At 40.8% G+C, this 57,671-nt stretch carries 51 protein-coding genes and 1 tRNA gene (1 of these 52 running past the window's edge); 13 read left to right on the top strand and 39 right to left on the bottom strand.

The genetic code is table 11. The features are described 5' to 3' along the window. Both Q4575_RS07135 and Q4575_RS07130 read left to right on the top strand, forming a co-directional pair. Window positions 1-935, top strand: the 3' portion of a protein-coding gene (locus Q4575_RS07135) for a glycosyltransferase family 39 protein (RefSeq protein WP_303521918.1). Its footprint begins 730 nt before the window's first position; 935 of the gene's 1,665 nt are visible here — the last part of the coding sequence; its start codon lies beyond the left edge, outside the window; its stop codon occupies window positions 933-935. A gap of 2 nt (window positions 936-937) precedes the next feature. Further along, window positions 938-1,846, top strand: a complete 909-nt coding sequence (locus Q4575_RS07130; protein WP_303521916.1) for a phosphatase PAP2 family protein — start codon at window positions 938-940, stop codon at window positions 1,844-1,846. 597 nt (window positions 1,847-2,443) lie between these two features. On the opposite strand, the gene Q4575_RS07125 is transcribed toward Q4575_RS07130, so the two are convergent. From Q4575_RS07125 to Q4575_RS07105, 5 genes are all read right to left on the bottom strand, one after another. Continuing rightward, complete coding sequence (locus Q4575_RS07125; RefSeq protein ID WP_215963907.1) at window positions 2,444-3,706, bottom strand: ammonium transporter; 1,263 nt, start codon at window positions 3,704-3,706, stop codon at window positions 2,444-2,446. Window positions 3,707-3,717: 11 nt separating this feature from the next. Further along, window positions 3,718-4,056, bottom strand: a complete 339-nt coding sequence (gene glnK, locus Q4575_RS07120; protein WP_215963908.1) for a P-II family nitrogen regulator — start codon at window positions 4,054-4,056, stop codon at window positions 3,718-3,720. Between the two features lie 192 nt (window positions 4,057-4,248). Further along, window positions 4,249-5,298, bottom strand: coding sequence for an ABC transporter ATP-binding protein (locus Q4575_RS07115; RefSeq protein ID WP_303521914.1), 1,050 nt, complete (start codon window positions 5,296-5,298; stop codon window positions 4,249-4,251). A gap of 37 nt (window positions 5,299-5,335) precedes the next feature. Further along, window positions 5,336-6,961: an iron ABC transporter permease gene (locus Q4575_RS07110; RefSeq protein ID WP_303522201.1), complete on the bottom strand. Its 1,626-nt coding sequence runs from the start codon at window positions 6,959-6,961 to the stop codon at window positions 5,336-5,338. 116 nt (window positions 6,962-7,077) lie between these two features. Beyond that, window positions 7,078-8,097, bottom strand: coding sequence for an extracellular solute-binding protein (locus Q4575_RS07105; RefSeq protein WP_215963910.1), 1,020 nt, complete (start codon window positions 8,095-8,097; stop codon window positions 7,078-7,080). Between the two features lie 240 nt (window positions 8,098-8,337). Here Q4575_RS07105 and Q4575_RS07100 point away from each other — a divergent pair, with 240 nt between their 5' ends. Both Q4575_RS07100 and Q4575_RS07095 read left to right on the top strand, forming a co-directional pair. Continuing rightward, entirely contained in the window at window positions 8,338-8,766 is a 429-nt protein-coding gene (locus Q4575_RS07100; protein ID WP_303521911.1) for a methylglyoxal synthase, read from the top strand. A 20-nt stretch (window positions 8,767-8,786) separates the two neighbouring features. Continuing rightward, the gene (locus Q4575_RS07095) at window positions 8,787-9,302 is read left to right on the top strand and encodes a type II secretion system protein (protein ID WP_215963912.1); all 516 of its coding nucleotides are present in this window, start codon (window positions 8,787-8,789) and stop codon (window positions 9,300-9,302) included. Between the two features lie 92 nt (window positions 9,303-9,394). On the opposite strand, the gene Q4575_RS07090 is transcribed toward Q4575_RS07095, so the two are convergent. The 10 genes from Q4575_RS07090 to Q4575_RS07045 all read right to left on the bottom strand — a co-directional run bounded on the left by Q4575_RS07090 (window position 9,395) and on the right by Q4575_RS07045 (window position 19,114). Continuing rightward, on the bottom strand, window positions 9,395-10,450 hold the full coding sequence (locus Q4575_RS07090) for a class 1 fructose-1,6-bisphosphatase (RefSeq protein WP_215963913.1): 1,056 nt from the start codon (window positions 10,448-10,450) through the stop codon (window positions 9,395-9,397). Then, window positions 10,447-11,529, bottom strand: coding sequence for a class II fructose-bisphosphate aldolase (fbaA, locus tag Q4575_RS07085; protein WP_303521908.1), 1,083 nt, complete (start codon window positions 11,527-11,529; stop codon window positions 10,447-10,449). The genes Q4575_RS07090 and fbaA overlap by 4 nt, the downstream gene beginning before the upstream one ends. Before the next feature lie 14 nt (window positions 11,530-11,543). Continuing rightward, window positions 11,544-12,161: a bifunctional 4-hydroxy-2-oxoglutarate aldolase/2-dehydro-3-deoxy-phosphogluconate aldolase gene (gene eda, locus Q4575_RS07080; protein WP_303521906.1), complete on the bottom strand. Its 618-nt coding sequence runs from the start codon at window positions 12,159-12,161 to the stop codon at window positions 11,544-11,546. Window positions 12,162-12,305: 144 nt separating this feature from the next. After that, window positions 12,306-13,670, bottom strand: coding sequence for an NAD(P)(+) transhydrogenase (Re/Si-specific) subunit beta (locus Q4575_RS07075; protein WP_215963916.1), 1,365 nt, complete (start codon window positions 13,668-13,670; stop codon window positions 12,306-12,308). A 10-nt stretch (window positions 13,671-13,680) separates the two neighbouring features. Further along, entirely contained in the window at window positions 13,681-13,956 is a 276-nt protein-coding gene (locus tag Q4575_RS07070) for an NAD(P) transhydrogenase subunit alpha (protein ID WP_215963917.1), read from the bottom strand. Continuing rightward, a complete protein-coding gene (locus Q4575_RS07065; RefSeq protein ID WP_303521900.1) occupies window positions 13,956-15,206 on the bottom strand; it encodes an NAD(P) transhydrogenase subunit alpha in 1,251 nt (416 codons plus the stop codon). Before Q4575_RS07065 ends, Q4575_RS07070 begins: the two co-directional genes overlap by 1 nt. Before the next feature lie 124 nt (window positions 15,207-15,330). Further along, window positions 15,331-16,284, bottom strand: coding sequence for a sugar kinase (locus tag Q4575_RS07060; protein ID WP_215963919.1), 954 nt, complete (start codon window positions 16,282-16,284; stop codon window positions 15,331-15,333). Between the two features lie 10 nt (window positions 16,285-16,294). Next, entirely contained in the window at window positions 16,295-17,584 is a 1,290-nt protein-coding gene (locus tag Q4575_RS07055) for a TRAP transporter large permease (protein ID WP_303521898.1), read from the bottom strand. Beyond that, complete coding sequence (locus tag Q4575_RS07050; protein ID WP_215963921.1) at window positions 17,577-18,113, bottom strand: TRAP transporter small permease; 537 nt, start codon at window positions 18,111-18,113, stop codon at window positions 17,577-17,579. Before Q4575_RS07050 ends, Q4575_RS07055 begins: the two co-directional genes overlap by 8 nt. After that, on the bottom strand, window positions 18,110-19,114 hold the full coding sequence (locus Q4575_RS07045) for a TRAP transporter substrate-binding protein (protein WP_215963922.1): 1,005 nt from the start codon (window positions 19,112-19,114) through the stop codon (window positions 18,110-18,112). The genes Q4575_RS07050 and Q4575_RS07045 overlap by 4 nt, the downstream gene beginning before the upstream one ends. Window positions 19,115-19,347: 233 nt before the next feature. Between Q4575_RS07045 and Q4575_RS07040 the strand changes: the two genes are divergently transcribed. From Q4575_RS07040 to Q4575_RS07025, 4 genes are all read left to right on the top strand, one after another. Continuing rightward, entirely contained in the window at window positions 19,348-20,043 is a 696-nt protein-coding gene (locus Q4575_RS07040) for a FadR/GntR family transcriptional regulator (RefSeq protein ID WP_215963923.1), read from the top strand. A 220-nt stretch (window positions 20,044-20,263) separates the two neighbouring features. Further along, window positions 20,264-21,424: a mannonate dehydratase gene (gene uxuA, locus Q4575_RS07035; RefSeq protein WP_215963924.1), complete on the top strand. Its 1,161-nt coding sequence runs from the start codon at window positions 20,264-20,266 to the stop codon at window positions 21,422-21,424. 10 nt (window positions 21,425-21,434) lie between these two features. Continuing rightward, on the top strand, window positions 21,435-22,838 hold the full coding sequence (gene uxaC, locus Q4575_RS07030) for a glucuronate isomerase (RefSeq protein ID WP_215963925.1): 1,404 nt from the start codon (window positions 21,435-21,437) through the stop codon (window positions 22,836-22,838). A gap of 2 nt (window positions 22,839-22,840) precedes the next feature. Then, complete coding sequence (locus Q4575_RS07025; RefSeq protein WP_303521894.1) at window positions 22,841-24,316, top strand: mannitol dehydrogenase family protein; 1,476 nt, start codon at window positions 22,841-22,843, stop codon at window positions 24,314-24,316. 88 nt (window positions 24,317-24,404) lie between these two features. Here Q4575_RS07025 and Q4575_RS07020 read toward each other — a convergent pair whose 3' ends face one another. The 4 genes from Q4575_RS07020 to Q4575_RS07005 form a co-directional block, all read right to left on the bottom strand. After that, window positions 24,405-24,767, bottom strand: a complete 363-nt coding sequence (locus tag Q4575_RS07020; protein WP_252736583.1) for a YiaA/YiaB family inner membrane protein — start codon at window positions 24,765-24,767, stop codon at window positions 24,405-24,407. A gap of 560 nt (window positions 24,768-25,327) precedes the next feature. After that, window positions 25,328-28,318, bottom strand: a complete 2,991-nt coding sequence (locus Q4575_RS07015; protein WP_303521891.1) for a TonB-dependent receptor — start codon at window positions 28,316-28,318, stop codon at window positions 25,328-25,330. Window positions 28,319-28,438: 120 nt separating this feature from the next. Beyond that, window positions 28,439-29,269 carry a 5-dehydro-4-deoxy-D-glucuronate isomerase gene (gene kduI / locus Q4575_RS07010; protein WP_215963927.1) on the bottom strand — a complete coding sequence of 277 codons (831 nt, stop codon included), beginning with the start codon at window positions 29,267-29,269 and terminating at the stop codon, window positions 28,439-28,441. A gap of 41 nt (window positions 29,270-29,310) precedes the next feature. Next, the gene (locus Q4575_RS07005; protein WP_303521889.1) at window positions 29,311-30,567 is read right to left on the bottom strand and encodes a DUF4861 family protein; all 1,257 of its coding nucleotides are present in this window, start codon (window positions 30,565-30,567) and stop codon (window positions 29,311-29,313) included. A gap of 123 nt (window positions 30,568-30,690) precedes the next feature. Between Q4575_RS07005 and Q4575_RS07000 the strand changes: the two genes are divergently transcribed. From Q4575_RS07000 to Q4575_RS06985, 4 genes are all read left to right on the top strand, one after another. Then, window positions 30,691-31,968: a glycoside hydrolase family 105 protein gene (locus tag Q4575_RS07000; RefSeq protein ID WP_215963929.1), complete on the top strand. Its 1,278-nt coding sequence runs from the start codon at window positions 30,691-30,693 to the stop codon at window positions 31,966-31,968. A gap of 9 nt (window positions 31,969-31,977) precedes the next feature. Beyond that, on the top strand, window positions 31,978-32,751 hold the full coding sequence (locus Q4575_RS06995) for an SDR family NAD(P)-dependent oxidoreductase (RefSeq protein ID WP_252736585.1): 774 nt from the start codon (window positions 31,978-31,980) through the stop codon (window positions 32,749-32,751). Between the two features lie 5 nt (window positions 32,752-32,756). Then, a complete protein-coding gene (locus tag Q4575_RS06990) occupies window positions 32,757-35,204 on the top strand; it encodes a glycoside hydrolase family 2 TIM barrel-domain containing protein (protein ID WP_303521886.1) in 2,448 nt (815 codons plus the stop codon). A gap of 160 nt (window positions 35,205-35,364) precedes the next feature. After that, on the top strand, window positions 35,365-36,291 hold the full coding sequence (locus tag Q4575_RS06985) for an ABC transporter substrate-binding protein (RefSeq protein WP_215963931.1): 927 nt from the start codon (window positions 35,365-35,367) through the stop codon (window positions 36,289-36,291). Between the two features lie 316 nt (window positions 36,292-36,607). On the opposite strand, the gene Q4575_RS06980 is transcribed toward Q4575_RS06985, so the two are convergent. The 3 genes from Q4575_RS06980 to Q4575_RS06970 form a co-directional block, all read right to left on the bottom strand. After that, window positions 36,608-36,964: an energy transducer TonB gene (locus tag Q4575_RS06980; protein WP_215963932.1), complete on the bottom strand. Its 357-nt coding sequence runs from the start codon at window positions 36,962-36,964 to the stop codon at window positions 36,608-36,610. Window positions 36,965-37,137: 173 nt separating this feature from the next. Then, window positions 37,138-38,172 (bottom strand): recombinase RecA, encoded by a 1,035-nt coding sequence (gene recA / locus Q4575_RS06975; RefSeq protein WP_215963933.1) that lies wholly within the window; start codon window positions 38,170-38,172, stop codon window positions 37,138-37,140. A 105-nt stretch (window positions 38,173-38,277) separates the two neighbouring features. Then, entirely contained in the window at window positions 38,278-38,781 is a 504-nt protein-coding gene (locus tag Q4575_RS06970; RefSeq protein ID WP_303521883.1) for a CinA family protein, read from the bottom strand. Between the two features lie 104 nt (window positions 38,782-38,885). On the opposite strand from Q4575_RS06970, the gene mutS reads away from it, so the two are divergent. Beyond that, a complete protein-coding gene (gene mutS, locus Q4575_RS06965; RefSeq protein WP_303521881.1) occupies window positions 38,886-41,483 on the top strand; it encodes a DNA mismatch repair protein MutS in 2,598 nt (865 codons plus the stop codon). A 141-nt stretch (window positions 41,484-41,624) separates the two neighbouring features. Here the strand turns inward: mutS and Q4575_RS06960 are convergent, their stop codons facing one another. The 17 genes from Q4575_RS06960 to Q4575_RS06880 all read right to left on the bottom strand — a co-directional run bounded on the left by Q4575_RS06960 (window position 41,625) and on the right by Q4575_RS06880 (window position 57,571). Further along, window positions 41,625-42,950, bottom strand: a complete 1,326-nt coding sequence (locus tag Q4575_RS06960) for a M20/M25/M40 family metallo-hydrolase (RefSeq protein ID WP_303521879.1) — start codon at window positions 42,948-42,950, stop codon at window positions 41,625-41,627. Window positions 42,951-43,111: 161 nt separating this feature from the next. After that, window positions 43,112-44,092, bottom strand: a complete 981-nt coding sequence (gene rpoS, locus Q4575_RS06955) for an RNA polymerase sigma factor RpoS (RefSeq protein WP_215963936.1) — start codon at window positions 44,090-44,092, stop codon at window positions 43,112-43,114. Window positions 44,093-44,145: 53 nt separating this feature from the next. After that, window positions 44,146-44,970 (bottom strand): peptidoglycan DD-metalloendopeptidase family protein, encoded by an 825-nt coding sequence (locus tag Q4575_RS06950; RefSeq protein ID WP_215963937.1) that lies wholly within the window; start codon window positions 44,968-44,970, stop codon window positions 44,146-44,148. Then, a complete protein-coding gene (locus Q4575_RS06945) occupies window positions 44,970-45,554 on the bottom strand; it encodes a YqaA family protein (protein WP_215963938.1) in 585 nt (194 codons plus the stop codon). Before Q4575_RS06945 ends, Q4575_RS06950 begins: the two co-directional genes overlap by 1 nt. Then, entirely contained in the window at window positions 45,554-46,189 is a 636-nt protein-coding gene (locus Q4575_RS06940; RefSeq protein WP_215963939.1) for a protein-L-isoaspartate(D-aspartate) O-methyltransferase, read from the bottom strand. Before Q4575_RS06940 ends, Q4575_RS06945 begins: the two co-directional genes overlap by 1 nt. 1 nt (window position 46,190) lies before the next feature. Further along, complete coding sequence (gene surE / locus Q4575_RS06935; RefSeq protein ID WP_303521875.1) at window positions 46,191-46,943, bottom strand: 5'/3'-nucleotidase SurE; 753 nt, start codon at window positions 46,941-46,943, stop codon at window positions 46,191-46,193. Further along, window positions 46,924-47,982, bottom strand: a complete 1,059-nt coding sequence (gene truD / locus Q4575_RS06930; protein WP_215963941.1) for a tRNA pseudouridine(13) synthase TruD — start codon at window positions 47,980-47,982, stop codon at window positions 46,924-46,926. The genes surE and truD overlap by 20 nt, the downstream gene beginning before the upstream one ends. Further along, window positions 47,979-48,473, bottom strand: a complete 495-nt coding sequence (gene ispF / locus Q4575_RS06925) for a 2-C-methyl-D-erythritol 2,4-cyclodiphosphate synthase (protein WP_215963942.1) — start codon at window positions 48,471-48,473, stop codon at window positions 47,979-47,981. Before ispF ends, truD begins: the two co-directional genes overlap by 4 nt. Then, a complete protein-coding gene (gene ispD, locus Q4575_RS06920; RefSeq protein ID WP_303521872.1) occupies window positions 48,473-49,183 on the bottom strand; it encodes a 2-C-methyl-D-erythritol 4-phosphate cytidylyltransferase in 711 nt (236 codons plus the stop codon). The genes ispF and ispD overlap by 1 nt, the downstream gene beginning before the upstream one ends. 3 nt (window positions 49,184-49,186) lie before the next feature. Beyond that, entirely contained in the window at window positions 49,187-49,471 is a 285-nt protein-coding gene (gene ftsB / locus Q4575_RS06915) for a cell division protein FtsB (protein ID WP_215963944.1), read from the bottom strand. A gap of 68 nt (window positions 49,472-49,539) precedes the next feature. After that, window positions 49,540-50,190: a hypothetical protein gene (locus Q4575_RS06910; RefSeq protein WP_215963945.1), complete on the bottom strand. Its 651-nt coding sequence runs from the start codon at window positions 50,188-50,190 to the stop codon at window positions 49,540-49,542. Between the two features lie 94 nt (window positions 50,191-50,284). Beyond that, window positions 50,285-51,574 (bottom strand): phosphopyruvate hydratase, encoded by a 1,290-nt coding sequence (gene eno, locus Q4575_RS06905; protein WP_215963946.1) that lies wholly within the window; start codon window positions 51,572-51,574, stop codon window positions 50,285-50,287. Between the two features lie 58 nt (window positions 51,575-51,632). Further along, window positions 51,633-53,264 (bottom strand): CTP synthase, encoded by a 1,632-nt coding sequence (locus Q4575_RS06900; RefSeq protein WP_303521869.1) that lies wholly within the window; start codon window positions 53,262-53,264, stop codon window positions 51,633-51,635. 248 nt (window positions 53,265-53,512) lie between these two features. After that, the gene (locus Q4575_RS06895; protein ID WP_215963948.1) at window positions 53,513-54,643 is read right to left on the bottom strand and encodes a sodium ion-translocating decarboxylase subunit beta; all 1,131 of its coding nucleotides are present in this window, start codon (window positions 54,641-54,643) and stop codon (window positions 53,513-53,515) included. Window positions 54,644-54,647: 4 nt separating this feature from the next. Continuing rightward, window positions 54,648-56,429: a sodium-extruding oxaloacetate decarboxylase subunit alpha gene (gene oadA, locus Q4575_RS06890; protein WP_215963949.1), complete on the bottom strand. Its 1,782-nt coding sequence runs from the start codon at window positions 56,427-56,429 to the stop codon at window positions 54,648-54,650. 10 nt (window positions 56,430-56,439) lie between these two features. After that, on the bottom strand, window positions 56,440-56,691 hold the full coding sequence (locus Q4575_RS06885) for an OadG family protein (protein ID WP_272180585.1): 252 nt from the start codon (window positions 56,689-56,691) through the stop codon (window positions 56,440-56,442). A gap of 803 nt (window positions 56,692-57,494) precedes the next feature. Continuing rightward, window positions 57,495-57,571 (bottom strand) — tRNA-Arg (locus Q4575_RS06880). Between the last annotated feature and the right edge of the window lie 100 nt (window positions 57,572-57,671).

Below are 57,671 nucleotides of genomic sequence, written 5' to 3'. Positions count from 1 at the left end.
ACAACCTCAATCGATTTAGCCAAACCAAAGAACAGCATGGCGGCCAACTATATTACTATTTTATCTTGTTGCCTGTTATTTTATTGCCGTTTTCCAGCGCCCTGTTTGCGTTAATATATCGAATTAAAACGTACTGGAAAAAGCCATTAGAACAATTTTTGCTGATCTGGTTTTTAGTCGTTTTGACCCTTGTTTCGCTGTCAAAAACTCAGCTTCCCCATTATGTGTTGTATGGTTTGCCAGGGATTGTTTTAATTATCGCTCACCATCGTACCGAGCTGTTACGTCACATAGCGGGATTGGCGTTCCCTCTAATATTTATTTTTATATGTGCGATATTGCCGCTACTGTTTCCGTATTTTGTCACTGACAATTTGTCTTACGACATGGCGCTGCTAAAACAGTACGACCAGTTTTTTAATGTTCGATATTTAGTATGCAGCGGTATTTTGCTTGGCCTCGCATTATCTTTAACGTTTTTAATTAAAGATTCGATGGCAAATCGAACCATCTATGTTGGTGTTATTCAATCTATTTTTGTTTTCACCCTACTGATCGAAGCTATTGCCGGTTTGCAGCAACTTCCAGTTTATAACGCTGCGTTACATAAAAACCCTCAAAACAAACCCATAATTGCGTATCAAATAAGAATGCCGAGTTTTAGTGTTTATCGAGAGCAAGTCACTCCGACTCGCTCACCACAAATTGGCGATCGGGTGTTTACTAAAATAGACAAAATTGCCGAGCTTAAACTCGCCATAGCCGATTTAACTCCTGTCGCTGAGCTTCAGGTTGTTTTTAAGCAAGGCGGTATTGTTTTAGTTGATATTAACTTTGCTCAGTCAGCTTTTAGGATGTCGACATCAGCCGTACCGACAACTCTGTTTTCCACATTTAAGTCCCGACAACTAATGCCACTCGGCGATAAGAATTAATCATGACCTCGTTATTTCAACAAATTATTTCTAATCTGAAATTTGCCCAATTACGTCAGGAACTTGCCGTTGCAAAGCGCTTGTTCATTCTCAATTTTCAATCGAAAAAGTTACTGTCGTTGCTCCATACTGCATTAGCCTTTATTGCCATCTCCGCCATTTTATTTGCGTCAAATGGCTACCATACAGGGTTTCAAACCATCAATAATGTGTCTGGGTATTTACCTGAAAGTTTGTTGCAAATAATAACCTTTTTAGGAGATTCCACCGTCGCATTGGCTTTGATGCTATTTTTTGCACGTAAGAACCCAGCAACTTTGTGGGTTGTATTTGTTGCCGCCATAATTGGCATGATGATAAGCCATGGAATGAAAGACTACTTTGCTATGTTGCGGCCCGCATCTGTACTAGCGTCAACTGAGTTTTATATTATTGGAAAGCCGGTTTATCTCGGTAGCTTTCCGTCAGGCCACTCGTTAACCATATTTGTTTTTGTCGCTACCTTGATGTACTTTTCGAGCCGAAAACAAACACAGCTTTGGCTATTGTTATTTGGTATGACAATCTCTCTAAGTCGGGTACTTGTCGGCGCTCATTGGCCAATTGACATTTTAATCGGGTCTGCACTAGGCCTCATTTCTACCGTTTTAGCTGTGACGATATGTCAGCGATTCACTATTGGATTTAACCTCGTTATTCATTTGCTCCTGCTGACCTTACTATTCGCGGCAGGCTTAAGTTTATTTCAACATGATGGGGGCTATCCACTCGCAGCTGATTTTGCAAAGCTCTTAGCTTGGTTCACTTTGTTTGTTGTGATTAAAGATTACGGATTAAACAACGTCATAACTAAAACACTAGCAAGTACTCACTTGTTACATAAAATGCATAAAATAAAACGAAATAACTAATATTGGCTCATTTGTAGATATTATAGGTTTTGGTAGCAGTTACTCAAATAGGCCGGCTAAATAGCAAGTGCTGTTTGAATTACTCTTTTCATTGCTGACAAACGGTTATTTACAGTTGTGTTGCCAGTAAGGGACTCTGTTAATGGTAGGAAAGCGCCAGCAAATTTGGGACTAATCAAATTGAAATGCCAGCGCTTTCCTGAAACTAGAATGCCCAACGGTTTTTTCTAAGTCTTTATTTGTGTCAAATATAAAATTAATAATTTCCCAATATCCCAATTTGAGATACTAAAAAACATGTTGTAAACCAGTCAATTAAAGTGACGGTGGGTCAATAATTAAATTAGTGTTGAACATTTGGAGATATCAAACAGGGTGTTATATCCCGTTTCTAATCAGCATGAAACTCCACTTAGAGCTCAAATATGGTGAGGGCTAGATTCAAAAAAGCCCACTCAATGAGTGGGCTTTGATAAAGATTTACTATGCGACTCTGTTTATATCGCCGCTAGGAACTGTAACTTCCATGTTACCTAAATCCATTTAGTTCCTATTTTTCATTCCTTTATTAAATCTTAGTTTGTGTAGTTTCAAATGTTACTTCGAAGAACCAACGAACTCAGGGTAAGCTTCGATACCACATTCAGAGCGGTCAACACCTTCGTATTCTTGCTCTTCAGTAACACGGATGCCCATCACAGCTTTAAGTGCGAACCAAACGATGAAGCTAGTTACGAATACCCATCCGAAGATAGTTGCTGCACCGATGATTTGACCACCTAGAGTTGCGTCGCCATTTGTAATTGGAACTAATAGAAGACCTAGTAGACCAACAACACCGTGAACAGAAATCGCACCAACTGGATCATCAATCTTAACTTTGTCTAACGACGTGATTGAGATAACAACTAAGATACCGCCTAAAGCACCAAACAATGTTGCTTGTAATGGTGTAGGAGTTGAAGGCTCAGCAGTAATTGTTACTAGACCAGCCAACGCGCCGTTAAGTGCCATTGTAAGGTCAGCTTTCTTGAATAAGATAGCAGCTAGAACTAGAGCAGCAATCGCACCACCAGCAGCCGCGGCATTAGTGTTTAAGAAAACAACCGCAACAGAGTTTGCACTACCGATATCGCCAAGTTTAAGAACTGAACCACCGTTAAAGCCAAACCAACCCATCCACAAGATGAATGTACCTAATGTTGCCATTGGCATGTTCGCACCTGGGATTGCGTTAACTTTACCTTCTTTAGTGTATTTACCTTTACGAGCGCCTAGTAATAATACACCTGAAAGAGCAGCAGCTGCACCGGCCATATGAACGATACCAGAACCTGCGAAGTCAACCATAGTCAGAGAGTAAAGACCAAATACTTCTTGTCCACCCCAAGTCCATGAACCTTCCATTGGGTAGATGAAACCAGTCATTACAACTGCGAATGCTAAGAATGCCCAAAGTTTCATACGCTCTGCAACCGCACCAGATACGATTGACATAGCAGTTGCAACAAACACAACTTGGAAGAAGAAGTCAGAAGCACCAGAGTAGATAGAGCCACCAACAAAACCGTCTTCACGTGCAGCAAATTCGCCTAATGTCGCATCAACGTCAACGCTTTCGATACCCGATAAGAAGATACCGCCGTCATACATGATTGCGTAACCGCAAACTAAATACATGATGCAAGAGATTGCAAATAGCGCAACGTTCTTTGTTAAAATTTCTGTTGTGTTTTTCGAACGAACCAAACCAGCTTCTAACATTGAGAAACCAGCAGCCATCCACATGACTAAAGCACCACAAACTAAGAAATAGAATGTGTCCATAGCATATTGTAAGTGAAATATATTTTGTTCCATGATCCGACTCCTTAAATCGCTTCGCCGTCAGTTTCACCAGTACGAATACGTACCGCTTGAACTAACTCTGATACAAATATTTTACCGTCACCAATTTTTCCGGTGTTGGCAGCTTCTGCGATAACTTCAACTAAACGCTCAGCGTTTTCGTCTGAAGTTGCGATTTCTAATTTAACTTTAGGTAAGAAGTCGACTTGATATTCCGCGCCGCGGTATAATTCAGTGTGACCCTTCTGACGACCGAAACCTTTAACTTCAGTAACAGTAAGACCTTCTACGCCTACTTCACTGATGGCTTCGCGTACATCATCAAGTTTAAATGGCTTGATTATGGCAGTGACCAGTTTCATTGTTGTTTCCTTTATATTTTTGTTTATTATTTTATCGCATTGTATTAAGAAAGATCAGTGCCACAAGTTTAAATGATTGATATAAAAGAGGTTTTTGGTTTTTTCATTAACTAGATAACAAAAAACGCCCCAATATGGGGCGTTTAGCAATGTCAATTTGGTGCAGGAATAGGATTAGAAATTTATGCGTTTTTAAGGGGCACTAGGGTGTTCTAAAAAGACCGCAGATACGTTTGTATCCACCTTGATTTTTACGGTTTTATCGAGAAAAGAATACACAGTTCGGACTTTAATAGACTGCCCAAACCATTCGATAGTCGACTCAAAGTACTGGCCAACAAATCGTTCTTTCGTTACTTTTATTTTTGAATCTAGGCTAAATTCTAAACGTAAATGATGTGGTCGCAGGTAGATATCAACATATTGTCCAACCATAGATTCTATTGATGATTCACCGCAATAAGCTATTTCGCCAAGTTCTGACGATAACCTATGCGCAGACGCTACTTGCGTTCTAAGCCATAGCCCTTCCCCTAAAAACTCTGCGACAAACCGTGTTTTAGGATAGTTAAATAAACGTTCGGCTGTATCTATTTGTTCTATTTGTCCTTCGTTTAATACCGCAATACGATCACAAAAAGCAAAAGCTTCATCTTGGTTATGTGTAACAAAAAGCGCGGAGGTATTTTGGTCTTTAAGCAAGGTTCTAATATCGGCAATCAACTCGAACCGAAACTGCGGGTCGATGTTGGAAAATGCTTCATCGAACAACAAAATATTTGGTTTACAGGCAAGCGCTCGAACGATGGCGATTCTTTGTTGCTGTCCACCTGACAGCTGATGTGGGTATTTACCGCGGCTTGAGGATAATTTAATAAGCGCCAGCATTTCTGTTACGCGCTCTAAGCGTTTTTCTTTAGGTAAATGACCTAACCCAAACGCAACATTTTCTTCAACGGTTAAATGCGGAAACAACGCGTAGTCTTGAAATATCAGACCGACATTGCGCTTTTCCGTTGGCAAGTTGAGTTTGTCACTTAGTACTAATGTATCGCCAATATTTACCGTCCCTGAAACGTCTTCAAGCAGTCCTGCAACGGCTTTAAGAACGGTACTCTTGCCGCCGCCTGAAGGACCAAATAATGCCACGATTTCACCTGGCTCAATTTGCAGGTTCAATTTTTTAATGACAGGTTGGTTCTGGTAACTTACTTCGAGATTTTGAATGTTTAAAACTGACATGACATTTCCAACTACGTGTTAACTCAAAACCATTTTGCTAATGAGAGTCGATAGAACGATTTAATAAAATTAACGGAACGAGTCCAACAAGGACAATTAAAATGGCCCCTAAAGCAGCTATTTCAAGCTGCTCGTCACTCGCAAATTGATAGACATAGGTTGGTAGAGTTTGAAAATCAAATGGCCTAAGCAATAGCGCTGCTGGCAGCTCTTTCATACTTTCAACGAAGATCAACAATGACGCAACTAATGCGCTTTTACGAATTAGCGGCAGATGAACTTTCGATAATAATTTCACACCACCTTGCCCCATTGTTTTAGACACCATGTCTAGTGACGGGCTAATTTTCATGTAACTGGCTTCTACGCTTTTATTTGCGATAGCAACAAATCGAACCAAATGAGCAAGTATAATGGCGATAATAGAGCCACTTAACAATAAACCTGGCCCCTGCATTCCGAACGACTCCGCAATTTCATTGATGCTCGTATCTAAAAAGCTCAATGGAATAAGCACACCTATCGCCATAACCGTACCTGGAATTGCATAACCTGTGCTCGCAAGTTTTAAACTAAACTTTTGAGCCGGATATGGGCGACAACGTAAAATAAAGTTTAATACTACCGACAAAGCAAGCGCGGCGATCGCGGCAATCGCAGCAATCAAAATACTATTAAACGCATAAGTCATGATCCCCGTTGACCAGGATTCTGCATAGTAATCGAGTGCATACCCAACTAGGACCGCGGCGGGAACAACAAATGCGATGATTAAAATTAGACTGCAAAAACAAAAGGCTATAATGCTCTGTTTAGTTGAAAGCTGATACATTAACTTTTGTTGACTAACCTTAGCATCTGCGCCGGTTTGTTTTTTACCGTTCTGTAGTCGTTCAACGTACAAAAGCATAAACATACCGAGCACCATAATTGACGACAACTTTGCCGCCGAGCCTAAATCATAATGCCCTAACCAAGTGTCATAAACGGCTGTAGTTAATGTACTTACCGCAAAATAATGAACTGTTGCAAAATCCGCCATACTTTCCATCATTACCAGAGCAACACTAGCGATAATGGCATTTCGGGCTACTGGTAAAGAAACTTTAAAGAAGCAGCGGAGTGGCGATTGTCCCAGCGTTCTAGCGGCATGAGTTAACGCGGCATTTTGTTCCAAAAAACTAGCACGAACCATTAAATAAATATAAGGGTACAGCACTAAAGCCAGCATCAGTGACGCGCCTTCAATACTGCGGATATCAAAAAACCAATAGTCATTTGGTGATTGCCAGCCGAACCAACTTCTTAACGCTATTTGAATTGGTCCCGCGTAGTCGAGCAAATCAGTATAGGTATAAGCCACTAAATAAGCTGGCATAGCTAAGGGCAAAACAAGCGCCCATTTAAAAAACGATTTGCCTTTAAATTCACAAACAGACATTAACCAAGCTAAGGGCACACCTATTAACAGGGCTAAAAAACCTACTGAAAACACCAATATTAAAGTATTTACAATATAGTCGCCTAGAACAGTTTGCTTTATATACTCAAAACTTTCACCTTCACCAACAATGGCCTCGTAAAACAAAGCGAACAAAGGCGTTGATAATAAAACAGCGAGAAGCAACCCACCTAAATGAACTTTAGAGAGTGTTCTGAAAATAGAAACGACTAAGGCAGCCAATCGGCTGCCTTTTGCATGTTCTGTTATTTTTTGTGGCTGAGGCAACGTTTCCGCAACGGCCTCACTACCTGATATTCCTAATGACAATGTGTGCCCTACAGATCAAATTTTACCTTATCAACTAAACGCAAAGCCGCTTGGCGGTACTGTGCAATTTGAGTTAATGGCAATGTATCTTCTTTAAATTTACCCCAGCTCGCCACAAGTTCAGATGGTTCAACATTTGGGTTAACTGGGTATTCCATATTTAACGACGCATAAGCTTGTTGTGCTTTCTCTGACGCTAAAAATGCAATTAACAATTTGGCATTTTCACTATGCGGAGCAAACTTTGCAACAACTGCACCCGAAACATTAATGTTTACGCCACGATCGTTTTGATTTGGAAACACAATATTGACCGCTTCGGCCCAAGGTTTTTGGTCTTCATTCGTTAGCATTTTACCAAAATAATAACTGTTGCCTAACGATACATCACAAAGCCCTTCTTTAATTGCTTTTACTTGAGCACGGTCATTACCCTGTGGTTTACGAGCTAGATTGGCTTTAACACCGCGTAGCCATTGTTCCGTAGCTGCTTCACCTTTATGTGCGATAAACGACGAAATCAAACCAATATTGTATGGATGTTTGCCACTACGTGTACAAATTTTACCATCGAAGTCTGCTGAACCTAAATCTTCATAAGTTAGATTAGACGGATTAGCAATTTTGGCTTTAGATGCATATATGTTGCGAACACGTTTTGTTAATGCAACCCAATGGCCATTTTCATCACGAAAATGTGCAGGTACCGACTGATCTATTTCAGCTGACTGAAATGATTGAGTTAATCCTTCGTCTTTTAATTGCAATAATTTACTAAAATTAGATGTTAGAACAACATCCGCAGGACTGTATTTCCCTTCGCGCTTAATACGTTCAATTAAGCCGCTTTTAGCAAACACCACTTTAGTTTTAATGCCCGTTTGATCGGTAAACTGCTGCAACAAAGGTTCAATTAAAAATGACTGTCGAAACGAATAAACATTTACCGTTTTATCATTTGATCCACTGTCTTTAGCAACAGCTGTTAAACAAGTTAACCCTAGGAAAATAGCGACCAATTTTTTCATGTTTTTAAGCACTTCTATCTAATTGCGAATAATTCTCATTCATTTTAAACATCACAATAAAAATGTACAGAAATAATTTGTTCCAATTGATTCCTTTTCGATACAACGGAATTTACTGAGAATGATAATGTTTTTGGTAAAAACAATATAAGGTTCCAAACGAAACCTGATAGACACAGTTGAACAATCAACGGTATAGTGAATAACACTTATTAATTTAGACCTTCGGTTCACGACTCTATGATAAAAAGAATTGCACTTGTCGCTCATGATAAAAAGAAACCAGCCATTATTGAGTGGGCAAAAAAACACTCAGATAAACTGCAAAAACACACATTATTTGCAACCGGTACAACGGGTCGTTTAATCAAAGAAAATGCGCCATTGCTAAATCTGACACCGTTAAAAAGTGGCCCACTTGGCGGCGACCAACAGTTAGGTGCGATGATTGCTGAGGGTAAGTTAGACATCTTATTTTTCTTTACTGATCCGATGACACCACAACCGCACGACGTCGATATTAAAGCCTTATTACGTCTATCCACTATGTACAACTGTGTCGTGGCCTGTAATTTAGCGACTGCAGACTTTGTTGTCGAAAGCCCTTTATTTGAAGAACCACAGGATCACACAGTGGATTTTTCGGAATATAGCGAACGCATAGTTTAAAGGTAAACAATCGGAACACTATGAATAAAATTCGCGGTTTTACGTTAATAGAATTGATCATTGTCATTGTTTTACTTGGCATTTTAGCCGTAGTCGCGTTGCCAAAATTTATCAACGCAACAGACGACGCTAGGGAAAATGTTATTGAACAACTTTTTGGCCAAATCCAAGCGACCATTGAAATGAATTACGGCTTTGCTCAGGTTAAAAATAAAACTCGAGGAACACAAACCATTGACCTCGACGAAGTTGGCGAATATACATTTAGCGGCGGATACCCCGAAGTCAAAAGTGAAGCGACAACGCCTAACAAGTACTTTTTTGACCTCATGACCTTAGGACTAAAATCGTCGATCACAATTAACGGCGCCGAACGCACTATGGAAATTGCAGGTTTAGTGACATTTGAAAACGATACGGTTGCCCGTATCGGTTTTGGAGAAGATGATTTAGAAGACGGTGAATGTTTTGTTGAATACGAATTAGACGTTGACAATAAACCGCAGGTAACAATGATCAAAACAGGTTGCAAATAATCGCAGAAAAAGTCAGCAAGTTTCTGCAAACCTGCTATTTTATTTATTCCATTTTCCCTTACGAGTGCCTGCCAATCACATTATTACGCAATTTATAGTTCAGGCTTGACAGTATTTTCAAAAAATTCTACTGATTTAATACTGCCCATCGTTATCGGCACTCTTTGGTGGAGCGATGTAGGTAAAATGTTAAGCACACTTTTGCCTTCACTAAACGCACTGCCACCTGCATTTGAAACTAGCAACCCAAGTGGATTAGCCTCGTACAACAATCGTATTTTCCCCCTCTCCATATTCGTTCTGCTGTCAGCTGGATAAAGAAAAATGCCACCTCGATATAATATTCGATGTACATCGCCCACCATAGCCGCGTTCCATCGCATGCTAGGAACATTGTCATTGTTTGTAATTTTTTCAGCTTTTGTATCAGCCATTTTTTCAACACTAAGGTCGGCAATATATTCGGCATCCGATCTAGCTGCCGCTTTTGAACCTTCTAATTGTTGATCAAAGTAACGTTTAGTCAATTGATCCCAGTATCGATAGTTTGCAAGATTTGCAGAAAACTCGTTACTTATCTTTGGGATCTCTAATTGCTCAGTTGTTAGCAAATAGCCACCATGAGTGAGGTCTAACGTATAACCCCTTGTCGGTCCACCGGTTGTCATCACCAACATTGTTGCCGCACCATACAAAATATAGCCTGCGCACAGTTGAGCACTCCCATGTTGAAAGAACTGGGCTTCATCATCCGCTGGCACCTCTGAGCGTGCAGCATAAATCGTAAATATGGTTCCTATTTGGCCATTTACGTCAATATTGGAGGAGCCATCTAATGGATCAAAGGCAATGAGGTATTTACCTTCTTTATTACCTACTACCGTATAGTCTTCTTCCTCTGACGCAATAGCCATCACTGATGATTCATCTAACAACATGGTTTTAAGCAAGTCGTTTGCGATAACATCCAGTTTTTTTTGGATTTCACCCTGTACATTTTCGCTTAATGTTGAACCTAGAACATTACCGAGCGCACCTTGGCTCACTCGAAATGCAATTTCTTTTGACGCTGCAAGGATTGTCCTGATCACGATGATAAGTTCTGACTCAACGTTATCTCGTTTTAAAACCGCCGTTAGTCTTTTCATTTGGCATAACGTCCAATGCAATTGAGGTCTTCAAAACACTGAGCCAATCTTTGTGTCATTGAGACTTGAGCATGTTTCAGCCAAACCCTTGGGTCGTAATATTTTTTGTTGGGTTTATCAATGCCCTCAGGATTACCTATTTGACTTTGTAGGTACCCCTGATATTGATTGTAATAGCCCAAAACGCCACACCAGGATGCCCACTGAGTGTCGGTGTCGATATTCATTTTCACTACCCCATAATTAAGTGATTCCGCAATCAATTCAGGCTCAGTACCCGAACCACCATGAAAAACAAAATTAAGGGGATTTAGGCCTAGGTTAAACTTCTGAGCAACAAACCGCTGTGAGTCTCGCAGTATTTTTGGTGTCAGCACTACATTCCCAGGTTTATAAACTCCGTGAACATTGCCAAACGAAGCGGCAACAATAAAGTTCGAACTTATTGGGTTTAATACCTCAAAGGCATAAGCAACATCATTAGGCTGAGTATATAGTGCAGAAGCATCCATATGACTGTTATCAATACCGTCTTCTTCCCCGCCCGTACAACCGAGCTCGATTTCGAGTGTCATATTAAGTTTTGTCATATGTGTTAAATACTTGGCACAGGTTTCGATATTTTCGGTCAATTGCTCAGCTGACAGATCAATCATATGTGAGCTAAATAGTGGTTTCCCAGTATTAAAGTAATGTTGAGCGCCGGCTTCTAACAAGCCATCTATCCAATCCAACCGAGCTTTGTCTGCATGATCAGTGTGCAATATCACAGGAACTCCATAACTTTGCGCCACCGCATGAATATAATGTGCAGCTGCCACAGCCCCCATAACGGCGAGCTCAGTGCTGGCGGTTCGTACGCCACTGCCAGCAAAAAAACACGCGCCCCCGTAGGACAATTGAATAATAACAGGCGACTGCGCTTGGCTTGCCGCAGCAAGTGTTGCGTTAATCGGATCCGTACCTATGACATTTACCGCAGGTAAGGCATAACCTTTATTGCGGGCATCCGCAAATATGCGTGTAACATCTTCACCAACTACGACCCCGGATGGGACTAAATTTACAAGTTTGCTCATACTGCCACTCCAGATTACTTATTTGCGTTGCGACAAGAGTCGATAATCATTTGCCAATTTTTTGCTGTCACCCATTCGCTTTTCGCCATCCATGTTCCACCAACAGCAAATACATTGTTTAAAGACAGGTAGTCAGCTTTGTTGGTCGCGGTTACACCACCTGTTGGGCAAAATGTTACGTCTGAAAACACACTCGAAACCGCTGATAAAAAAGGAGCACCTCCCGATAACGATGCTGGAAACAGTTTCATTTCGGTAAACCCAAATTCCCGAGCTAACAAAATATCAGCGGTATTCGACACCCCAGGTAAACATGGGACATTTGTTTCTGAAAGGTTTGTTAACAACGTTGCTGACCCAGCAGGAGTAACGATAAAATCGGACCCTGCTTGCAGAGCCTTAGTCAGCAATTCAGCATTTGTGACTGTACCTGCACCGACGCACAAGTCTGGTATTTCTGATTTTATGGCTTGTAACGCCGCCAATGACTCTTGAGTACGCAAAACAACTTCGACTAAACGAAGTCCGCCTTCATACATACATTCAGCAATTTTTACCCCTTCAGCAACTGATGACGTCTGGATTATTGGCAAAACAGTTTGCCCCGATAACAGCTCGGAAAATTGAGACATGATGGCTCCCTAAATTTATGTGTGTTTTGGGTTTGTTTAACTTTACAAACAACTCGATTGAAAGGTTTGCACTGTAAATACAGGGGTAACTTCCGAGTTCCCCCTGTTCTAACTAATTATTTTTGGAGCTGATCCGCAATTAACTTAGTCTGCAAATTGTCTGATAATGCCATTTAAGGTTTCTTTTGCGTCGCCAAAAATCATTCGCGTGTTTTCTTTAAAAAACAACGGATTATCAACACCAGCAAATCCTGTTGCCATGCCTCGTTTTAAGACAAATACGGTATTTGCTAAATCCGCATTAATGACCGGCATTCCGTAAATAGGACTGCCTTCCATATCACGAGCGGCTGGATTAACGACGTCATTAGCACCAATAACGATTGCCACATCAAAACCGTCAATACGAGGGTTTATTTCGTCCATTTCAAAAAGTTGTTCGTATGAAACGTCAGCTTCAGCCAACAAAACATTCATGTGACCCGGCATTCTGCCAGCTACCGGATGGATACCGTAAGCGACCTCAGCACCGTTATTTTCGAGCAACACCTGCAACTCTTTCATTGCATGTTGTGCTTGTGCTACCGCCATCCCATAACCTGGAATAACAACTACAGATTGCGCAGCTTCCAAAATGTAATAGGCATCGTCGGCACTAATAGGTTTAATTTCGCCTTCAAGTGTTATTGAATTACTTGTTACTTTTTGGAAGCCCGAAACAAGCACGTTTTTTAACGACCTATTCATTGCCTTACACATAGTATTGGTCAGAATAATGCCGCTGGCGCCCACTAAAGCGCCGGCGACGATGAGCAAATTATTTTGCAACGCAAATCCCGCAGCACACGCCGCTATACCGGAATAACTATTTAATAATGAGATAACCACAGGCATATCAGCGCCGCCGATTGGCATAACGACTAATAAACCTAAAACTAAAGCTGTTACAAAAATCAGCCATTGGATGTCTGATGATTGTGGTGAATTCAGAAGCTGAGTTCCCCCTGCCACCATTACAGTCAACACAGCCACATTTACTATAATTTGGCCTTTAAAAACCAATGGTCGCCCGGCAATGCGTTCGCTCAATTTGCCCCAGGCCAGCAACGATCCCGAGAACGTTACGCCACCTATAACCAATGCTAAAAAGCTAACAAACACAACAAAACTAGAAATCCCATCAGTCATTAAACTTGCCCAGGCAACGCCCACACTCGCTAAACCGCCGATACCATTAAATAACGACACTAACTCTGGCATGGATGTCATTGCGACTTTTTTTGCAGCATAAGCACCAACGATTGAGCCAATCAACATACTTACTAATAACAACTCATAAGACACAATGGCTTGATCTAACAAGGTAACAATAACCCCAGTTAACATAGCAATCGACGAAATTAGATTACCTTTACGAGCCGTTGACGGGTGTCCAAGTAATTTAAGACCCATAATAAATAGTGCTGCAACGATAACGTACACACCATTAATCAAAATATTCATATCCATAACGTATTCCTTACTTCGCTTTAAACATGGCTAACATGCGATCGGTAACCATATAACCACCCACCACATTAATTGTTGCTAAACACGCTGCAAATGCCCCCAAATATGTCGAGTACGACCCCATTTCGCCACCAGCGAGTGACATCGCCGCAAGTAACGAAATACCAGAAATCGCATTAGCTCCTGACATCAATGGGGTATGTAAAGTGGCTGGCACTTTACGAATAAGCTCAAAGCCAACAACAACCGATAGTAGGAGGATAAAAAGAAGATAAATGGTCGTCATTACGCCACCTCATTAGAATTATTTGTGAGAGTAGAAGTTGCGGAGTTAGCCTGTGAAACTGCACCAGTATCGTATTGTGGCTTTTCTGTTGTTACTAATTGCACTTTGCCTTGCTGCTCATAAAAGTCGGCAATCGTCTGATTAACAATGACTCCTTTGTGAGTGATGACAGCCGCTTTAAGGATTTCATCCTGCAATTCAATTGGTAACGTTTGAGTTTCTATATCCCAACATTCAGAAACTAAACTGATAATATTGCTTGAGTACATTTGTGATGCATCACGGGCAACGTCATTTGCCCAAAAGCCGGTACCTACAATGGTAACACCTTCAACATTGACGACATCCCTGGCGACTGCACCTTCAACATTGCCACCGTTTTCAGCTGCCATATCAACAATGACACTGCCTGGTTTCATTTGACAAATAACATCACGCTTAATTAACACAGGTGGTTTTCTACCAAACAATTGTGCCGTAGTAATCACCAAGTCCGAACTAGCAATACATTTAGCTTGTTCGCGTTGTTGAATGGCCATTTGCTCAGGGGTTAATGCCGTTGCATATCCTTGCGCCGTTTGCGCCGTTTCGCCTAAATCAATTTCCAAAAACTTTGCCCCTAAACTTTGCACTTGCTCTGCGACTACGGCACGTGTATCAAAAGCCGTGACTTGTGCACCAAGTCGTTTCGCTGTTGCTATTGCTTGCAGTCCGGCAACACCTGCACCAATGACAAATACCTTCATTGGTTTTAGTGTTCCAGCAGGAGTCATCATCATCGGCATAACACTTTGCAAATATTGCATGCCTTTTTGCACCATGACATAACCGGCCAAACTTGCCTGTGAACTAAGCGCATCCATTTTTTGACAACGGCTAATTCGTGGCAGCATTTCGACACTAATGCTTGTGATCTGTTGGTGACAAAATGTGTCGATTAAATCAAATTCATTAAAGGGATCTAAAAAGCTGATCACTAACGCACCTGGTTGTACGTTTTTGACCTGCTCATGATTGAGTTTATGGAGCGTCACTACAATGTCAGCGCCACTAATCACTTGTTTTTTCGTATGCAGTACCGTCGCACCAGCTTGCTCATAGTCAGTATCTGAGATGTAAACCCCTTTACCTAACCCCGACTCAACAAGGACTTCCATGCCTAACCGTTTATAGGCCGCGACATTTTGAGGCAACAATGAACAACGATTTTCAAACTCGATATTTTCTCTTGGGAATGCGATATTAACCACGTTTCCTCCTAACTTTAGGTGTGACTCTCCCCTAGCCGCCACGTAAGCGTTTTGACTATAGGAGATATTGACTGAACAAATATGTATTAGGCTTGTTTAAGCCCTTTTTGTACGAATAGTGAAACTAAGTTGGGTGCGTCGTATCATTTGCCTCCAAACTTGCTTTAAATAGATTAAAAGTGTCGCGCTCGACAATCGCGCCAGGATGCTGAATGACAAACCCTGCTACTTTAGCCGCCATCAAAACAGACTGCTTAATTGCAATACCATTAAGACGATTACCAATATAAGCCCCATTAAACGAATCGCCTGCTGAGGTAGTATCAACTACATTATCGACTGGAATAATGGCGACTTTGCATAACTTGCCCTGAGAAATGGTATAGACTTTTTCTGGACCATTTTTAATCACAATTTCATCGATATTAAATGGCGCTAAAAAACGGATAATGTCGGGGATCGTATCCAGTTGATATAGTGATTCTAAATCTTCAACCCCCGGTAATACCATATCACTCATCTCGAATGCTTTTGCATATTGCAGCTTTGTTTCATCCGTTGAGTTCCATAATTTAGGTCGGTAATTAGGGTCAAATATCACCTTAACCCCACCATCTTTAAGCCGGTTTACTAACTGCCAAAACATGTCACGTAATTCAGGCTGGATCACTGCTAAGCTAATGCCGGAAATAAACAGCCAATCACTTTGTTTTAATCCGGATACCAAAGTTTCGTCTATCGCCGCTATAAATGAACGCGCCGCTGAATCATTCCGCCAGTAAGTAAATGTTCGCTCCCCCTCCTCATCAGTATTTATCCAATATAACCCCGGCGCTTTTGTCACGCTGTGAGTGATAAATTGGCAGCCAATATTTTCAGCTGCAAAACGTGACAGCATATTTTGACTTAACACGTCATGACCAACTTGCGTTGCAAATTCAACACTTAATGTTGGAAACAGTCGTTTTAAATACACGCAGGTATTGTAAACATCACCGGCAAAACCTTGTTGGATTTGACCGTTTTTATCGGTCCGCAACTCCACCATACATTCGCCAAAACTGACAATTGATTTCACGTAACTGCTCCTATAAACCTAATAAATTTGGAAGAAACTCGCTTATTGCCGGTATCGCGGTCACTAAACCTAACGCCACAACCATAGCTGCATACAATGGCAATATTGGTTTGACAATTTCGGCAATAGAGACTTTCCCTATACTGCAACCGACAAATAACACACTGCCTACTGGCGGCGTACATAATCCAATTGAAAGGTTTAAGATCATCATGATCCCAAAATGCAACGGCGAAATACCTAATGACTCAGCAACAGGTAAAAATATTGGGGTGAATATCAACACCGCAGGTGTCATATCCATAAATGTTCCAATCACCAACAGAACTAAATTGATAATTAACAAGATATAAAGCGGGTTGTCAGACAACGCCAACATAAAGTTGGATATGGCTTGTGGTATCGCCTGATACGACAACAACCACGACATTGAAGAAGAAGCCGCGATTAACAACATAACGATTGATGTGGTTCGAACGGCCTGTAATAACAAAGGATAAATATCATCATGACTAATTTGTCGATAAACAAATACCGCGAGTACAAAGGAATACAATACGGCAACAGCACCCGCTTCTGTCGGGGTAAAAAAGCCACAAATAATCCCGCCTATAACTAACACCACTAGAGCAAGAGATGGGATCGCACCAATAAAAGCAGTCCAAAACGGCTTTATCGCTATGGTATTTTTAGGCACTTGATTAGTGCGTTTTAAATATATCGCTGCGGCAGTCATCAATAAAAAAGTCACTAATAAACCAGGTAAATAACCTCCTATAAAGAGCGCTGCGATTGATACCCCCCCACTAGCAAGTGAATAGATAATAAGTATGTTACTCGGTGGGATTAACATCCCTACCGTTGACGCAGTAACCGTTACGGCGGAACTAAATGGTCGTGAATACCCGGACTTTTCCATCGCTGGGATCATAAACCCGCCAACCGCTGATGTCGCTGCAACCGCCGAACCGGAAATAGACCCAAACAAGGCGCAGGAAATAACATTTACATAGGCTAAGCCACCAGGTAAACGGCCAACTAACGCCATCGCAAAGTCGATTAACCGACTTGCAATACCGCCACTTCCCATTAAATAACCTGATAAAATAAAAAACGGAACCGCTAATAAAGCAAAACTATCAACCCCTGCAACTAAACGCTGTGCAATAGTTGTTAATGCCGGCAATACATCAATCGACGCCACCATTGAAACAAATGTCGCAATGATAATGGCAATGGCTATAGGTTGATTTAGTAGTAACAGCGCGAAAAAAGCGCCAAACAATAATAACTCAGTCATTTTGAGCTCCCTTTTGGTCGTCCGATAATGATTTATTTGGTTCGTTTGATAATGCGTCGGTTGTCGACATAAAACGTTCCAAAGCAAACAACACAAATAACAATCCCGCAATTGGCAACACCATATAGATATAAGCCATGTTTATGCCCAACACGGATGAAAACTGCTCCATTGAGTAAACAATGTAAACCACGTTACCACCGCCAATGCACAACACTACAACCCCAAAGATCAGCGCGAGCAACGCATTCATTTTTCGAATAATAGTCTGTGTTGTTGGTTTAGTTTTGCTTACCAATAAATCAAATCCCAAATGATCCGCATGACGATAGGCAACGGCAGCCCCTAACATGCTGATCCAAATCAGCAGGAATCTGGCTATTTCTTCAGTAAAAGAGCTTGGACGTTCGAGTAAAAATCGCGTGATAACCTGCCACGATACGTCGACTATCAAAATCACAAGTAAACCTGCAACAAATTTACTGACAAACTTACCGATGACGTCACAGAACAAAGTTAATAGATTCATTTGGCCACTACCTCACGTTGAATTGCAGTCACCAACGAGCTGATTTCTGGGTTGGTTATATCTTGATAAAGTTTTTTAACACTCGCTCTAAAGGGAGCTTTGTCGGGGATAATGACGTTAACACCGTGTTTTTTGACTTCACGAAGCGCCATCTCTGTCGATTCTTGCCACAATTGTCGTTGAAACTCAGTCGCCGATTTCATCGCTTGTTGAACCCAGCTTTTTTGCGCGGCATTTAGTTGTTGCCATAAGTGGGTACCTATTATAATAACGTCTGGAATAGAAGTGTGTTCGTCGAGCACATAATATTGGCTGACTTCGTAATGCTTAGAGTAAAAGAAACTTGGCGGATTATTTTCAGCGCCGTCAACAACTCCTTGTTGCAATGCTGTATAAAGCTCACCCCACGACACCGGAGTCGCAGCCCCGCCCATGGTATTCACCATATTGACGGCACTTTGACTATTCATGACTCTAATTTTTAGCCCTGCTAAGTCATTGGGAGCTTCAACTTTAGCAGAGGTCGCATAAAAACTTCGGCTGCCAGCGTCAAAATAACCAAGCCCTTTAATTCGAAACCGTTCTCCCTCAGCAAGTAACGATTCACCTATTGGCCCGTTTAGAATTTGCCAGTAATGTTCTTGATCGGTAAATAAATAGGGCAGTCCAAAAACTTTCATCTTAGGAACAAAAGCTTCGAGTGAGCTTGCCGAGACCTTGGTCATACCCAAAGTTCCAAATTGGATCAATTCAATGATTTCACGTTCTGTGCCTAATTGCCCAGCTGGAAATATCTGAACGTTAAGCTGCCCAGCCGATAATTCAAGCAGTTCAGCTTGGAAATGTTTTAACGCTAAATGTACTGGATGATTAATATCTAGCCCGTGTGCAAGTCTAATGACTTTATTCACTTCCCCTTTATCAGTGCAGCTAGTGGCTCCCCCTATTAGGGTTAGCACTGTAATTACTCGTACTACATACCTTTTGAAAATTGATCGCATACGGCCCTCTAACTTTGAATTTTTGGTAAACCCACTTTTGCCTTCACCTTACAGCAAACCAAAAGCGAAACCAAGATTAATTGGTCATGCCACCTGACCATAATATTACACTGACACTAAAAATTTCAACAACTTTATTGTTTCTCGTGTTATTGTTAGCGATATTAAGCATTCAATAATTTGTTAGAAACAGCGATATCAAAGCTTCTCAAGTGTTTTAAAGGAAAAGAATTGTGGAACTCGAAACCATAAAAATTCAAAGGTTATACGTTAAGGTGGCCGAACAAATCTCTAGGTTAGTACAGGAAGGTGAACTAAAACCAGGTGATAGACTGCCGTCCGAACGTGAGTTAGCAGAAAAAATAGGCGTCAGCCGCCCAACAATTCGTGAAGCTATGATCGCCTTGGAAATAGCGGGAATAATAGAGATAAGAACAGGTTCTGGTATTTATGTAGTTGAGCAAAAACCTGAGTTAGCGCTATCTGACGAAGGGGTTGGCCCGTTTGAGGTTTTAGATACTCGATACATTATAGAAGCCGAAGCTTGCGCCTTAGCCGCGGCCCGAATTACAGAAGAACAACTTGAAGAATTAAATCAAACCATTAAAGAAATGGAAGAGGAAGAGAAACGCCCAGACGCCTCTGAAAAAGCCGATATGAAGTTTCATATGTTAATTGCCGAAGCCAGCCAAAACTCAGCGATCAGCGCGATTGTTAAGTGGCTTTGGGAGCTTAGAAATCAGTCAGCATTGAGCAAAGCATTTATGGCTAGACTACGTGAAGAAGGCATCCATCCTTCTATTAATGAACATAAACGTATTGTCGACGCGCTTGCTAAACGCAACCCAGAAAAAGCTCGAAACGCAATGAAAGCTCATATCGAAGGTGCTTCGGACGCCGCGGCAACTTACTTTTCTAGTAAAAAATAGTATATCCCCTCACTATTTCTTCTTTGGTATAACCACTTAGCATAAGCGAGTGGTTATATATTTATCTAATATTTTCAAACACTTAAGCCGAAATCATTGTGGTTTTTGTCGTCTATTTAATGAAAATCGATATTTCTGTTTGCAAAATTCGACGTACATGTGGTTAAATTGACAGGTGGCCTTACCAATATTTAAATTATTACGGTGGAAGTAGAATATTATGAAAGAGACATGGCGCTGGTTTGGACCAAACGATTCAATTACTTTAGACATGATAGTGCAAACGGGTGCTTCGGGCATCGTTACTGCTATGCATGAAGTCCCAACGGGTGAATGCTGGACATATGAAAGCATTGTCGACCGAAAGAAACTAATTGAAGCGTCAGGTCTAGAATGGACAGTGGTAGAAAGCGTACCTGTTCACAATGATATAAAAACACGTACCGGTGATTTTAAGCGGTATATTGAAAACTATAATCAAACATTGATCAATCTCGGTAAGGCCGGGGTCGACACGGTATGTTATAACTTTATGCCGGTGGTTGACTGGACTCGCACCAATCTAAACTACAAATTGCCCAATAAGAGTTTTGCACTTCGTTTTGAAATGACTGACTTTGTTGCATATGACGTATTTGTTTTAAATCGCAAAAATGCCAGAAATGACTACAAACCAGAAGTCATTGCCAAAGCTAAAACTCGACTTAATAATATGAATGCTAAAGAAGTTGAAGAGCTGGAGAAAAACATTATTGCCGGACTTCCTGGTGGCGAAGGCTCTTATAGTCGCGAGTCAATTTTAATTGCTATCAACGAATTTATTGAATTAGGGACTGAAGGATTAAGACAGAATCTTTTTTCATTTTTAGAAGAGATCATGCCAACCGCCGAGTCTGCAGGCATTAAAATGTGTATACATCCGGACGATCCACCGTTTTCACTATTTGGTTTACCGCGTGTCGTTTCTACTCAATCAGACGCTCAAGCTATTATAGACGCTGTGCCTAGCTCATCAAATGGACTGACATTATGTGCCGGTTCTTATGGGGCACGTGGAGATAACGATCTTGTTTGCATGGCCAACGCATTTGCCGAACGCATTTATTTTGTCCACCTTAGAAATGTTATTAGAGAAGTGGATGGTTCATTTTTTGAATCTGAGCACCTCTGCGGTGACAACGATATGGTTGGATTAATACAAGCCCTTTTGAAAGCCGAAACAACAAGTGGCAATTCGATCCCAATGAGACCAGATCATGGCCATTTACTCGCAGACGAGATTGGTGCAGAAGGCGTTAAACCTGGTTATTCGTACCAAGGTCGAATGAAAGGTTTAGCCGAATTACGCGGCGTTATGCACGCGTTAGAACAACTAAAATAAGGTTTGTACCATGGCTTCTTTTTTGCACCCAGACCGATTGTTTTCAAGTGATGTGACACAACGACAAATTGCCCAGCGCATATATCAGCAAATTAGTGGATTACCCATAATTAGCCCTCATGGGCATACTGATCCAGCTTGGTTTGCAGAAAATGAAAATTTTTCAAATGCAGCCGAGTTGCTCATTGTCCCCGACCATTACGTGTTCAGAATGTTATATTCGCAGGGGATTTCTTTGTCCGATTTGGGTGTAGGCCTGGGTCCATTATCGATTGATCAGGCTCAACGTGTTTGGCAAACCTTTGCAGACAAGTATTATTTGTTCCGTGGAACACCCAGTAGTATGTGGCTAGATTATGTATTTTCAGATATTTTTGATCTTGAAACACCATTATCATCCGCTAACGCCAGTCATTATTTTGATCACATAAACGCTAAGCTAGCGACTGAAGCCTATAAACCACGCGCCTTATTTGACCGATTTAATATCGAGACATTGGCAACTACTGAGCAACCCCTTGACCAACTGAAGCATCATCAAAAGATTCAGGAAAGTAGCTGGCAAGGTAATGTCATTACCACATTTAGGCCAGACAACTTTACTGATCCTGAGCACCCAACGTTTGCTAATAGCATGGTTGAACTCGCAACCATGTGTAATTCAGAACTAACCACATTTAACGACTATTTAGATGCAATTAGACAACGTAGAGTACACTTTAAATTGCGTGGCGCGACAGCAACGGATCATAGTCATCCAACGGCTTTTACCGCTGATCTCGACGAGGCAACAAAAGAACATTTATTTCAGAAAATAAAAACGCTTTCTTTTACGCCTGCAGAAGCTGAATTATTCCGTGGCCAAATGATAACGGAAATGGCAACGATGAGTATTGATGACGGGCTAGTTATGCAATTGCACCACGGCTGTTTCCGTAATCATAACCGTCCATTGTATGAGCAGTTTGGGACAGACAAAGGCGCAGACATTCCTCTGCAAATCGAATTTGTTAAAGCACTGCAACCCTTATTAAGCAAACATGGAAACAACCCAAATCTGACCATTATTTTATTTACCTTAGACGAAACAACCTACAGTCGTGAAATTGCACCGTTGGCCGGGCATTATCCCGCCTTAAAAGCTGGACCAGCTTGGTGGTTCCATGACAGCCCAGAGGGAATGAAGCGTTTTAAAGAGCAAGTAATAGAGTCGGCTGGCTTCTACAATACGGTTGGGTTTAATGACGACACTCGTGCCTTTATGTCTATTCCAGCGCGCCACGACGTGGCCCGCAGAATAGACTGCGCGGCGTTAGCAAAACTAGTGGCCGAACACAGATTAAGAGAAGACGAAGCAATTGAAGTTGCCATCGACTTGACCTACAACTTAGTCAAAAAGGCATATAGGTTTTAATTATGAACCAACTTCTAAATCTTACAACGATGGCCTTATTACCTAAAGCCGTTGTTCGTCCCAAATATGACTTTGCATCTCGCACGGCGTCAATTGTGCATATTGGGATTGGCGCTTTTCATAAAGCCCATCAAGCAACCTTTACCGAAGATATGATGGCGCAAACTGATGGTAACTACCGGATAATTGCCGTAAGTCTTCGAAGTGCCGGTATGCGCGACAGCTTAAAAGCACAGGACTATTTATATACCGCTATTGAAAGATCCAATAAAACGGAACAAGCACGGGTTATTGGCGCACTTCAAGAGGTTTTAGTTGCACCAGAAGATCCACAATCTGTTGTTAACGTATTATCAAATGATGCGATAACGGTCGTTACTGCAACAATAACTGAAAAAGGCTATTGTCTTTTACCGGGCAATACTGGACTTGATTTAGCTCATACCGATATTCAACATGACCTAAACAATCCAAACACCCCAAAAACCATGGTAGGTTTTATTGTTAGGGCTTGCCAAGTTAGACAGCAAAAAAACGGTAAAGGTTTTACATTTATCAGTTGCGATAATTTGCCAGACAATAGCAAAATGGCCGGTAAAGCGATTTTAGAATTTGCCCAGAAAATAAATGCCGACCTTGCACGTTGGATCAAATCTAATGTCAGTTTTAGCAACAGTATGGTTGACCGGATCGTACCGGCCGTAACCCCAAACGATATTGAAAGTTATACTCTAAACAACGGAGTTATCGACAACGCACTAGTGACAAGCGAACCTTTTAGGCAGTGGGTAATAGAAGATAACTTTAATGGTGACCGGCCTCCTTGGGACCTTGCCGGTGCGTTATTTGTTAAGGATGTCAGCCAGTATGAACGACTAAAACTACGATATCTAAATGGCAGCCACTCAGCATTGGCTTACCTTGGTAAAATAACAGGCCACCAGTTTATTCATCAAGCAATTGCCAACCCGACATTAAGACGATTAGTTGGAGCATTGATGGCGGACATGAAACGAACTTTGTCATCGTCAATGGACTTTAACTTTGACGATTATGGCAATGTCATTATTGACCGCTTCTTGAATGATGAAATTCAATACCAAACTCAGCAAGTTGCAACTGATGGCTCGCAAAAGTTACCTCAACGGATAATGGCCCCAATGCAGGAATTATTAGCAGACGATTATTTGTCTAAGCCCATGTGCCTCGTTTTAGCGGGTTGGGTACGTTACCTATCGGGTATTTCAGAGCTGGGAGAGACTCACGCGGTGTCCGATCCAATGGTACAGCAACTGCAAGGTATATGTGGTGATAAAACATTAACGCCGATACAAAAAATTTATCAACTAATGGAGATTGATGGGTTGTTTCCTGCGGCGATTAAAAACAACACTACCGCTATTGACCAGATAAGCGAATATGTTATTAAAATGAGCGATGATGGTGTAATTTCAACTATAGATACAGTATTTAGTTAGCGATGCCCTGAGCTCAGTTGTTTAGAAATAGTAATGTTCAAGCCATAAAAAAAGCGGGAGGTTAAAGACCTCCCGCTATTATTAGTCGCTAATTTTTAACATCATCATTATCATTTACAACGTCTTGTTCGCCGGTTGATTTTAGTGAGCTATTCGATTCGTTGTAATCATTTGCAACAGACACATCTCTTATGTTTTTCTGCACAGTTATAATGGCAAACAAAGCCAAAAAAAATGACATGCCATAGAAGCCTTTTTCACTTAACAATAAAGTTGCATTTACAAGCCCAATAACGAGTAAGGCGATTGCAGCGGCAAAAGCGATCCAACACATTCCTAAAAAGACTTTTGTTACAGAGATCCCATCTTGATTATCTCTAATTGTTTTCTGCAGAGTTACAGCTGAAAACATAGCAAGTAGGAATACAGCAAAAATAGTAGCCTTTTTCAATTAACTCTAACTCTGCATTCCACAAGCCAATCAAATAACCAATGACTCCAATAGCCAACGCGCCTAACGTCGTTAATATATAAGTAGAAGTTGGCCTACCTATGTATTGTTAAAATGCATATATAGTTTGTCCTTTTTAAGATTTAGGTTAGCTCTAATTGAGAGCTCCAGTGTAATTTTGACCACTTTCGAATAATTCTACAAAGGGGCTTCTATTACGCTAATCAGCGCAAATTTAAATCGAATTACAAAAGTGAAGTCAGTAAATACATATTTTAAACTAGATGTTTTCTCTATGTTTCCACACTTTCAACAAACTAACACTACTTTTCCAATCAAATTATCGCTGACAGCTTTTCCGATTACTAACAGGTTAACAATCTAACGTGAAATTACACTGCTGTTTGACTAATTTGGGTACTAATAAAACCAGTTAGTTAAAATACAACATATTAAATCCAGCGCAAAAAAAAGCCAGTGAATATCACCGGCTTTGACTTCAACAACATAATAAATAGTTCGCCTTATTTTTACGTCTAGGGCCAAGACGGCATGCCTATTTAGAAGAATTTATATTTCATCGTTAATGAATAAACTCGACCCGCAAATTTTGTTGCGCGTGGTTGCCATTCATTGTTTTGATATTCTTCATACAAGGTATCAGTTAAGTTATACGCTTTGAAACTCACACTTAAATCGTCAGTAAAGTTATAATAAGCAGAAGCATCTAAGCGGCCCGCGGCTTTCACACTGCGGTCACTAGAACCATTGGCTGTGCCAGTCGTTCTTAAGTCATATGCAGTACGGTAGTTATATGCAAAACGTAGCCCGTAGTTGTCTTGCTCATAATAAGCGATTGCATTGTATGACTCATCAGAGATACCAGGAACACGTGCTTCGTCGCTTTCATCTTGAGACGTACTTGAATAGTTAAGTACCCCACCTAATCCATTAAAAGGGTAAGGTAGAAAATCTAAGTTCTGTTGGATAGCTAACTCATAACCACTTACAGAAATTGTATCTTCAATGTTAATCAAGCCGTTCATTCGAACTTCGTCACCAGCTTCGAGCAATGTTGGGTCAGACAAACTGTCGTTACCATCTGTGATACATGTACCGTCGGCTTGTTGTGATAACACACCTAGATTTACGCCAGTACCTTCCAACGAAGCGCTGTCACAAAGTCCTTCGCTATCAAATAGATTAGAGATTTCTTTGTTGAAAAAAGCTAACGTAATTGCACTGCCCTCACGGTTATACCACTCAAGTGACAAATCGTATGAATCAGCTTCAAATGGCTTGATGCCAACACCTGGTAGTCCAACTGTCGCTAGTCCAGGAATATATGTAAATTTCGCTGAAGGGTTAGCTGAACGTAGATCAGGTCGAACTAGACTCTTGTTATAAGCCATACGAAGCATAAACTCTTCATCTTCGTCGAGGTTAACCGCAAAGTTTGCACTTGGTAAAAAGTGGCTATAATCGTCTGGGTAAACACCTTCGTCTAGGTTATTAATATCACCTTGACCTGCTAATGGCGCTCTTGATTCAGTAGAAGAATCAACAAAACGTCCACCTACATTACCAGTAATAAATCTATCACCTAAGTCCACTTCAATATTAGCCATACCGTAAAGGGCATGTGTCTCTAGTGAAGATGAATAAATTAGACCATCAGCTTGGCGACCACCACGTTGGATATAACCCATTGGCGTGTAAACTGGTAATTCACCGTCACTAGATGCACCAACATCATTAATATTGATGGTGTTTTTAAGACCTTCATTCATAGAAGCAAAGTCAAACGAACGCCAGCCCTCTCCGGCGCTTACAAAGCCTGGCGCTAGCCCACCAAAAAATGACTCTTCTGAAGTATATGACGGGTCGGTAATAGAAGCCGATGTTAGGATGCCTGTTGGGTCGACGCCGACAGATGACCCTTTAGCATAAGTTGAATCTTGAGAAGACTCAGCGTAGCGATAACCAAACTTCACACTTGTTACAAATGAATCGTCAAACGTATATTCTGTATTAAATTCCAACGAGTTTGCTTCATGTTCGATTTGCTCGTAGTTACCAGTTATGATCATGTACAAACCATTATCAGCTCCCACTAACGCCGTATTTGCCACTTTGTCTTTAACATTCCAATTAGCATTGTCAAAGTCCATCGCGCTATTGGCATTTTCCATATCAAAGTAAAAATCACCGATATCGCCTTCACCTGTATAAACACGACCGTTGACGCCTGAATCATTAATTCTTGAAGACAATAATACTTCTGCACGTTGGTTAACGGCGTCTGATAGTGTTAATTTAGCATCAACTTTCCATGCGTCACGCTGCCATTCAACATCAAACAAATACGCGTTTGATTCTTGTTTTTGAGCATCTTGACGATTATCAAAATAATAACGCGCGTTATTAAAATCGACTCCAGATAATACGTAAATTGGTTCACCATCTTTACCGACTGCTCCGGTATTTCTAGGTGGAAAATCAGACAACGGCGTTATACCTACCGTTTTTTGATCTAAACGCATTTCAAGCTGTTCCAAACGGCTACCGTCCAGTTCTTTGCTTGTCATTATGGTATTAAATCCAAATTTAAGTTCGTCAGTTGGTTGAAATTCAATACCACCTGAAAACGACAAACGGTCACCCGTGTTGGTTTCACTTTGCTGGCGATATTCACCAGGCATTTGGATGATCGCATCCGCCGGTAAGTTATTAGCAGCTTTCCAATCATTTAGCGAACCGACATTGCCAGTTCCTTGATCATAATTTTGGCTTGAAATCGTGTCATAGGCATTAATACGAATAACGTCTCGGCGGAATGTTTGTTTGGAATACGCTAAAGTAGCATTAACAGCTAATACATCTTCGATTAAATGGGTAGAACCAGAGATAACAGCTTCAGGTTCAATTGAATCCGCCAATTCTTCGTTTCTGAATCCTATTTGCGCTTTTAGATACGCCTTACGACTTAATGCACCACGCAACTGCTGGTCGACAACCCCTGCAATACCACCCTCAGGCATTTCAGCAGATAACGATTTAACTACCGTGATGCCTGAAAAAACAGATGGGTCAAAAGCACCAAATGGGTTGGCTGCACCATATGCCGATGTTGAAGTATTACGTGTTGGTGTTGCAATTGATTGGCCGTTTGCTGTTGTTAAAACAAATCCAGACGGTAAGCCACGTAAGTTAATACTTGATTCTCTTCGGTCGCCTTCTCGATTTAACTGAACACCGGCTACCGCTTGTAATGCCTCACCCATATCAAGTGCTGGCAATGAACCGATATCATCGGCAGAAATACCATCAACAATTTGTGACGATGTTTTTTTCTCATTTAGCGCTGACTCTAAATTGCCACGAAATGAACCTTTAACTGTTATGACTTCGATATCGTCATCTTTCGCTGTTTCTTTGTTGTTTTCTGCCGCCATAACTTGCGTGCCAAATCCACTTAGGATTAGACCAACCGCAACTGTTACCGCTTTCTTTGAAAACCTTGAACTTGAGTTTGTTCCTTTAGTCCACATTGAAAATCTCCCCGTTGATTTATTCTAATTATTCAATTTCAAATTGTTGTGTCGTGTTATCCACGAGATGAATATTTAAACATATTAACCTTACTGTCAAGTGGCCTTACCAATTATTTTCTATTTAATTTCACTTAGCTTCAAATGATCCATGTCAGAAAACTCCTGGTTTTCTCCACCCATTGCCCAAATAAAGGTATATGCAGCGGTTCCTACGCCACTGTGAATTGACCAGCTAGGAGATACCACCGCTGTCTCCGGTGCCATTACCATTGACTTTATTTCGGTAGGTTCACCCATCAAATGAAATACCACCTCTTCTTTTGGAACATCAAAATACATGTATATTTCAGACCGGCGAGCATGCGTATGCGGCGGATTAGTATTCCAAACACTGCCTTCAGCAAGCTCAGTAAAGCCCATTACTAACTGACAACTGTCTGCGACTCCGGGACAAATCGATTGATAAATGGTTCGTTCGTTACAAGTTGCAGATGCACCTAATTCAAGCTTGTTTGCTTCATCTTTAGTGACTAATTTGGTTGGTAAGCTTTGGTGCGCTGGGTAACTAATTAAGTAAAACTTGGCGGGATTTGAATCCTCATTACTTTCAAAACTAATTTCAACACTGCCACGGCCAATATAAAGACTGTCTCGGTTGTTTAAGGTATAACGAGTTCCGTCAATAGTAACGGAACCTATAGCACCAATATTAATGATGCCGACTTCTCGTCGCTGACAAAAATAATCAGCGGCTAACTCTTTATATACTGGTAAATTAATTGCTTTATTTACCGGCACAACTCCGCCAACTACACCTCGGTCGATATCTGTATAAGTGATATTCAACTCACCTGTTTTGAACAAGCCGTTAACAGTGAATGAATCTTTAAGCTGTTCATTTGTCATAGTTTTATAGCGAACAATGTCCGCTGTGTGTAAATTTTTCATAGTAAAATACTCTTCGTTTTTTAGATCAAATTTGGGTTTAATTATTGGTTTGTTAAGGTTATTGAAATGGGGGAATTTAGCATTTGAACTTCTTGTTCAAGTCGCTCAATAAAGCGCTCTTGGGTCGCACTACCATTTATGCCACCTTGCCAATCCGCCATAAAGTAGTAAGAAACCATATTGTTTTGGCTATTCAATACGACAGCTTGGTTGTCTTGGCTAATCTGTATCCCAGCGGAATTCTCTAAGCGGTCCGTTAACTTGTAGAAAACGGCTAGCCCCAAATTATCACCAGCTAAACTCTGCTTTCCATAACTGGCAATATAAGCCCAACCTTTTGAATTTATCGTTGCAGGTTGCAGTAAATCCAAGTTGTGATTTACGAACCCCGTTACCCATTTTGGTAATTCTAGAGCCGACTTTGCGACAACTTTTACTTTAGCGTCACCGTGATTCATCGAATAGCTTACAGTCGCATCTGTTGTACCTGCAGGTGTGGACCAGTTGGAAAATTGAAGCGTAAATTGCGCGGTATTGACGCCGTTTGATAACTGGACTTTAAGGTCATCAAATGCGGACATTTTTGTAAGCTGTCCTTGATGCCAATTACCAGGAGTCCCGATACCAAAAGACGCGCCAACTTTAAGGACATCCATCCCCCATTCGGATAATTCATGATAATTGGACCCATCAACGCCGACAATTGGTAAAACCAATTTTGTCGTGGTTTTTCCAAATACATCCATCGAGCCACGGTAATCAAAGTAATAGCGGTAAGCTATCTGATTTGATTCAATACCGATACCTTCGTATTTAAATAAGCGATCTCCGACAAAATGTTGTTCTGGTAATGTGTAATTTGTTACTGAAAAATATTGACCATCTTGCAACTTATTGTCCTTACCCGGAGTTCCGCCGACTCTAACTGCGAGTTCAGTTTGAGTACGAATGTTAGTGTTGTTATTCGCACCAACATTCGGATTGTGATACAAAGTAACGGTACGGCTTTGGTTCGCTTCAAAATCAACTAACAGTAGAATTTCATTGGCTATTTGATCACCATTACAATCTGTAATCTGAGTCGGGATTTGACTATTATTTACAAATGCAAAAATAGACTCGATAGCAAAAGGTAGACGACTCTGTGGTAGGCATATTTCTGCATTATCACGTGTAATTGGTAAATTATTTTTCGTAATATATTCAATTTTTTGCCATTTTGACGGCCCGGATGCTATCGCTAAGCCACTGATAAAAATAGAAATTACTAACATTGTTTTATAGGTATATGACGTCATTTTGTTCCTCTACCTTAGGTGTAGACATTCAATAAAAGCCAATATACACTATCAAAATTGGCATTACCACATTACCAATAATTTATAATTTCTTTTATGAAAAGACGTATTGAAGGGAAGAAGATGAAAATAAGTAACCTAATTGGCCTGACAGCCAGCATGATAGCAAGCCTATTAACGATAGCTTCCTGTGCAGACGAACCAGCACACATAAGTGATCCAACCCACACTAAGGTGCCTGCTCCAGTTAAATATGCAGCACCAACCACAATTGAACAGCAATTTAGTAAACAATTTTCATTGGATAATATTCAAACAATTGCCAATCAAGTTGCTGACTATCAATTGTCTTTGTTTGATATCCGTTCAAATCAGATGCGTCCTGAGGGTCGTGCGAGTGGAATTCCCAATGGTTGGATGTACGCAACTTTGCATATTGGTCTTGAAGCATATGCTGCCGCATCTGGACAACAAGAATATGAACAAGCGGTAATAAACCTGTCTCAACTTAATCAATGGAAGCCAGGACCAAGGCTCTACCATGCAGATGACCATGCCGTTTCGGATGTGTATCTAGAGTTATATGAAAAATATGGCTTTAAATATCAAATCACACCGACAAAAAAAGTATTGGATGGAGTGCTAGCTGCTCAAAAGACAAATTCCCTCGTTTTTGATAACAATGACAAATACACAGAGTATTTAGATGGTCGAAAATTTGTAGACCCAAGTTGCACTTATCGGTGGTGTTGGGCTGATGCAATCTTTATGGCACCACCTGTATGGGCACATATGGCAAAAATAAGTGGTAACAACAAATATCTCACATTTATGGACTCTGAATTTTGGGCAACAACTGAATACTTATTTGATGAAAAAGAATCACTATTTCTGAGAGATAGTCGCTACTTTGAAAGACGTGATGATGAAGGTCGAAAAATATACTGGAGTCGGGGCAACGGTTGGGTATTAGCAGGTATAGCAAGAACGCTTCGCCACTTACCAGATGATTTTAAAAACAAATCTAAATATGAATTTCTATTTACTCGTATGAGCAAACGACTTGTCGCGCTGCAAAATGAATCGGGAAACTGGCCAAGCTCGCTACTTGATGCATCAGATTCAGTTGCTCGAGAAACAAGTGGTACCGCACTCATAGTTTACGCTATGGCATGGGGTGTAAATAATGGTTACTTGGATAAACAAACATATTTACCAGTAATCACTAAAGGCTGGGATGCAATCGTTTCTAATGTTCACCCATCAGGCCAAGTTGGCTGGGTTCAACAGGTTGCATTTGCCCCTGGTTCTGCCTCTAAAAATGACAGCCAATTATATGGTAGCGGCGCTGTATTATTAGCCGCAGCAGAGATCACAAATCTATTACAGTCAAGCAACTAGAGAATGAGCATGAACCCATATATAAATTCCTTGTTTTCCGTCGAGTCTAAAGTCGCCGTTATAACTGGGGCGAGTCGAGGGCTAGGACAGTCAATGGCCATTGCATTGGCTAAATCTGGTGCACGTGTTGTTGCTGTTGCAAGTTCAGAGCAAAGTATATTGCGCACCAAACAATTGTTGTCTGACATCGCAGGCGATCATTTGTGTCTTGGTTGCGACCAGTCAAAACCGAATGAAATTATCGATACCGTTGATGCAACAATGGAAAAATATGGTCGTATTGACATCTTGATCAACAACGCAGGGATAATAAGACGCGCCCCTGCAGTAACTCATTCTGATGAAGACTGGTTAGATGTAATTGAAACAAACCTAAATGGTGTGTTTCGATTTTGTCGTGCTGTGGGTAAACATATGTTGGCCCAAAAAAGTGGCAAAATTATTAATATTGCATCACTTTTGAGCTTTTCTGGAGGCATTACAGTTCCATCATATGCTGCAAGTAAAGGCGGTGTAGCGCAATTAACAAAAGCATTGGCCAATGAATGGGCTGATAACGGCATTCAAGTAAATGCCATTGCACCGGGTTATTTTGCTACAGATAATACTGAGCAGCTACGCCAAGATCCAGATCGTAATGCGAGTATTACCGCCCGTATTCCAAGTGGCGAATGGGGCGAACCAGCTGATCTCAATGGAGCTACACTCTTTTTATCAAGTAAAGCGTCAAACTATGTCAATGGCCACATTATGTTGGTTGATGGCGGTTGGATGGCGAGGTAATCAAAATGAAATTCGTAAAATTAAAATCGACCTTACTTAACAGTGTAAAAAAGGCAGTTAAAACTGCCGGCCTTTTAAGCTTGCTAATAACAAGCCAAGTTTTTGCCAACACTCTTGCTATTGCAAAGACTAATATTAATGCTGATTGGCAATATCTAGCGAACAATACAAATAGTGTAAATGATGCGTTAAAACATTCCGACTGGCAGCCTATTTCGCTACCACACACTTGGAACGCAATCGACACAGTTGATGCGCAGCCGGGCTACCGACGCGATGCAAGTTGGTATCGTAAAACAATCCTGGTTTCTAACAGTCCTCGCCACTACTTATATTTTGAAGGAGCAAATACCCAAACCGAAGTTTATGTTAATGGCCAAAAGGCCGGGTCTAATATTGGTGGTTACATCGGCTTTACAATTGAAGTAACAGACTATATTGGCAGTGATAACAAAGCCGATGTCATGGTTCGTGTTACCAATGAATACAATCCTCATTTAATTCCATCACAAAAATCCGACTTTTTTATTTTTGGCGGTATAACTCGAGATGTCTGGTTACTGCAAAGCGGAGACCTGAATATTGATAACCTGATTGTTGATTTAAGGGATGTCAGTAAACAACAAGCAGATGCCGATATGAAGGTCTACTTTAACGGTTTAAACAAAGTTGTTAATGCAAAAATTGTGGCTGAGCTGCGCGGGCCTAACAATGAACTTGTTTACGAACAAACAAGTGACTTAACAATCAACAAAGGTAAGTCAGAGAAAAAAATAGCGCTTAATACCGTACCAAAACCACAACTGTGGTCTATTGAACAACCCAATCTATACACATTAATTGTGAACGTATTCGACGAAAACAACGCTGTTATTGCTTCATCCAGCGCCCGCTTTGGTTATAGGTGGTTTGAATTCAAACAAGGGGCGGGATTTTTTCTAAATGACCAGAGAGTATTATTAAGGGGCACTCATAGACACGAAGAACATGCAGGCATTGGCGCAGCATTGTCAAACGAACAACACTTAGCCGACATGAAACAAATGAAAGACATTGGAGTTAACTTCGTCCGTTTAGGGCATTACCCACAGGATCCTGTGGTCTATGACGCTGCAGACGAATTAGGGCTGATACTTTGGGACGAACTACCATGGTGCCGAGGAGGAAAAGGTGGTGAAGAATGGGAGCGTAATACTGAGTCATTGTTAGAACGCCAAATTTTACAAAACAGAAACCATCCGAGTATTGCATTTTGGTCGATTGGTAATGAGATGTATTGGGAAGAAGATTTCCCAGGTGGCGGCAGTGAAACTATCATAACTCCTTATGTTCAGAAGCTGAATGATAAAATCAAAACATTAGATAACACCCGTTTCACTACAATTAGAAAATATTACCCTGCTGCTAAAATCGTCGATATCTTTTCACCTTCGATTTGGGCTGGTTGGTACGGAGGTGCATATGGTCAATATGAAAAGGCACTTATCTCCTCTACCAAAAAACACCCAAACCTCATTCATATGGAATATGGTGGTTCAAGTCACGTTGGCCGTCACGAAGAAAACCCCATTGATGACAAAGGGTTAAAAGATGCTCAAGTCTCTATAACAGAAGCGATGAATCAAGCTGTCGTTAAAAGTGTCGCAAAGGATTCTAATTGGAACGAAAATTACATGGTGAATCTTTTTGATTGGCACCTAAGTGTATCAGAATCGTTGCCAGGTTTTATTGGCAATGCCCAATGGGCATTTAAAGATTTTGGCACTCCACTTCGACCAGAAAATCCAATTCCATATGTGAATCAGAAGGGTCTTGTCGACCGCTCAGGAATACCAAAAGACGCGTATTATGTGTTCGCTAGTTATTGGGCTAAAGAACCATTTTGTTACATTGAATCAAAAACGTGGACTGTACGTTACGGACCAAAAGATGGGCGTAAAGTTAAAGTGTATTGCAACACCGACAATGCTGAATTAATGCTTAACGGAACTTCTTTGGGGAAAAAGACCCGCGTATTTGGTCAATTTCCGGCACACGGTTTAGTCTGGAAAGTTCCTTTTGAAGAAGGGGAAAATAGATTAAGTGTTGTAGGTCGAACAACCACACAGGAAGTAACAGACTCACTTAACGTGTCTTATTTTATTGGCGATGTCGGTAAACCAGATAAAATAGAACTGAGCTATATCAAACTTAATGACACAACGTATAAAGTAACAGCAACAATTGTTGACGAAAATGGCCGTCAAGTAACGAGTTACGAAGACCGTGGATATTTCTCTACACTAGATGGCAACGCAAAGTTAATCGAACACCAAGGCACACCAAACGGCTCAAGTAGTATTGAGTTAGCAGATGGAAAAGCCAGCATTATTTTAGAGAAACACGGTTCAAACACCGCTGTGATCGAATTTAAAACACAAAACTTTAAAGGGCAATACATTCAAATACGATAACTCATTTATAGTTCAACGCTACTAACATGGTTTTTAGTAGCGTTTTATCTTCAGTTTAAAGCCCACTTGGTATCCAAAATAAAAGTTTCACTTCAAAATTATGAAATTGCCATATTGCCACTATACTTAGGTTTAATCACAATCTAGTTATGGGGGGGCTATGGCAAAATGCACATTTGTATTCATTTTAAGTTTGCTTATTTTCTCAAACTTTCTTGCCGCTGCTGAGCCTATAGATATAATAAAACTAAATAGTGGCCATAATGCCTCTGATCAACGCCATCTGTATAACTGGGAGGTTATTGACGCTGCTTTAGAAGCAAGTAAGATTAAATACGGCCGGTCCAAAGTAAAAATCACTGGAAGTGCCATTCCAAACCACCAGCGGCTAAAGTCATTAGTCCAAGGTCGATTTCTAAACGTAGCGATGTCGTTAACCAATCAAGAATGGGAAGACTCTGTTATTCCTATCCGTATTCCAATCCGTAGGGGTATTTTCAGTTATCGTTTATTGATGATTAACAAAGATAAAAAAGAAACCTTTAAACGTATTTCAACAGTTAATCGTCTAAAAGAAATGCGAGTGGGCGTTCGTAAAAGTTGGACGACTCGAATTATATTGAAGCATTTAAATTTTAATACAGTAGATGCATTCTCCTATGACGCCGTATTTGCGATGTTAGATAAAGGACGATTTGACTATATCCCGCGGGGAATAAATGAAATTTACTATGAACTCAAAGTTCGCGAAAAAGACTTACCCAATATTATGATTGAGCCTGATATTGCATTATATATCCCATCGCCTTACTACATTTTTGTCTCCCCCAAAACACCTAGGATTGCAGAACGTTTGGAGTACGGGTTAGATAAGATGGTTAAAAACGGAAAGCTCAATGAGATATTCACTAAACATTATGGTAAATATATTGAACGAGCCCAAATCCACAAAAAACGAATAATTCAAATCGGTAATCCTCTTTTACCCATTGAAACCCCTTTGCATGATAGTGATTTATGGTTCGATTTTAATGTCGATACAAACACGGTTTCAAACTCTGGTTCTAAGCCAGAAAACAAAAGTTAAGTTAGTACGCATATTTGCAAAATCCCCATTTTATTGACGACCACATGGATGTGGGAGGTAGAGTGACTCAGGAGATAAAACCGACGACCACATGGATGTGGGAGGTAGAGTGACTCAGGAGACAAAACCGACGACCACATGGATGTGGGAGGTAGAGTGACTCAGGAATTATAGGTGGTAACAACTTGCTAAATTCTATTGTGGAAAATTTCAATTTTGAAGAAAAACAAATTAACCTTTGGGGTGCTTACCTTCGACATACTAAAAAGTGAAACTATTCTAGGTAATAACAAACTTACAAAAACTCGACAACTCGCTAATGCATATTGAAATCTATGGTAATTTCCATAATGTCTGTTGTCCGTTTGCCATCATCCATAGCCGGCTTAAATTTCCACTTTTTCAGAGCATTTAGCGCTGATTTACGAAAAATTCTTTTGGGTTTTTCATCTATGACTTCGATATCTTCAGCTTCCCCCTTTTTATTGACAACAAAAATCACAGAAACGTAACCTTCTATTTGCCTTAGGTAAGCCTCTCTAGGATATTTAGGCGAAACTTTTTTTATCACCTCTGAACTTTGAAATTCAGCAAAGGAAGAACTACTAAAAACACTCGCTGCAAGTAAGATAGTCTTAAATTTATTAGCTTGAAAAAAACGATACTTGTTCACAAAACGCGTCCCTATAATACAAGAGTGACTATTCCGTCATTAGGTTTTTGTAATTAAATGCTAATTTAGCACAATTTCAGATGTAAGCTTAATATGGTTTTTAACCTTAATAAAAATTTTAGGCATAAAAAAACCGTGTATTAAACACGGCTTTTTCAATTCTTATTATCTAATTACAATGTCGCTTCTTTATCTTCTGCTTCTTCATCTTTGATTTCAGCTTTTAATAACAACATGTCACGTAATTTTCCTTCGATCTCGTCAGCCATGGCAGTGTTCTCTTTTAAGAACTTAATACAGTTAGCTTTACCTTGACCAACTTTATCACCGCCGTATGCATACCAGGCACCAGCCTTATCTACCACGCCGTGCTTCACGCCAAGGTCAATTAACTCACCTTCTTTAGAAATGCCTTTGCCATACATAATAATAAATTCAGCTTGCTTAAATGGCGGAGCAACCTTGTTTTTGACAACCTTAACTCGCGTTTCGTTACCAATAACCTCATCACCTTCTTTAACCGAACCAATTCTACGAATGTCTAAACGAACTGAAGCGTAGAATTTAAGTGCGTTACCACCAGTTGTCGTTTCTGGGTTACCGAACATCACACCAATTTTCATACGAATTTGGTTAATGAAAATACATAACGTATTCGAACGTTTAATGTTACCCGTTAACTTACGTAATGCTTGAGACATCAAACGGGCTTGTAGACCCATGTGAGAGTCGCCCATGTCACCTTCAATTTCAGCCTTTGGTGTTAATGCTGCAACGGAGTCAACAATTAATACATCTACTGCACCAGAGCGAACTAGCATATCCGTAATTTCTAATGCTTGCTCACCAGTATCTGGCTGAGATACTAAGAGCTCAGCAACATTTACGCCTAATGCTGAGGCATAAATTGGGTCCAATGCGTGTTCTGCGTCAACAAACGCACAGGTTTTACCTTCTTTTTGCGCTTCCGCAATAACTTGTAACGTTAATGTTGTTTTACCTGACGATTCTGGACCATAGATTTCGATGATACGACCACAAGGTAAACCGCCTATACCAAGCGCGATATCCAGACCAAGTGAACCTGTTGAAATTGAGTCAATATCTAACGCTTTGCTATCGCCTAGCTTCATGATTGAACCTTTACCAAATTGACGTTCAATTTGCTGTAAAGCTGCGCCTAACGCTTTTTCTTTATTCGCGTCCATCTTAATCTCCAAGAATTTGTTTTTATGCATTTCGTCATAACTTGCTGCAAAGTATACTGTATAATTAAACAGTATCAATAAAAATTTTTATTTATTTAAATATTTTCAGCCAACTAGCTCACAGGCCTTTATTAACGACACCTCAGTAGCTTTTTGTCGTATTTCACTTCGGTCACCTGAAAATGTAAAACACTGTGACCATACAGTACTTTTTTCAACTTGAGTACTGTCCCTTGTCGCAATCGCTAACCAAACTGTACCAACTGGCTTTAATTCTGTACCGCCACCTGGGCCTGCTATACCACTAATGGCAATTGCCACATTAGCATTAGCTGCATTTAGTGCGCCCATTGCCATCTCGTGAACGGTTTCATCCGATACCGCGCCATAAGTATTTAACGTCTCGGTATTAACTCCGACCAACCTATGTTTCGCTTCGTTTGAGTAAGTTACATAGGCACAATCAAAATATCCCGAGCTCCCTGCAACCTCTGTTATTGCGCTGCTTATACCGCCACCGGTACAGGATTCAACGGTCGTTATCTTCCAACCTTTGGCTAACAATAAGTCACCTAATAATTGACTCTGTTTGTATATTTTGTTTTCCATTTGGATACCTCATGTTTTGTCAGTAAATTTAGCAAGACAGACGGTTTTTGATCTGGGACAATGTTCGATATCATAGACTAAATCACTATTCTGTTAACGCTTTTATGACCGATATTTACAGCCCTGAAAACATCTCGCAACAAACTCCAATGATGAAACAATATTTGTCGATGAAAAAAGATCATCACGAAATTTTGTTGTTTTACCGAATGGGCGATTTTTACGAACTCTTTTTTGACGATGCAAAAAAAGCCGCCGAGTTACTTGATATATCGTTAACCAAACGAGGAACGTCTTCTGGGCAACCTATTCCTATGGCCGGCGTACCTTATCATGCGGTCGATAATTATTTGTCGCGTCTAGTGCAAATGGGAGAGTCAGTCGCCCTATGTGAGCAAATTGGTGACCCAGCGACAAGTAAAGGTCCTGTCGAACGCAAAGTGGTAAGAATCGTTACCCCTGGCACCGTTAGTGATGAAAATCTATTAAATGAGCGGACTGATAACCTAATTTGCTCAGTTTATTCATCTTCCACTAAGTCAGGTGAACAGTTTGGAATCGCTTATCTGGATATTAACAGTGGTCGATTTTTAATAAACCAGTTTGACCAAATCGCAGATTTGAGTGCCACCCTGACACGTCTTTCCCCAGCAGAATTGTTATTTCCTGAGAGTTTTCCGCATCTGAGCTTATTACAATCCATTAAGGGAACTCGCAGACGTCCCGACTGGGAATATGATTTACAAACCAGCGAACGCGTTTTAGCACAACAATTTAAAACAAAAGACCTTGCGGGCTTTGGCGTAACTAATGCACCTGTTGCCATTTGCGCTGCGGGTTGTTTGATGCAATATGTAAAAGACACTCAACGTACCGCTTTGCCACATATCCGTGCGGTAGTTTTGGAATCTATTGAAGATACAATAATTTTGGATTCAGCTACGCGCCGTAATCTAGAGTTAACGCAAAATCTAAGTGGTGGGCAGGAAAATACCTTGTCACAGGTATTAGATAAAACATCAACGTCAATGGGAAGCCGACTTCTAAAGCGTTGGATCCACCTACCACGTCGCAATCACAGTGAAATAAATGCTCGACTAGAAGCCGTTGAACACATATATAACAAGGCTAATTACGACGAATTTTCTGACGTATTAAAACAAATAGGTGATATTGAACGAATTGTTGCTCGCCTTGCGCTTCGTTCGGCTCGACCTAGGGATTTGGCACGTCTACGAAGTGCAATATTGGTTTTTCCTACCTTAAAGGCCTTGGTAAGTGATGCAACCGCACTACGATTTAAAGCACTTAACAACCAAATTCAAACGTTTCCTGAGCTCTCTGATTTACTACAAAAGGCGATTATTGATAATCCACCGGTACTTATTCGAGACGGTGGCGTTATTGCACCGGGTTACAACGACGAATTAGATGAATGGCGAGAACTCAGTGCTGGCGCAACTCGATTTGTTGAGCAATTGGAAATATCCGAACGTGAACGAACAGGAATTAGCACCCTAAAAGTCGGCTACAATCGAGTACACGGCTTTTACATTGATATAAGTAAAGCGTACTCAGATAAAGTGCCATCAGAGTACATTCGTCGTCAAACATTAAAAAACAACGAACGTTATATTATTCCAGAGTTAAAGGAACACGAAGAGAAAGTCCTGAGCAGTCAAAGTAAAGCATTAGCGCTTGAAAAACGTTTATATGAAGAATTGCTCGAGCACCTAGCTACATTAATTGAGCCTTTACAGCTGGCGTCAGACGCAATTGCCCAAATCGATGTATTAAACAATTTTGCAGAACGCGCCGATGCCTTAAATTACGCAAAACCAGAATTGGTCGAAGGTCGCTTTGTTAAAATCGAAGGCGGTCGTCACCCGGTTGTTGAACAAGTCATGACGGAACCTTTCATTGCAAACCCTGTGGAACTCGACCAGCAAAACCACCTAGCGATTATCACAGGGCCAAATATGGGCGGTAAATCAACCTACATGCGCCAAATCGCACTGATTTGTTTGCTTGCTAATATAGGTAGTTTTGTTCCTGCTGAGCGTGCACAAATTGGTAATATTGACAGGATATTTACCCGTATCGGTGCATCCGATGATCTGGCTTCTGGCCGTTCGACCTTTATGGTTGAGATGACGGAAACTGCGAACATAATGCATAATGCGACGCCTAATTCATTAGTGTTAATGGATGAAATTGGCCGCGGGACAAGTACCTACGACGGTCTAAGTTTAGCTTGGGCCTGTGCCCAGCATCTTGCTAATAAGATTGGCGCACTAACGCTTTTTGCCACCCATTATTTTGAACTGACACAATATGCAGAACAACAAAAAGGCGTATTTAATGTACACCTCGATGCCCATGAACACGGTGACGACATCGTCTTTATGCATCAAGTTCAACCTGGCGCTGCGAGTAAAAGCTTTGGGATACAAGTGGCTAAACTTGCGGGTCTACCACCAGAAATACTTACTTTTGCAAAAGCCAAACTGCACTATTTAGAGTCGAATAACATTCCTACAGGCGCAACCCCGGCCTCTGCGGACAACCAAGTTCCACAGATGCCATTATTAGTCATGGAGCAGTCTGAGGTTGTCGATATTTTAAATCAAACCGATATAGATGAGTTGTCACCGCGCCAAGCATGGCAATTGATATTAGAATTAAAGCAAAAGATAAAATAGAACATCTTACTATTGCCATTTAACGGTTAAAGCTAACTTTTAATTGAGGCATAATAAGGCCCGACCAAAATAACATTTTGTGTCGGGCCTTTTTACTTCTATGTATACGATTCACATAATTAATAGATCATTCAGCGAAACTTAGTATATTTTGCCGGAAGCTTGCTCTGGCATTGGCTCTATTCGACTCGGTGTAATCGTCCCATCATTTATTCCCTCAGAAAATAGCTTTATGGTATTCACCACGTTATTCATCGATTCAAGATTTAGCGTTGAAACGTCATCGGTCACTTGATGATAATGGATATCTTTATCTAATTGTGTTGTAGAGAACGAATGAGCAGGCACGCCAAACTTAGCTAAAGAGGCGTTGTCCGAGCGATAAAACAGTCTTTGATCTGGATACGGATCTGCATGAACTTTGATGCCTTCTGGTTCCAAATAGTTATTAATGAGCGTCATAAAATTAGAACGCTTAGGGCCCGTAATCCAAGTAATACCTGGACCAAACTTTGATGGTTTTCCTATCATTTCAATATTAACCATCGCAATAATTTTTGCCGGATCCAATTGTTTGGAAAAAAACTTAGAACCAAAACCACCAATTTCTTCACCCGAAAAGGCTGAAAATATTAACGTGCGTTTGTTTTTGTTTTGCGCCGCAAATTGCGCCGCTAAATTAATAACGGCGGAAGTTCCAGATGCATTGTCGTCAGCACCATTAAAAATCCTATCCTTATCTGCACTGCTACTTTGGTCTTCAGGCATCATACCTAAATGGTCATAATGAGATGAATATAATACATACTCATCTTTCAACTCTTGCCCAGGCAATACACCCACAACATTAAATAATTCTTTTATCTCCAACTTAACTTCTGCGTCGGCAACGGCCGATTTTACTGAAGTGAGATCTGTTAGAACCAAAAAGAAAGTCCCTCGCTCACTTAGACTTTTTTTCGTTAATCCACGGGAGAAATAATTTCGATAAATGTTAAACCATTTCACATGGCTTTTGTCGATTAGTACTAAGTGATTACCACCTAACATATTCAGCTGGCGCAATTCAGTTTTCAGTTCTTGCCCTGGCCCTACATGCGTAACGGATAACATATCCAAATTAAACGAACTGTCACCATCCGCCGTACTGACAACCGCCAAATTTACGCCGTCGATTACCGTATTGTTCAGTTTTAAATTCGCTTCTGTTACCGCATATTTATAAACAGGAACAGCCTGTAAAAATGATTTTTCGCCCCGAAAAGGCTTCAGTCCGATTTCTTTAAATCGGTTTTGGATATAATCTGCAGCGACGTCAATTTCAGGACTAAAATTGGCTCGACCTTTTAAGTCATCAGACGCGAGATACGTCAGGTCTGCTAGTAATTCATCTTGATATTTATCTTGTGCTGAGGCAGCACTTACAAAAAAAACAAACGCAATTAAGAGAAAAGAAAATTTAGTCATTAGTATCCTTGAAATTAACATCTTAAAATTGGTGATTCTAATACGATTAGAGTTAAACAACGCCAATAAAAACTCATCTAATAGAGCGATATCGGCAATAAATTGGAAACATTAAAAAAGCCAGCGGGTTGGCCGCTGGCTTTAATTAAAAACATTAGGTTTTACACTTCGACTTTAAACAAGGATTCCATGTTAAGGCCTTCATGAGTCGCCATGTCCCGCAAACGACGTAACGCTTCAACTTGGATCTGCCTAACACGTTCGCGCGTTAAGCCAATTTCTTTACCCACATTTTCAAGTGTCGAAGGTTCATAACCCAACAGACCAAATCGACGAGCCAAAACTTCACGTTGTTTTGGATTAAGTTGCTCTAACCAGCTAACAATATTGTCGTTTATATCATCATCCGTCGTTTTAACTTCAGGGCTCTTGCCTCTGTCGTCCGCTATAATATCTAACAAGACTTTATCCGAGTCACCACCGATTGGTGTGTCGACAGAGCTAATGCGCTCGTTTAAACGTAACATCTTAGAAACGTCTTCTACTGGGCGATCTAGAGTTGCTGCTATTTCTTCTGCTGTAGGTTCGTGATCGAGTTTTTGGGCAAGCTCTCGCGCCGTACGTAAATAAACATTTAGTTCTTTCACCACATGTATAGGCAAACGAATCGTTCGTGTCTGATTCATTATCGCGCGTTCAATTGTTTGTCTAATCCACCAGGTCGCGTAAGTAGAGAAACGGAATCCACGTTCTGGGTCGAATTTTTCCACTGCTCGAATTAAACCTAAATTACCTTCTTCGATTAAATCTAATAGAGCTAAACCACGATTATTGTAACGACGGGCAATTTTAACAACGAGTCGTAAATTACTTTCGATCATACGCTTGCGGGAGGCATCGCATCCTCTTAAAGCTTTGCGAGCAAAAAAGACTTCTTCTTCGGCGGATAGTAATGGTGAAAATCCAATTTCACTAAGATAGATTTGAGTGGCGTCTAAGTTTTTTGGCTGGTCGGCTTTGGCTACAACTTCTTCCTTTTCTTCCTTTGCGACATCTTCAATGTCATTAATGTCAGGTTCGACTAATTCTAATAGGTCAACTTTTGCGTCCGTTTCGATGTTTTTAACACTAGTTTGGCTCATACACGCCTCCAATTTACCCTTCAGTGGATCATCCAGGTGTTGAAATCGAGTGCTTAACGTTTTGGAAGGTACTTAAGTGGATTAACAGAACGGCCACGGAATCGGATTTCAAAATGCAAACGCACTCGATCAGATCCGGATTTTCCCATCTCTGCAATCACTTGACCTGCCTTAACCCAATCTTGTTCTTTCACTTTTAGTGAACGATTGTGAGCGTAAGCACTCAAATAATCATTGTTATGTTTGACAATAATTAAATTGCCATAACCTCGAAGCGCACTGCCAGCGTAAACCACTTTGCCGTCTGCTGCAGCAATAATGGAGTCACCTTCTTTTCCACCAAAATCGAGTCCTTTGTTGCCATTTACACGGCTTGAATAAGTCTCAATTATTTTTCCCTTACTAGGATACCGCCAATTGCGGATCTTACTAGGGAACGGATCTTTATTAGCTTTTTGTGTATCTCTATGATCCTGTTGTTTTTTACCGTACTCCTCTGACTTTTCTTTTGCAATAAGTTTTTTGTTATTTTTTCCTAAACTGTCTACTACGCCCACTATAACCTGCTTTGGTGGTTCAGCTTTATTAACGACTGCTTTGGGGTTAATGATTAACTTTTGGCCCGGGTAAATATTAAATGGTTTATCTATTTTATTTATCTGAGCCAAATACCGAAAGTCTTGCCCAGAACGCCATGCGATTGAATAAAGGGTTTCACCCTGTTTAACTTCGTACGTGTCGTCAGACAAAGTATTACGATAAGAAGGTAAATAGCTTACCCCCGCGTCGCTTATGTCCGCGATAGGTGCAGGCGCTTTTCGACTTGTGCAACTCGTTAAAATTAAAAACGATATTAGGGCGACTACGACTATTTTCATTAGAATAATTGTTTATATCCGATCAAACCTACGATTAGCACAATCACTAACCAACCTAAAAAGTCCACGTATTCGCGGATCTTATGTTCCATTTTTTCGCCACCAAAATACAAGATCCCAGCAACCAAAAAGAATCGCATGCCGCGACCAATGGCAGAGGCAAATACAAATGGCCAAAACGCCATCGATAACATACCAGCGCTTACTGTAAATAATTTGTATGGAATTGGGGTAAATCCGGCAACAAACACAACTAGCACGCCATATTCGCTAAAATAGTTAACTATTGTTTCGAACTTACTTTGGTAACTCATCATTTCAATAAAAGGTAAAACAACTGGCTCGTATAAATACGCACCAAGGAAATAACCGACAATACCACCAATTACAGAACTAATACTGGTTATTGACGCAAAATACCACGCTTTTTTAGGTTGACTCAAAACCATTGGAGCCAACATAACATCTGGTGGGATTGGGAAAAATACGGATTCAGCAAAGGTTAAAACCGCTAAATATGCCGTCGCATATTTGTGTTTTGCCCACTTCAAACATGTATCGTAAAGCGTTGTAAATATTTTCACTAAATGGTTGCTCCTGCCACTAATGGAACAAACTTAGCGGGTTCTAAAATAGTTTCGACGAACGTATCGCCATTCCGGACAATTTTAACAAGATGTTGGACACGTTCACCAACCGGTAATATCAAAATACCACCATCTTTTAATTGTTGTTTCAACGCGGGTGGAACTTCATTAGGTGCCGCTGTCACTATGATGGCATCAAATGGGGCTTTTGACTCCCAGCCTTGCCACCCGTCACCATGCTTCATTTGCACGTTGTAAATATCAAGCTGCTGTAACTTACGTTTGGCATTTAGTTGTAAGTTTCTGATCCGCTCTACAGAAAAGACTTTATCAAATACTTTACCTAAAATGGCTGCCTGATACCCAGAACCGGTGCCAATTTCCAATACATTGGTTTCGACATTATGTTCAACCAAAAGTTGCGTCATTTTTCCAACAATATATGGCTGTGAAATTGTCTGACCCTGGCCAATAGGCAAAGCGGTATTTTCATAGGCTTTATGTGCCAGCACAGATTCAATAAAGAAGTGTCTTGGAACCTCAGACATAGCGTTTAGAACACTGTCATTGGTAACACCTAAAGTTTTTAATTGGCTGACCAGTGCGCCACCACTTCGTGCAAATTGATTCATATTAAATTTCTAATTGTTTAACCCAGTTCGCAACAGTTTCTAAACTGTCGTATGCCGTCATATCAATTTTTAATGGTGTAATTGATACCTTATTTAGTGAGATGGCGTAAAAGTCAGTACCTTCACCCGCATCTAATTCTCTGCCAAGTTCACCGTACCAATAAATATCCCGTCCCCATGGATCTTTCTGTTTTTGCATCATTTCAGCTTTATGTCTGCGACCTAAACGCGTCACCTCAAAGCCTGCAATATCTTCATAAGGTAAGTCAGGTACATTGACATTTAAGATCTGATCAGAAGGTATCGGATTTTTAATAATGTTCTCAACTACATCACGGGCAACTCTAGCAGCACTTTTAAGGTTATTTTCATTGCGACTCACCAACGACATAGCAACCGCTGGTAAACCTAAATGACGTCCTTCCGCAGCGGCAGAAACCGTACCACTGTAAAATGTATCATCGCCTAAATTGGCACCATGATTAACTCCAGCTACCACTATATCGGGTTGTGTTTTCATCAATTGGTTAATGGCAAGATGAACACAATCTGTAGGAGTGCCGTTTACACTATAAAAGCCATTTTTATGTTTGTGCAAACGCAGTGGATTGGTCAACGTTAATGAACTGCTGGCACCGCTTAGATTTCTATCTGGCGCGACAACTGTAACTTCGCCCAGTGTAGAAAGCGCTTCATATAACGCTTCTAATCCCGGAGCATGCACACCATCATCATTACTGACTAGTATTTTCACGTTCTAATATCCTTATACATTCGCGAATAACAGAGGTCGCAAATGTGCCACTCGGCAATTCAAAACTAAGGCTTATATTGTCGCCACTTTGAGTATGTTTTACATTTTGTGGATATAACCACAGCGCCCTGCGTTCTTGTTTTAGGCCATTATCGACCAGCAGTTTTACCCATTTAGGATGTTGGGTAGCAATGTCGTTTTCAAGCGTTTGAACGTCCCCTTTTGACAACATCTCGCCGTCACCAAACATAGGACCTGTTAAGTAGATGTCTTTTTCAGCTAAACGTTGATGAATTTCAGGAGCCAATGGTTGTTGAAAATAAGAGTTGCTGCCAGCTAATTCAAAAACATCGCCCTCTATTGCAGTTACCTCTGGGTTACCTGCAAGTCGAGCACTGAGTACCTCATTAAATAAAAATGAACGTGCGCCCGATAGACCGAAACCTTTGACTTTTTTATCACGGATTGCTTCGCCGTCTGCCATCCTATTAGCCCAATTTAGGTTATTTCCCTTAAATCCAAAACGTTGCTCTCCAAAATAATTAGGAACACCGTGCTCAGCAATATGGGTCAATCGACGTTGGACATCTGCAATGTCAGACACAGATTTAAGTTGAATATCAAACTGGTTGGATTTTAACGAACCGACTTTAAGCTTTCGGTTGTGACGAATCGTTTGAAGCAGTTTAATATTAGGTGTTTCAACACCTGTTAGGTCTGGTTCTTGTTTAACGTTCATTTGAATCGAAAACCACTGCCGAGTAATGGCGTGTTTGTCCTTTAAACCAGCGTAACCCACATCACGTAAACGTCGTTGCAGAACTTTAGCTAAATGCATACACACTTGCTGCGTATTCATTGAGGTTTTTTCAATTAACAAATACAGGTTTTCACCTTCACCGGTTAGGTCATAACCTAATTTTTCGGTGACGATAAAGTCCTCTGGTACGTCTTTAAAAATTGCCGTTGCGGTAGGTTGTCCGTACGCATATTGCCAATGGTCTAAACGCCAATCTTTAAAATGGGGGGATTCGCTCATTCTGTTCCAACTTTAGTTTTAAACATGAGTACTGACGCTTGAACGCCAATGCCTTCTTTACGACCTTGAAAACCGAGTTTCTCAGTTGTAGTGGCTTTAACCGATACTTGAGAAACGTCCACAAGTAAATCTTCTGCTAAACATTTACGCATGTTTTCGATATGAGGCGCCATTTTTGGCGCTTCCGCAATAATAGTCAGGTCACAGTTACCCACTACAAAATCTAGCTCATTCACTAATTTCACAACATGGCGTAATAATATTCGACTATCGATGTTGTCGTACTGATCAGCCGTATCTGGAAAATGCTTGCCAATATCTCCTAACGCCAATGCGCCGAGAATAGCATCACATAATGAATGAATAGCGACGTCGCCGTCAGAGTGCGCCACAAAACCTTGTTCATATGGGATCTTGACCCCTGCAAGCACGATAGGCCCGTTTCCACCAAATTTATGTACGTCGTAGCCGTTTCCAATCCTAATATTCATCACTCTTCACTTTGTAAAAATAATTGCGCTAATTCTAAGTCGTCTGGCTCAGTAATTTTGATATTTCGAGCACTGCTGGCCACGAGCAAAACCCGCTTGTTGTTTAACTCTAGTGCCGAGGCTTCATCAGTTACTGCAGAGTTTACTAATCCATCCTGCAGTTGACTAACAAGTGCCCTTTCTAATGATTTAATATCGCTGCATTGCGGTGTTAACGCGTGCCACAAGTCTGTTCTTGGAACAGTATGGTCAACCGAAACTGAATCCGGTTTTGCTCGTTTCATTGTATCTTTAACGCGTACCGCTAAAATTCCTGCTGACTGCTGCGCTACGCATTGGTGGTACAGTTCAATAATGTCTCGTTCTAAAACACATGGTCGCGCTGCGTCGTGGACCATAACCCAAGACAAATCGAGTTCTGACGCAAACCTAATGCCACTTAACACGGAATCAGCTCGTTCTTTTCCGCCGATAACCGTTTTCACCTTAGGGTGATGAGCAATTGACAGAGTTGAAAATACGGTGTCGTCTGCCGACAACGCTAAAATAATACTATGAACAAAAGGTAACTCGATGAATTTGTTAATCGTTTGTTCTATAACGGTTAGACCATTTAAGGTTAAATATTGTTTTGGTACTTCCGATAACATTCGTTTACCAGTGCCAGCTGCTGGGATAACAACTGCCAAACTCGGCAATGGTTCAGTCATGGATTAATTATCCTCTCGTTTTGGTACTACACGAAAGAAGGTTTCATTCTCTCTAATCATGCCAAGCTCGTTGCGAGCGCGCTCTTCAATTCCCTCAAGTCCAACGCTAAGATCTTTTACGTCCGCAGCAATGAGTTCATTTCGTTTAATTAATTGTTCGTTGTCATGTTTTAATTTTGTTACTTCTTTACGATGCGAATTGTAAAAATCCACACCATTGTGACCAAATACGAGTCGGTACAATAGTAAGGAAGCTAATACTAATAACAAAAAATTAATTAGGCGCACGCTTTGCAAATCTAAAGGTTAGTCATAACGCTATTATGCAAACGATTTACGAATATAGAAAGAGGGGTTTACATATTCAGGGATAATAATTTGTGAAATTGCTGCCAATTGATCCGACTGGCCAATAACATTTCACGCAAACTCAATAATCTTGGAGTTGTTTTGTGTAGATTAAGCCATTGATGGCCACAACATGCCGCAGACATTATTGGTTTACCCAACTTTAATAGTGTTTTGTTGTAGAGCCTATTGGGTTCGAGTTGCTGGCCGTTAAATTGAAACCAACCTTGTTCATTGCAATGTAATCGTTTTTGGTCCCAATCAATCTCGTCAATGGTATCGAGCTTTACTTGTTCAATTCCATAATGACTTACTGCGACAGGAACAATGAGTGCCATTTTGGCATGTTGCTGATAATACATTTCCGTTTTTTCTGGAGCGGCTTTTATCGAGAACGGCTTTGCCGATTGTGTACCTAGCCAAGAGCCATTTTGGCTGTCTAAATCGAGCGGAGTGTATAGTTCGGCGATATGCTCCGACGCTCGTTTGATATAGTAAGGTAAAGACCGAAGTCTTTTTTGAATTGTCTGTAAATCTAACCCTTCGTCTTGGGATAAACGTTTAAGCTCACGTTCATACAAGGCGTTAGCAAGCTCAGACAAAACCTGATGGTTTGTTCTTTGTTGCCATAAGTTGGGTTGATTGTCAGGCGTCTTCATGTCAGAAATATAACGCTATATCGAAAAAATACCAAGAAACAAAAAAGGGGAATCACAATGAATTCCCCTTTTTAAGATTATCGAGCCAGTATAATTACTGACCTTTAATTTCACTTAGGCCGTTATAAGCAACATCGCCTAACTGTTCTTCGATACGTAACAATTGGTTGTACTTAGATACACGGTCTGAACGACATAGAGAACCAGTCTTAATTTGACCAGCCGCTGTACCAACTGCTAAATCAGCAATCGTTGAGTCTTCAGTTTCACCGCTACGGTGAGAGATAACAACGGTATATCCCGCTTCTTTAGCCATACGAATAGCTTCAAGCGTTTCAGTTAAAGTACCAATTTGGTTAAACTTGATAAGGATAGAATTACCAACACCCTTTTCAATGCCTTCACGCAAAATCTTAGTATTTGTAACGAATAAGTCGTCACCAACTAACTGTACTTTTTCACCGATTTTGTCAGTAAGAAGTTTCCAGCCATCCCAATCAGACTCATCAAGACCGTCTTCGATTGAAACAATTGGGTATTTTTCGCTAAGTTCGGCTAAGTAGTCACAGAAACCAGCTGAATCGAATTCTTTCCCTTCGCCTTTAAGGTTGTAGATACCGTCTGAATAGAATTCAGAAGCAGCACAATCTAGGGCTAAAGTTACGTCTTCATTTAGTTTGTAACCAGCGCGTTCAACCGCGATTTCAATGATAGCTAATGCTTCTTCATTTGATGCTAAGTTTGGCGCAAATCCACCTTCGTCACCAACTGCGGTATTAAGACCTTTTTCGCTTAATACTGATTTTAAGTTGTGGAAGATTTCAGCACCCATACGTAGTGCTTCTTTAAATGATTTAGCAGAAACAGGTTGCACCATGAATTCTTGAATATCAACGTTATTGTCAGCATGTTCGCCGCCGTTAAGAATATTCATCATAGGTACAGGCATAGAGTATTCACCCTTAGTGCCATTTAACGCTGAGATGTGTTCAAACAGAGCTACACCGTTTTCTAGCGCTGCAGCTTTAGCATTTGCAAGAGAAACCGCTAAGATTGCATTCGCACCTAATGTTGCTTTGTTTTCTGTGCCGTCTAAATCCAACATTAGTTGGTCGATAGCAACTTGCAATTGAGCGTCGTTACCGATTAATACCGGAGCAATTTTATCATTGATGTTAGCAACAGCTAATTCAACGCCTTTACCCATATAACGGCCTTTGTCTCCGTCGCGTAATTCTAATGCTTCACGTGAACCAGTTGATGCGCCACTTGGTGCAGCTGCACGGCCAACAGCGCCTGATTCCAGATATACATCTGCTTCTACAGTCGGGTTACCGCGTGAGTCCATGATCTCACGACCAATGATTTTAACAATTTGAGACATTCCCAATTCCTTAACTTGTTGTGAAGTGAAACGCAGCCAACAGACTGCATTCTAAGTTTTATTTATTTTTTGCGTAGTCGCCCGCAGCACCGACAAACCCTTCAAACAAAGGATGCCCGTCACGAGGCGTAGACGTAAACTCTGGATGGAATTGACCCGCGACAAACCAAGGATGTCCTGGGATTTCTATCATTTCCACCAGTTTCTTATCTTCTGACAACCCTCCAAAAACTAAACCAGCTTTCTCGAGTTGTTCAATATAGTTATTATTTACTTCATAACGATGACGATGACGTTCAACGATCCATTCGCTGCCGTAAACCTCACGCGCTTTTGAATTTGGTTTCAAGAAACAACGTTGTGCACCTAAACGCATAGTTCCGCCTAAATCTGAAGTTTCAGTACGCGACTCAATTTGACCTTCTTTGTCTAACCATTCAGTTATCAAACCAACAACCGGAAACGGTGTTTCAGGGTCAAATTCAGTTGAGTGGGCGCCTTCAAGTCCCGCAACATTTCGTGCGAACTCAATTAGTGCAACCTGCATTCCTAAACAAATCCCTAAATATGGAATTTTGTTTTCACGGGCATACTGCGCGGCTAACATTTTGCCTTCTGTACCACGTTCACCAAATCCACCAGGAACTAAGATCGCGTCTAGGTCTTTTAAAATGTCAGCCCCTTTTACTTCAACATCTTGAGCATCAACATATTGAATATTTACCGACAGACGGTTTTTAAGGCCCGCATGCTTTAAGGCTTCGTTTACAGATTTATAGGCGTCTGGTAATTCAACATACTTACCAACCATACCGATGTTAACTTCACCGTTTGGATTTGATTCTGAATATAAAACTTGTTCCCACTCAGTTAAGTCTGCTTCTGGAACATCGATGTGGAAACGACGACAAATAAGTTGGTCGAGTCCCTGCGACTTTAACAACGCCGGAATTTGATAAATTGAGCTAACGTCTTTTAAGCTAATAACGGCTTTTTCTTCAACGTTAGTGAACAAAGCAATCTTAGAACGTTCGTTAGCTGGAATTGCACGGTCAGAACGACAAATCAAAATATCAGGCTGGATACCAATCGAACGTAGTTCTTTTACGGAATGTTGAGTCGGTTTTGTTTTAATTTCACCAGCGGTTCCTAAATATGGAACAAGCGTCAAATGCATGTACATTGCATTGTCACGACCAACTTCTACGCCTAACTGACGAATTGCCTCTAAGAATGGCTGTGATTCGATATCGCCGACAGTGCCACCAACTTCTACGATGGCAACATCCATGCCTTCAGCACCTTCAACAACACGACGCTTAATTTCGTTGGTAATATGAGGAATGACCTGAATCGTCGCACCTAGGTAACCCCCACGGCGTTCTCTAGCCAATACATCTTGGTAGACACGTCCTTGAGTGAAATTGTTTTTCTTCGTCATTTTGGTACGAATAAAACGTTCATAGTGACCTAAGTCTAGATCTGTTTCCGCGCCGTCCTCGGTCACAAAAACTTCACCATGCTGAATTGGGCTCATAGTGCCAGGGTCAACGTTGATGTACGGGTCGAGTTTTAACATGGTAACTTTTAAACCACGAGATTCCAAAATTGCAGCTAGGGACGCCGCAGCAATACCCTTACCCAATGAAGAAACAACACCACCAGTTACGAAAATATATCGAGTAGTCATACTAGCCTTAAAAAAATAGATTGCGATATGTGCTCATCCCAAAAACAAAAAAAACCGCTTGAACAAATATTCAGCGATGAAAGTTTTTTTATTTTAGATGATTGTCAGGACGGGGTGAAAGTATACCAAACGAACACAAATCCAACAATCTAGGATCGACCCTTAATTTATTTTTTTCTTACCCAATTGTACTTTTTATGAGCCACAATTGAAAAATGGCTTGTTTTTACCCAAGCCATTTAATTTTACTAACCAACGAGTGCTAATAATATACCGGCAGCTACAGCTGACCCAAGTACACCAGCAACGTTTGGTCCCATTGCATGCATTAATAAGAAGTTGTGTGGATTCGCTTCCAGACCAACTTTATTTACCACTCGCGCTGCCATCGGAACAGCAGATACACCCGCAGCACCAAGCAATGGATTGATCGGTTCTTTACTAAACTTACCTAATACTTTGGCCATCATAACGCCGGCTGCTGTACCGATACTAAATGCAACAGCCCCTAATGCTAAAATACCTAACGTATCAACGGTCAAGAATTTATCTGCACTCAACTTAGAACCAACAGCCAAACCTAAGAAGATGGTAACGACGTTGATAAGTTCGTTTTGCGCTGTATTGCTTAAACGGTCAACAACACCACATTCTTTCATTAAGTTGCCTAAACAGAACATTCCGACAAGCGGAGCTGATGCTGGTAAGAACATTGCTGATAAAAATAATACTGCCAATGGAAATAGTATTTTTTCTTTTTTAGACACCTGACGTAATTCCGCCATTTTGATTTTACGTTCTTCAACTGTCGTTAACGCTTTCATGATTGGAGGCTGAATAATTGGCACCAACGCCATATAAGAATATGCAGCTACCGCAATTGCACCTAACAAATCAGGGGCCAATTTAGACGCCAAGAATATTGCTGTCGGTCCATCAGCACCACCAATAATGGCAATAGCAGACGCATCTTGTAAGGTAAAGTCAAAACCAGGTATTAGGTTTAATAATATGGCACCAAACAAGGTCGCAAAAATACCAAACTGAGCTGCGGCACCGAGTAATAACATCTTAGGGTTCGCGATTAACGCCCCAAAGTCTGTCATGGCCCCCACTCCCATAAAGATTAGCAGCGGGAATACCCCCGTCTCTATTCCAATGTGGTAGATATAATATAAAAGTCCGCCTTCATCAGTAAAACCCGCCAATGGAATGTTAGCCAAAATGGCACCAAAACCAATAGGTAATAACAATAAAGGTTCAAAGCCTTTTGCAATCGCGAGATAGAGTAAGCCACAGCCTACTATCATCATCACAATTTGACCCATTTCAAAATTCGCAAGGGCCGTTGATGCCCATAGCGTATGCAATCCGTCCATTATATTACCCCAGAGTTAGCAAGACATCGCCGGTTGAAACCGAGTCGCCATCTTTGACATTGATTGAGGAAATAACACCACTTGATGCAGCTCGAATTTCAGTTTCCATTTTCATCGCTTCCATGATGATCACAACATCACCCTCTTGAACTGCGCTACCTTCAGAAACTAATAACTTGAAAATATTACCTGCTAGTGGCGCATTCAACGTTTCGCTGCCAGTTACTGCTGCGTGCTGTTTACCACTTTCATCAGATGGTCCTTTGCTTACCACTGAAGTCAACTCACCAGAAGGCGCTACAACCACTTCATAAACTTTACCATCGACTGAAACGCTATACGCTTCAGGTTCACCGTCTGCAACTGCCGGTTTAGATGACTTGGTTGATTCAACGTCACCAGTAGGGACTGGTTCAAATGCTTCAGGGTTATTGCGATTTTCTAAAAATTTCAGACCAATTTGTGGGAATAACGCATACGTTAAGACGTCGTCAATCTGGTCATCGGCTAGCGTAATATCTTTATCCGCTGCAATATTGGTTAATTCATCAGTTAAAGACTCAAGCTCATCACTGATAACATCTGCTGGACGACACGTGATAGCGTCCGCACCGTCTAATACTCTAGCTTGTAGCTCAGCATTAACTGGCGCAGCAGTTGCGCCATATTCGCCTTTTAATACACCCGCAGTTTCTTTGGTAATTGACTTATAACGTTCACCAGTCAATACGTTTAAAACAGCTTGAGTACCTACTATTTGCGACGTTGGCGTTACCAAAGGAATAAAGCCTAGGTCTTCACGAACTCGTGGAATTTCTTTAAGTACTTCGTCAAACTTGTCTTCAGCACCTTGTTCTTTTAACTGGCCTTCCATGTTAGTTAACATGCCACCAGGAACTTGAGCTAACAAGATACGCGCATCTACGCCTTTCATGCTACCTTCAAACTTCGCGTACTTCTTACGAACATCACGGAAATAAGCGGCTATCTCAGCAAGTAATACAAGATCAAGCCCTGTATCACGTTCAGTGCCTTCAACAATAGCAACCATAGTTTCAGTTGCCGTATGGCCGTACGTCATACTCATTGAGCTAACGGCGGTATCTAACATATCAATACCAGCATCTATTGCTTTTTGGTACGTTGCGGTAGAAAGACCCGTGGTCGCATGGCATTGCATTGCAATCGGTAGGTCAACAGATTTTTTAAGGCCTAAAATTAATTCTTCACATTCATATGGTTTTAATAAACCGGCCATATCTTTAATACAGATAGAGTGACAACCCATATCTTCTAGACGCTTAGCCATGTCTAACCACATTTGGATATTATGAACTGGGCTTACTGTATACGAAATAGTGCCCTGAGCATGTGCGCCAACATCTACAGCAGATTTAACAGCTGTTTCTAAATTACGGATGTCATTCATTGCATCAAAAATACGGAATACGTCAACACCATTTTTATGAGCACGTTCTACAAACTTACGAACGACATCGTCAGCATAGTGGCGGTAACCTAAAAGATTCTGACCGCGCAATAACATTTGTTGCTTAGTATTTGGCATCGCCGCTTTTAATGCACGAATACGTTCCCAAGGATCTTCACCAAGATAACGGATACACGAATCGAAAGTCGCGCCACCCCAAGATTCTACAGACCAATAACCCGCTTTATCGAGTTTTTCAGCAATTGGTAGCATGTCATCTAAGCGCATACGAGTCGCTAGTAACGACTGGTGTGCGTCTCTGAGCACTAATTCTGTAAGTAATAATGGCTTTTTCATGTTCCGTCCTCTAATTGTTCTTTTTGCGATGTTGTTTAATGGCAGCGCTTATTGCTGCGACAACTTGTTGTGATGTATCGCCAGTAGCAGAGTGTGTATTTCTTCTTGGGGCGGGAGTTGACGTTTCCGGCTCTGGGAATGATTGAACAAAAGAGGTTAACCCTTTTGTCGCAAAAATCAGTATTGTTAAAAACACAAATACGACCGTCATTCCGACCACCATAAGTATGCCTGCTTCTACTAAAAGCTCAGTAACATTCATAATCCAACCCTGTTGTATTTATTTAATTAAACAATTTGATCTGGGTGCATATTATTCCACAATAAATGAATAAATAAGCAACGCCCAACGTAATCAAATTAGAGTATTAGCTCTTAAGTACCACAGAAAACGTTAGAAAGAAAAGTTATTTTTTCTAAATTGGTGCATAAAAGAGCTCGAATTCAGCGAATAAATATAGCTGAAAACCAGTAAAAATAAAGCTTTGACACAAATGGTCAGTCCATTTTACAAATTAGTAATAATGTAAAACCAAAATGAAGATCCGAGAATGAATATTAACCGTTCGTAAAGTAATATAATTTGGGGTAACTAAAATTACGGCTGTTATTTTTTTATACAAACTGTGATTAATAATTAAACAGAACTTTTGAGCCCAACAGTTTTCCAAACCCGAAATAGTATCCTAAACACTATGGCGTCTAAAATATACATCTCAAACCTATAAACTCGTCAACTAATCGTTATAGGTTAGTCGATTTTATACGAGGCGATACCGTGGACAACAAAATTATTTTTAAGCGTCTTTGTTATTGCTTATTGAAAATCAATAAAACCCAACAACAGACTGAATTCAAAGCTGTGAAAAAACGAGAAATTGGGTTATGGCGTAACAATGCGTATTAGAATTACAAAAATATTAGGGTGTTTAAGACATTTTGATATTGAATTAAGTTTGGAGTTAACGAATGAATACCGATGTGGTTTTTATACTGAGTGGGTTTTGTAGTGCGCTGCGTTGAGCGTTTAGAAATGTTTGGGGTGGTAATAAAAAGGTTGTTTCATGGCGCGCTCGGGAGGATTCGAACCTCCGACCGCCTGGTTCGTAGCCAGGTACTCTATCCAGCTGAGCTACGAGCGCGCAACAAGAAACAACGTTAAAAAATGGCGCGCTCGGGAGGATTCGAACCTCCGACCGCCTGGTTCGTAGCCAGGTACTCTATCCAGCTGAGCTACGAGCG

It is taken from the genome of Psychrosphaera sp. 1_MG-2023 (genome assembly GCF_030548245.1).
Classification (GTDB): domain Bacteria; phylum Pseudomonadota; class Gammaproteobacteria; order Enterobacterales; family Alteromonadaceae; genus Psychrosphaera; species Psychrosphaera algicola.
This window is presented reverse-complemented; position numbering and strand designations above follow the sequence as displayed.

What these genes read in the sequence shown, in the direction of transcription:
- Q4575_RS07115 (WP_303521914.1), bottom strand. Translation starts at nt 5,298, where the DNA reads ATGTCAGTTTTAAACATTCAAAATCTCGAAGTAAGTTACCAGAACCAA.
- Q4575_RS06900 (WP_303521869.1), bottom strand. Translation starts at nt 53,264, where the DNA reads ATGACTACTCGATATATTTTCGTAACTGGTGGTGTTGTTTCTTCATTG.
- Q4575_RS06940 (WP_215963939.1), bottom strand. Translation starts at nt 46,189, where the DNA reads ATGAATCAATTTGCACGAAGTGGTGGCGCACTGGTCAGCCAATTAAAA.
- fbaA (WP_303521908.1), bottom strand. Translation starts at nt 11,529, where the DNA reads ATGAGCAAACTTGTAAATTTAGTCCCATCCGGGGTCGTAGTTGGTGAA.
- kduI (WP_215963927.1), bottom strand. Translation starts at nt 29,269, where the DNA reads ATGAAAAATTTACACACAGCGGACATTGTTCGCTATAAAACTATGACA.
- eda (WP_303521906.1), bottom strand. Translation starts at nt 12,161, where the DNA reads ATGTCTCAATTTTCCGAGCTGTTATCGGGGCAAACTGTTTTGCCAATA.
- Q4575_RS06960 (WP_303521879.1), bottom strand. Translation starts at nt 42,950, where the DNA reads ATGACTAAATTTTCTTTTCTCTTAATTGCGTTTGTTTTTTTTGTAAGT.
- Q4575_RS06910 (WP_215963945.1), bottom strand. Translation starts at nt 50,190, where the DNA reads ATGAAGACGCCTGACAATCAACCCAACTTATGGCAACAAAGAACAAAC.
- oadA (WP_215963949.1), bottom strand. Translation starts at nt 56,429, where the DNA reads ATGAAAAAGCCATTATTACTTACAGAATTAGTGCTCAGAGACGCACAC.
- Q4575_RS07105 (WP_215963910.1), bottom strand. Translation starts at nt 8,097, where the DNA reads ATGAAAAAATTGGTCGCTATTTTCCTAGGGTTAACTTGTTTAACAGCT.
- Q4575_RS07015 (WP_303521891.1), bottom strand. Translation starts at nt 28,318, where the DNA reads ATGTGGACTAAAGGAACAAACTCAAGTTCAAGGTTTTCAAAGAAAGCG.
- Q4575_RS06950 (WP_215963937.1), bottom strand. Translation starts at nt 44,970, where the DNA reads ATGAAAATAGTCGTAGTCGCCCTAATATCGTTTTTAATTTTAACGAGT.
- Q4575_RS06985 (WP_215963931.1), top strand. Translation starts at nt 35,365, where the DNA reads ATGGCAAAATGCACATTTGTATTCATTTTAAGTTTGCTTATTTTCTCA.
- Q4575_RS07100 (WP_303521911.1), top strand. Translation starts at nt 8,338, where the DNA reads ATGATAAAAAGAATTGCACTTGTCGCTCATGATAAAAAGAAACCAGCC.
- Q4575_RS07090 (WP_215963913.1), bottom strand. Translation starts at nt 10,450, where the DNA reads ATGAAAAGACTAACGGCGGTTTTAAAACGAGATAACGTTGAGTCAGAA.
- Q4575_RS07070 (WP_215963917.1), bottom strand. Translation starts at nt 13,956, where the DNA reads ATGACGACCATTTATCTTCTTTTTATCCTCCTACTATCGGTTGTTGTT.
- glnK (WP_215963908.1), bottom strand. Translation starts at nt 4,056, where the DNA reads ATGAAACTGGTCACTGCCATAATCAAGCCATTTAAACTTGATGATGTA.
- rpoS (WP_215963936.1), bottom strand. Translation starts at nt 44,092, where the DNA reads ATGAGCCAAACTAGTGTTAAAAACATCGAAACGGACGCAAAAGTTGAC.
- Q4575_RS07125 (WP_215963907.1), bottom strand. Translation starts at nt 3,706, where the DNA reads ATGGAACAAAATATATTTCACTTACAATATGCTATGGACACATTCTAT.
- Q4575_RS07130 (WP_303521916.1), top strand. Translation starts at nt 938, where the DNA reads ATGACCTCGTTATTTCAACAAATTATTTCTAATCTGAAATTTGCCCAA.
- Q4575_RS07055 (WP_303521898.1), bottom strand. Translation starts at nt 17,584, where the DNA reads ATGACTGAGTTATTATTGTTTGGCGCTTTTTTCGCGCTGTTACTACTA.
- recA (WP_215963933.1), bottom strand. Translation starts at nt 38,172, where the DNA reads ATGGACGCGAATAAAGAAAAAGCGTTAGGCGCAGCTTTACAGCAAATT.
- Q4575_RS06895 (WP_215963948.1), bottom strand. Translation starts at nt 54,643, where the DNA reads ATGGACGGATTGCATACGCTATGGGCATCAACGGCCCTTGCGAATTTT.
- Q4575_RS07075 (WP_215963916.1), bottom strand. Translation starts at nt 13,670, where the DNA reads ATGGATATGAATATTTTGATTAATGGTGTGTACGTTATCGTTGCAGCA.
- Q4575_RS07000 (WP_215963929.1), top strand. Translation starts at nt 30,691, where the DNA reads ATGAAAATAAGTAACCTAATTGGCCTGACAGCCAGCATGATAGCAAGC.
- Q4575_RS06995 (WP_252736585.1), top strand. Translation starts at nt 31,978, where the DNA reads ATGAACCCATATATAAATTCCTTGTTTTCCGTCGAGTCTAAAGTCGCC.
- Q4575_RS07025 (WP_303521894.1), top strand. Translation starts at nt 22,841, where the DNA reads ATGAACCAACTTCTAAATCTTACAACGATGGCCTTATTACCTAAAGCC.
- ispD (WP_303521872.1), bottom strand. Translation starts at nt 49,183, where the DNA reads ATGACTGAACCATTGCCGAGTTTGGCAGTTGTTATCCCAGCAGCTGGC.
- truD (WP_215963941.1), bottom strand. Translation starts at nt 47,982, where the DNA reads ATGAGCGAATCCCCCCATTTTAAAGATTGGCGTTTAGACCATTGGCAA.
- Q4575_RS06970 (WP_303521883.1), bottom strand. Translation starts at nt 38,781, where the DNA reads ATGGAAAACAAAATATACAAACAGAGTCAATTATTAGGTGACTTATTG.
- ispF (WP_215963942.1), bottom strand. Translation starts at nt 48,473, where the DNA reads ATGAATATTAGGATTGGAAACGGCTACGACGTACATAAATTTGGTGGA.
- uxuA (WP_215963924.1), top strand. Translation starts at nt 20,264, where the DNA reads ATGAAAGAGACATGGCGCTGGTTTGGACCAAACGATTCAATTACTTTA.
- Q4575_RS07095 (WP_215963912.1), top strand. Translation starts at nt 8,787, where the DNA reads ATGAATAAAATTCGCGGTTTTACGTTAATAGAATTGATCATTGTCATT.
- mutS (WP_303521881.1), top strand. Translation starts at nt 38,886, where the DNA reads ATGACCGATATTTACAGCCCTGAAAACATCTCGCAACAAACTCCAATG.
- Q4575_RS07050 (WP_215963921.1), bottom strand. Translation starts at nt 18,113, where the DNA reads ATGAATCTATTAACTTTGTTCTGTGACGTCATCGGTAAGTTTGTCAGT.
- Q4575_RS06990 (WP_303521886.1), top strand. Translation starts at nt 32,757, where the DNA reads ATGAAATTCGTAAAATTAAAATCGACCTTACTTAACAGTGTAAAAAAG.
- Q4575_RS07005 (WP_303521889.1), bottom strand. Translation starts at nt 30,567, where the DNA reads ATGACGTCATATACCTATAAAACAATGTTAGTAATTTCTATTTTTATC.
- Q4575_RS06885 (WP_272180585.1), bottom strand. Translation starts at nt 56,691, where the DNA reads ATGAATGTTACTGAGCTTTTAGTAGAAGCAGGCATACTTATGGTGGTC.
- Q4575_RS07045 (WP_215963922.1), bottom strand. Translation starts at nt 19,114, where the DNA reads ATGCGATCAATTTTCAAAAGGTATGTAGTACGAGTAATTACAGTGCTA.
- uxaC (WP_215963925.1), top strand. Translation starts at nt 21,435, where the DNA reads ATGGCTTCTTTTTTGCACCCAGACCGATTGTTTTCAAGTGATGTGACA.
- eno (WP_215963946.1), bottom strand. Translation starts at nt 51,574, where the DNA reads ATGTCTCAAATTGTTAAAATCATTGGTCGTGAGATCATGGACTCACGC.